This is a genomic window from Streptomyces sp. NPDC005805, assembly GCF_040630445.1.
Taxonomy (GTDB): Bacteria; Actinomycetota; Actinomycetes; order Streptomycetales; family Streptomycetaceae; genus Streptomyces.
Genome location: NZ_JBEXXN010000001.1, coordinates 226,386 through 283,640, shown reverse-complemented (window position 1 = coordinate 283,640; position 57,255 = coordinate 226,386). Strand labels below are relative to the sequence as shown.

49 protein-coding genes and 1 riboswitch are annotated in these 57,255 nt (G+C 71.7%); of the genes, 22 read left to right on the top strand and 27 right to left on the bottom strand.

The genetic code is table 11. The features are described from left to right. The first annotated feature begins 600 nt into the window (after nt 1-600). Entirely contained in the window at nt 601-1,878 is a 1,278-nt protein-coding gene (serS, locus tag ABZ457_RS01295) for a serine--tRNA ligase (protein ID WP_359152550.1), read from the top strand. Then, the gene (locus ABZ457_RS01290; RefSeq protein ID WP_359152548.1) at nt 1,875-2,690 is read left to right on the top strand and encodes an HAD family hydrolase; all 816 of its coding nucleotides are present in this window, start codon (nt 1,875-1,877) and stop codon (nt 2,688-2,690) included. Before serS ends, ABZ457_RS01290 begins: the two co-directional genes overlap by 4 nt. A gap of 213 nt (nt 2,691-2,903) precedes the next feature. Here ABZ457_RS01290 and ABZ457_RS01285 read toward each other — a convergent pair whose 3' ends face one another. From ABZ457_RS01285 to ABZ457_RS01265, 5 genes are all read right to left on the bottom strand, one after another. Continuing rightward, a complete protein-coding gene (locus ABZ457_RS01285; RefSeq protein WP_359152546.1) occupies nt 2,904-3,590 on the bottom strand; it encodes a hypothetical protein in 687 nt (228 codons plus the stop codon). 284 nt (nt 3,591-3,874) lie between these two features. Then, nucleotides 3,875-4,594: an ABC transporter permease gene (locus tag ABZ457_RS01280; protein ID WP_359152544.1), complete on the bottom strand. Its 720-nt coding sequence runs from the start codon at nt 4,592-4,594 to the stop codon at nt 3,875-3,877. Nucleotides 4,595-4,611: 17 nt separating this feature from the next. After that, nucleotides 4,612-5,523: an ABC transporter ATP-binding protein gene (locus ABZ457_RS01275; protein ID WP_359152542.1), complete on the bottom strand. Its 912-nt coding sequence runs from the start codon at nt 5,521-5,523 to the stop codon at nt 4,612-4,614. Further along, nucleotides 5,520-6,446, bottom strand: coding sequence for an ABC transporter permease (locus tag ABZ457_RS01270; protein WP_359152540.1), 927 nt, complete (start codon nt 6,444-6,446; stop codon nt 5,520-5,522). Before ABZ457_RS01270 ends, ABZ457_RS01275 begins: the two co-directional genes overlap by 4 nt. After that, on the bottom strand, nt 6,443-7,417 hold the full coding sequence (locus ABZ457_RS01265; RefSeq protein WP_359152686.1) for an ABC transporter ATP-binding protein: 975 nt from the start codon (nt 7,415-7,417) through the stop codon (nt 6,443-6,445). Before ABZ457_RS01265 ends, ABZ457_RS01270 begins: the two co-directional genes overlap by 4 nt. 305 nt (nt 7,418-7,722) lie before the next feature. On the opposite strand from ABZ457_RS01265, the gene ABZ457_RS01260 reads away from it, so the two are divergent. From ABZ457_RS01260 to ABZ457_RS01250, 3 genes are all read left to right on the top strand, one after another. After that, a complete protein-coding gene (locus ABZ457_RS01260) occupies nt 7,723-9,513 on the top strand; it encodes an SDR family oxidoreductase (RefSeq protein ID WP_359152538.1) in 1,791 nt (596 codons plus the stop codon). After that, nucleotides 9,510-10,478 (top strand): MerR family transcriptional regulator, encoded by a 969-nt coding sequence (locus ABZ457_RS01255; RefSeq protein WP_359152536.1) that lies wholly within the window; start codon nt 9,510-9,512, stop codon nt 10,476-10,478. Before ABZ457_RS01260 ends, ABZ457_RS01255 begins: the two co-directional genes overlap by 4 nt. Nucleotides 10,479-10,606: 128 nt before the next feature. Beyond that, nucleotides 10,607-11,206 carry an RNA 2'-phosphotransferase gene (locus ABZ457_RS01250; protein ID WP_359152534.1) on the top strand — a complete coding sequence of 200 codons (600 nt, stop codon included), beginning with the start codon at nt 10,607-10,609 and terminating at the stop codon, nt 11,204-11,206. Nucleotides 11,207-11,239: 33 nt separating this feature from the next. Here the strand turns inward: ABZ457_RS01250 and ABZ457_RS01245 are convergent, their stop codons facing one another. Continuing rightward, on the bottom strand, nt 11,240-12,139 hold the full coding sequence (locus ABZ457_RS01245) for an LLM class flavin-dependent oxidoreductase (protein WP_359152532.1): 900 nt from the start codon (nt 12,137-12,139) through the stop codon (nt 11,240-11,242). 268 nt (nt 12,140-12,407) lie between these two features. Here ABZ457_RS01245 and ABZ457_RS01240 point away from each other — a divergent pair, with 268 nt between their 5' ends. Next, on the top strand, nt 12,408-13,268 hold the full coding sequence (locus tag ABZ457_RS01240; RefSeq protein ID WP_359152530.1) for a Cof-type HAD-IIB family hydrolase: 861 nt from the start codon (nt 12,408-12,410) through the stop codon (nt 13,266-13,268). Between the two features lie 55 nt (nt 13,269-13,323). On the opposite strand, the gene ABZ457_RS01235 is transcribed toward ABZ457_RS01240, so the two are convergent. From ABZ457_RS01235 to hisC, 6 genes are all read right to left on the bottom strand, one after another. Continuing rightward, a complete protein-coding gene (locus ABZ457_RS01235) occupies nt 13,324-14,586 on the bottom strand; it encodes a M23 family metallopeptidase (RefSeq protein ID WP_359152528.1) in 1,263 nt (420 codons plus the stop codon). Between the two features lie 205 nt (nt 14,587-14,791). Beyond that, nucleotides 14,792-16,579, bottom strand: a complete 1,788-nt coding sequence (locus ABZ457_RS01230) for a GAF domain-containing protein (protein WP_359152526.1) — start codon at nt 16,577-16,579, stop codon at nt 14,792-14,794. 39 nt (nt 16,580-16,618) lie between these two features. After that, nucleotides 16,619-20,221 carry a thiol reductant ABC exporter subunit CydD gene (cydD, locus tag ABZ457_RS01225; protein ID WP_359152524.1) on the bottom strand — a complete coding sequence of 1,201 codons (3,603 nt, stop codon included), beginning with the start codon at nt 20,219-20,221 and terminating at the stop codon, nt 16,619-16,621. A gap of 16 nt (nt 20,222-20,237) precedes the next feature. Further along, on the bottom strand, nt 20,238-21,239 hold the full coding sequence (cydB, locus tag ABZ457_RS01220) for a cytochrome d ubiquinol oxidase subunit II (protein ID WP_359152522.1): 1,002 nt from the start codon (nt 21,237-21,239) through the stop codon (nt 20,238-20,240). 54 nt (nt 21,240-21,293) lie between these two features. Further along, nucleotides 21,294-22,802, bottom strand: a complete 1,509-nt coding sequence (locus ABZ457_RS01215) for a cytochrome ubiquinol oxidase subunit I (RefSeq protein WP_359152684.1) — start codon at nt 22,800-22,802, stop codon at nt 21,294-21,296. A 324-nt stretch (nt 22,803-23,126) separates the two neighbouring features. Further along, nucleotides 23,127-24,206, bottom strand: a complete 1,080-nt coding sequence (gene hisC, locus ABZ457_RS01210) for a histidinol-phosphate transaminase (RefSeq protein WP_359152520.1) — start codon at nt 24,204-24,206, stop codon at nt 23,127-23,129. A 423-nt stretch (nt 24,207-24,629) separates the two neighbouring features. Here hisC and ABZ457_RS01205 point away from each other — a divergent pair, with 423 nt between their 5' ends. The 3 genes from ABZ457_RS01205 to ABZ457_RS01195 all read left to right on the top strand — a co-directional run bounded on the left by ABZ457_RS01205 (nt 24,630) and on the right by ABZ457_RS01195 (nt 28,102). Continuing rightward, nucleotides 24,630-25,742, top strand: a complete 1,113-nt coding sequence (locus tag ABZ457_RS01205) for a LacI family DNA-binding transcriptional regulator (protein WP_359152518.1) — start codon at nt 24,630-24,632, stop codon at nt 25,740-25,742. A 303-nt stretch (nt 25,743-26,045) separates the two neighbouring features. Then, nucleotides 26,046-27,140: a metallophosphoesterase gene (locus ABZ457_RS01200; RefSeq protein ID WP_359152516.1), complete on the top strand. Its 1,095-nt coding sequence runs from the start codon at nt 26,046-26,048 to the stop codon at nt 27,138-27,140. A 149-nt stretch (nt 27,141-27,289) separates the two neighbouring features. Next, the gene (locus ABZ457_RS01195) at nt 27,290-28,102 is read left to right on the top strand and encodes a hypothetical protein (RefSeq protein WP_359152514.1); all 813 of its coding nucleotides are present in this window, start codon (nt 27,290-27,292) and stop codon (nt 28,100-28,102) included. A 98-nt stretch (nt 28,103-28,200) separates the two neighbouring features. On the opposite strand, the gene thiC is transcribed toward ABZ457_RS01195, so the two are convergent. Beyond that, nucleotides 28,201-29,976, bottom strand: coding sequence for a phosphomethylpyrimidine synthase ThiC (thiC, locus tag ABZ457_RS01190; RefSeq protein ID WP_359152512.1), 1,776 nt, complete (start codon nt 29,974-29,976; stop codon nt 28,201-28,203). After that, a riboswitch (TPP riboswitch) is annotated at nt 29,969-30,100 on the bottom strand. (Overlaps the previous gene by 8 nt.) Nucleotides 30,101-30,171: 71 nt before the next feature. Here thiC and ABZ457_RS01185 point away from each other — a divergent pair. Beyond that, nucleotides 30,172-31,557 carry a YibE/F family protein gene (locus ABZ457_RS01185; protein WP_359152510.1) on the top strand — a complete coding sequence of 462 codons (1,386 nt, stop codon included), beginning with the start codon at nt 30,172-30,174 and terminating at the stop codon, nt 31,555-31,557. A 53-nt stretch (nt 31,558-31,610) separates the two neighbouring features. On the opposite strand, the gene ABZ457_RS01180 is transcribed toward ABZ457_RS01185, so the two are convergent. The 4 genes from ABZ457_RS01180 to ABZ457_RS01165 form a co-directional block, all read right to left on the bottom strand. After that, the gene (locus ABZ457_RS01180) at nt 31,611-32,042 is read right to left on the bottom strand and encodes an SsgA family sporulation/cell division regulator (protein ID WP_359152508.1); all 432 of its coding nucleotides are present in this window, start codon (nt 32,040-32,042) and stop codon (nt 31,611-31,613) included. A gap of 148 nt (nt 32,043-32,190) precedes the next feature. Then, nucleotides 32,191-32,961 (bottom strand): helix-turn-helix domain-containing protein, encoded by a 771-nt coding sequence (locus ABZ457_RS01175; protein ID WP_359152506.1) that lies wholly within the window; start codon nt 32,959-32,961, stop codon nt 32,191-32,193. A 132-nt stretch (nt 32,962-33,093) separates the two neighbouring features. Beyond that, nucleotides 33,094-33,309: a DUF5326 family protein gene (locus tag ABZ457_RS01170; protein ID WP_359152682.1), complete on the bottom strand. Its 216-nt coding sequence runs from the start codon at nt 33,307-33,309 to the stop codon at nt 33,094-33,096. Nucleotides 33,310-33,476: 167 nt separating this feature from the next. Continuing rightward, complete coding sequence (locus ABZ457_RS01165; protein ID WP_359152504.1) at nt 33,477-33,794, bottom strand: cupin domain-containing protein; 318 nt, start codon at nt 33,792-33,794, stop codon at nt 33,477-33,479. Nucleotides 33,795-33,844: 50 nt separating this feature from the next. Between ABZ457_RS01165 and ABZ457_RS01160 the strand changes: the two genes are divergently transcribed. From ABZ457_RS01160 to ABZ457_RS01145, 4 genes are all read left to right on the top strand, one after another. Then, complete coding sequence (locus tag ABZ457_RS01160) at nt 33,845-34,222, top strand: phage holin family protein (RefSeq protein WP_359152502.1); 378 nt, start codon at nt 33,845-33,847, stop codon at nt 34,220-34,222. Between the two features lie 19 nt (nt 34,223-34,241). Further along, the gene (locus tag ABZ457_RS01155; protein WP_359152500.1) at nt 34,242-35,375 is read left to right on the top strand and encodes a cystathionine gamma-lyase; all 1,134 of its coding nucleotides are present in this window, start codon (nt 34,242-34,244) and stop codon (nt 35,373-35,375) included. Between the two features lie 237 nt (nt 35,376-35,612). After that, complete coding sequence (locus tag ABZ457_RS01150; protein WP_359152498.1) at nt 35,613-36,503, top strand: LysR family transcriptional regulator; 891 nt, start codon at nt 35,613-35,615, stop codon at nt 36,501-36,503. 59 nt (nt 36,504-36,562) lie between these two features. Further along, a complete protein-coding gene (locus ABZ457_RS01145) occupies nt 36,563-37,042 on the top strand; it encodes an NUDIX hydrolase (protein WP_026277345.1) in 480 nt (159 codons plus the stop codon). Between the two features lie 24 nt (nt 37,043-37,066). On the opposite strand, the gene ABZ457_RS01140 is transcribed toward ABZ457_RS01145, so the two are convergent. Next, nucleotides 37,067-38,647, bottom strand: coding sequence for a globin domain-containing protein (locus ABZ457_RS01140; RefSeq protein WP_359152495.1), 1,581 nt, complete (start codon nt 38,645-38,647; stop codon nt 37,067-37,069). A gap of 473 nt (nt 38,648-39,120) precedes the next feature. On the opposite strand from ABZ457_RS01140, the gene ABZ457_RS01135 reads away from it, so the two are divergent. Together ABZ457_RS01135 and ABZ457_RS01130 are read left to right on the top strand one after the other, a co-directional pair. Beyond that, nucleotides 39,121-39,702 (top strand): DUF2269 domain-containing protein, encoded by a 582-nt coding sequence (locus ABZ457_RS01135; protein WP_359152493.1) that lies wholly within the window; start codon nt 39,121-39,123, stop codon nt 39,700-39,702. 4 nt (nt 39,703-39,706) lie between these two features. Next, nucleotides 39,707-40,561, top strand: coding sequence for a GNAT family N-acetyltransferase (locus ABZ457_RS01130; RefSeq protein ID WP_359152491.1), 855 nt, complete (start codon nt 39,707-39,709; stop codon nt 40,559-40,561). Nucleotides 40,562-40,710: 149 nt separating this feature from the next. Here ABZ457_RS01130 and ABZ457_RS01125 read toward each other — a convergent pair whose 3' ends face one another. Continuing rightward, complete coding sequence (locus tag ABZ457_RS01125) at nt 40,711-41,910, bottom strand: MFS transporter (RefSeq protein ID WP_359152489.1); 1,200 nt, start codon at nt 41,908-41,910, stop codon at nt 40,711-40,713. A gap of 140 nt (nt 41,911-42,050) precedes the next feature. On the opposite strand from ABZ457_RS01125, the gene ABZ457_RS01120 reads away from it, so the two are divergent. Together ABZ457_RS01120 and ABZ457_RS01115 are read left to right on the top strand one after the other, a co-directional pair. Beyond that, nucleotides 42,051-42,509 carry a MarR family transcriptional regulator gene (locus ABZ457_RS01120; RefSeq protein ID WP_359152487.1) on the top strand — a complete coding sequence of 153 codons (459 nt, stop codon included), beginning with the start codon at nt 42,051-42,053 and terminating at the stop codon, nt 42,507-42,509. A 10-nt stretch (nt 42,510-42,519) separates the two neighbouring features. After that, a complete protein-coding gene (locus tag ABZ457_RS01115; protein ID WP_359152485.1) occupies nt 42,520-42,972 on the top strand; it encodes a GNAT family N-acetyltransferase in 453 nt (150 codons plus the stop codon). A 144-nt stretch (nt 42,973-43,116) separates the two neighbouring features. Here ABZ457_RS01115 and ABZ457_RS01110 read toward each other — a convergent pair whose 3' ends face one another. Next, entirely contained in the window at nt 43,117-44,493 is a 1,377-nt protein-coding gene (locus ABZ457_RS01110; protein WP_359152483.1) for a serine hydrolase domain-containing protein, read from the bottom strand. A gap of 68 nt (nt 44,494-44,561) precedes the next feature. Next, nucleotides 44,562-46,046, bottom strand: coding sequence for a replicative DNA helicase (gene dnaB, locus ABZ457_RS01105; protein ID WP_018846122.1), 1,485 nt, complete (start codon nt 46,044-46,046; stop codon nt 44,562-44,564). Between the two features lie 426 nt (nt 46,047-46,472). Here dnaB and ABZ457_RS01100 point away from each other — a divergent pair, with 426 nt between their 5' ends. Continuing rightward, a complete protein-coding gene (locus ABZ457_RS01100) occupies nt 46,473-47,810 on the top strand; it encodes an MATE family efflux transporter (protein WP_359152480.1) in 1,338 nt (445 codons plus the stop codon). A gap of 143 nt (nt 47,811-47,953) precedes the next feature. Here ABZ457_RS01100 and rplI read toward each other — a convergent pair whose 3' ends face one another. The 4 genes from rplI to rpsF form a co-directional block, all read right to left on the bottom strand. Continuing rightward, nucleotides 47,954-48,400, bottom strand: a complete 447-nt coding sequence (gene rplI, locus ABZ457_RS01095; protein ID WP_018846120.1) for a 50S ribosomal protein L9 — start codon at nt 48,398-48,400, stop codon at nt 47,954-47,956. An 18-nt stretch (nt 48,401-48,418) separates the two neighbouring features. Beyond that, nucleotides 48,419-48,655: a 30S ribosomal protein S18 gene (rpsR, locus tag ABZ457_RS01090; RefSeq protein ID WP_005315025.1), complete on the bottom strand. Its 237-nt coding sequence runs from the start codon at nt 48,653-48,655 to the stop codon at nt 48,419-48,421. A 46-nt stretch (nt 48,656-48,701) separates the two neighbouring features. Then, complete coding sequence (locus ABZ457_RS01085) at nt 48,702-49,292, bottom strand: single-stranded DNA-binding protein (protein ID WP_359152477.1); 591 nt, start codon at nt 49,290-49,292, stop codon at nt 48,702-48,704. A gap of 74 nt (nt 49,293-49,366) precedes the next feature. Next, entirely contained in the window at nt 49,367-49,657 is a 291-nt protein-coding gene (gene rpsF, locus ABZ457_RS01080; protein WP_004950685.1) for a 30S ribosomal protein S6, read from the bottom strand. Between the two features lie 279 nt (nt 49,658-49,936). Here rpsF and ABZ457_RS01075 point away from each other — a divergent pair, with 279 nt between their 5' ends. The 3 genes from ABZ457_RS01075 (at nt 49,937) to ABZ457_RS01065 (ending at nt 52,712) form a co-directional block, all read left to right on the top strand. Beyond that, complete coding sequence (locus tag ABZ457_RS01075) at nt 49,937-50,278, top strand: hypothetical protein (RefSeq protein WP_359152475.1); 342 nt, start codon at nt 49,937-49,939, stop codon at nt 50,276-50,278. 169 nt (nt 50,279-50,447) lie between these two features. Then, entirely contained in the window at nt 50,448-51,566 is a 1,119-nt protein-coding gene (locus ABZ457_RS01070; protein ID WP_359152473.1) for a peptidoglycan bridge formation glycyltransferase FemA/FemB family protein, read from the top strand. 114 nt (nt 51,567-51,680) lie between these two features. Next, nucleotides 51,681-52,712, top strand: a complete 1,032-nt coding sequence (locus ABZ457_RS01065) for an alanine racemase (RefSeq protein WP_359152471.1) — start codon at nt 51,681-51,683, stop codon at nt 52,710-52,712. A gap of 73 nt (nt 52,713-52,785) precedes the next feature. Here the strand turns inward: ABZ457_RS01065 and ABZ457_RS01060 are convergent, their stop codons facing one another. Continuing rightward, nucleotides 52,786-54,354, bottom strand: coding sequence for a glycosyltransferase 87 family protein (locus ABZ457_RS01060; protein ID WP_359152469.1), 1,569 nt, complete (start codon nt 54,352-54,354; stop codon nt 52,786-52,788). A gap of 120 nt (nt 54,355-54,474) precedes the next feature. Then, the gene (locus ABZ457_RS01055) at nt 54,475-57,198 is read right to left on the bottom strand and encodes a transglycosylase domain-containing protein (protein WP_359152467.1); all 2,724 of its coding nucleotides are present in this window, start codon (nt 57,196-57,198) and stop codon (nt 54,475-54,477) included. Between the last annotated feature and the right edge of the window lie 57 nt (nt 57,199-57,255).

Sequence of the window (57,255 nt, the reverse complement as noted above, 5' to 3'; positions counted from 1 at the left end):
CGATGGCCCAGGCGACCGGAACCGGTCCTACCTGCTGATTTTCGTTATCCACAAAACTTATCCACAGGCCCGGTTCTCGACCTGGGGACAAGTCGACACGGGTTGAGGCGGAGACCACCGCACGGTCGACAAATCGGCCCTCGCCACCCAGTCCGCCCAGGGAGTCGGAGGGTGACTTTGTCACCCCAATTCACGCGATCAACTCTTTAGGACGAGGAATTCCCACCCGAATGAGTGCGCGAACGCGGTTTGAACCAGGAATCCCTCACTCGAAGCCGGACCTCGGAATGATCAATTCCTTGGTCCACAGGATCGCCGCACAGCCTGTGGATAACTTTCCGGAGCGCCGACCCTCCTGTGGACAAGCAGTCCCGGGATGCCCCGGGATACGGACGCCGACGCGAACCGTGCGCCGCCGGGGGGCCGGCCGGCGGACCGGCCGTGAAGCGGGAAAACGTTCCCTTTCCCTGGAAAACGATCACGGTCGCCGCCAGGGACGATTCCCCGCGGCTTTTCTATCAATGCGAGCAATTCGGACAAAGCGACACGCGTGGCAATATGCGGTGGGGTGGCCCGAGTCGGCACCGGTAGCCTGGTGGGGTGATTGACCTTCGTCTGCTCCGTGAGGACCCCGACCGTGTCCGCGCCTCCCAGCGCGCCCGTGGAGAGGACGTCGACCTCGTCGACGCCCTGCTCTCCGCCGATGAGCAGCGGAGGTCCTCGGGCCTGCGCTTCGACGAGCTGCGCTCCGAGCAGAAGTCGCTCGGCAAGCTGATCCCCAAGGCGTCCCCCGAGGAGCGGGCCGAGCTGCTCAAGAAGGCCGAGCAGCTCAAGACCGACGTCAAGGCCGCCGAGGCCGCGCAGAACGACGCGGACGAGGAGACCCGGAGCCTGCTGCTGAAGCTCGGCAACCTGGTCCACGAGGACGTCCCGGTCGGCGGCGAGGAGGACTTCGTCGTCCTGGAGACGCACGGCACCATCCGCGACTTCGGCGCCGAGGGCTTCGAGCCGAAGGACCACCTGGAGCTGGGCGAGGCGCTGGGCGCCATCGACGTCGAGCGCGGCGCCAAGGTCTCCGGCTCGCGCTTCTACTACCTGACGGGCGTGGGCGCCCTGCTCGAACTCGCCCTCGTCAACGCGGCGATCGCGCAGGCCACCGAGGCCGGCTTCGTCCCGATGCTCACCCCCGCGCTGGTCCGCCCGCGCGCCATGGAGGGCACCGGCTTCCTCGGCCAGGCCGCGGAGAACGTGTACCACCTGGAGAAGGACGACTACTACCTGGTCGGCACCTCCGAGGTCCCGCTCGCCGCGTACCACATGGACGAGATCGTCGAGGCGGACAAGCTGCCGCTGCGGTACGCGGGCTTCTCGCCCTGCTTCCGCCGCGAGGCCGGTACCTACGGCAAGGACACCCGGGGCATCTTCCGCGTTCACCAGTTCGACAAGGTGGAGATGTTCTCCTATGTCGCGCCGGAGGACGCCGAGGCCGAGCACAAGCGGCTCCTGGAGTGGGAGAAGCAGTGGCTGACCGGCCTGGAGCTGCCGTTCCAGGTGATCGACGTCGCCTCGGGCGACCTCGGGTCGTCCGCCTCCCGCAAGTTCGACTGCGAGGCGTGGATCCCGACCCAGGGCAAGTACCGCGAGCTGACCTCCGCGTCGAACTGCGACAGCTTCCAGGCCCGCCGGCTCTCGGTCCGGATGCGCGACGGCAAGAAGGTGCAGCCGCTGGCGACGCTCAACGGCACCCTGTGCGCCGTACCGCGGACGATCGTGGCGATCCTGGAGAACCACCAGCTCGCCGACGGTTCGGTGCGGGTGCCCGAGGTGCTGCGCCCGTATCTGGGCGGCCGCGAGGTGCTGGAGCCGATCGCCAAGTGAGCGCCGGCACCTTCCCGTACCGCCTCGTCGCGACCGATCTCGACGGCACGCTGCTCCGGGCGGACGACACCGTCTCGCAGCGCACCCGTGACGCGCTCGCCGCGGCCACCGCGGCGGGCGCCGCGCACATCGTCGTCACCGGGCGCGCGGTGCCGTGGACCCGGCACATCCTGGACGACCTCGGCTACCAGGGGCTGGCGGTCTGCGGACAGGGCGCGCAGGTCTACCACGCGGGCGAGCACCGGCTGCTCACCTCGGTGACCCTGGACCGGCAGCTTGCCGGGCTCGCCCTCTCCAAGATCGAGGCGGAGGTCGGCCCGCTGCTGCTCGCCGCGAGCCGGGACGGGCTGGACGGCGACGTCCTCATCGGCGACGGCTACCGCGCCCAGGAGGGCCCGCTGCCCTACGTCCCGATGCGGGAGCCGTCCGACCTGTGGGCCGCGCCGCTGAACAAGGTCTACATCCAGCACCCCACCCTCGGCGACGACGAACTCGCCGCGGTGGCGCGGGAGACCGTCGGCAGCCTGGTGGATGTGGTGATGGCGGGCGCGGGGATAGTGGAGATCCTGCCGCTCGGCCTGAGCAAGGCGACGGGCCTCTCCCTGGCGGCCCGCCGCCTGGGCCTGCGGGCGGCCGACACGATCGCCTTCGGCGACATGCCCAACGACATCCCGATGTTCGGCTGGGCGGCGCACGGTGTGGCGATGGCGAACGCACACGACGAACTCAAGGCCGTGGCCCACGAGGTCACCGCGTCCAACGACGACGACGGCATCGCCGTCGTCCTGGAACACCTGCTCGCCGGTGCCTGAGCCCGCCGACCGACCCGGGGCGGGGGCGGCCCGCGCAACCGCGCGCTCGAAGCGGCCGCCCCGGCCCCGTGCCCGGCGCCGCGCGCTGTGGCACTGTGCACCGGTTCGCCCACTGTGCCGCGCACACCAGTTCGACGCCACCGAATATCCCGGCGGGCGTGCCGGGTGGCGCCGCCGCGGGTCGGCGACCCGCGGCGGCGCCACCCGCCGGTGTCAGCGCCGCCGCCGGCGCAGCTCCCTCAACTGCCGGACGGCGTCGTCCATCCGGGCGTCCATCCGGATCATGTCGTCGGAGAGCTCGCACAGCCTGCTGCTCATCGCCCCGACCACCCGGTTGGTGGCGTCGAGCCGCCGGTCCAGACTGTCCAGCCGCAGCGACATCCGCTGCAGCACGGGCCCCAGCTCCTGGAGCGCGGCCCCGACCCCGGCGAGCCCGCGCTCGGTCTCGGTGACCCGGCGGTCGAGTGAGGCATGGCTGTCACGCCACCCCTCCTCGGCGTCGAGCAGATAGGCCCGCACCCGCCGCGCGATGTCGCTGTCGCGCAGGAGCATGCCGACGTTGAGCACGGTGCGGCGGGTGAAGAGGGTGAGCCCGGACCGGCGCTGTGGATAACTTCCAGGGCCGCCAGATGAGAGTGACATGTTGTCACTCTGATATTCGCGCAGCTCAGAGCCTCGCAGCACCCGCATCCCGTTCCCGGCGAGCTCCTCCCGATGCCGTGACGCCATCTGTCGCACGACCTCTGTGGATACTTCGTAGTACGCCGCGACCCCGTCTGTGGACACATGGACGCCGTCCGGCAGCAGCCGCAGAGCCTTCACCTTGTCGAGCGCCTCGACCCGCCCGTTGACGCTGTCGCGCATCGCGCGCGATTCGAGCAGAACACCTTCTGGTGGCATGGTCGTGCCTTCCGTTGGCGGAAACCGTTCATGGACGGCCCTGACCCCGGGCACAGGGGTGGAGGTCGGCTCACGGTGCAATCCACTCAATGACCGGCCCGGCGAGATCCCTCGCACCCGGTACCGGCAATCCCCGACTTCACGAACGCTCGACGCTGCTCACTCCAGTTGCCTCCACGCACGGTGGACAACGAACCGATAAGCGCACAGTCACGCGAACGCCCGGCCCCGCGCCGGAAAGGCGGGGCCGGGCGGCGTGGGCGCGGCTCAGGCGGCGCGGGTGGTCACTCCTCGCCCGCGAGGGTGAGGCCGCGGAGTTTCTGGCCCGCGTACCAGGTCGCGGCGATCGTGACGCCGGCCAGGAGGGCGACCGCGGCCGGGAGGCCGACGTCGGAGCCGATCAGGCCGTCACCCGCGATGCGTTCGGCCAGGGAGAGCGACCACTGCTGGACGCTCAGGGTCCGCGCGCCCGGGACCAGGCTGCCGAAGAGGGTCTCCCAGACCAGCGCGTAGACCAGGCCGATCACCACCGCGTGCCGGCTCACCGTGCCCAGCAGCAGGAAGAGCGCGCTGTACGCGATCGAGGCGACCAGCGCGGCGACCGTGTAGGCGATCACCACCTGCTGGCCGTTGCCGTTCAGGATGAAGCCCGCGACGAAGGTCGGCACCGCCGAGAACGCCATCGTGACCGCGGTCGCCACGATCAGCTTGGTGAAGATGATCTCCGAGCGCTTCACCGGCTTGGAGAGGAGGTAGACGATCGAGCCGTCGTCGATCTCCGGGCCGATCGAGCCGGTGCCCGCGATCACGCCGATCAGCGGCACCATCGTGGCGAGCGCGAACCCGCCGAGGACATCGGCGGCGATCTGGTCGTCCGGCCCGTTGAAGGTCCGGATCGCGACCGCGATCATGATGAGCACGGCCGGGAGGACGAACAGCACCGCGGCCCGCCGCCTGCCGAGGACGCCCCGGTAGGTGAGCCGGGCGACTGTGGGGTTGTACATCTGTGTCACCGCTCCTTTCAGGCCGTCACGAGGTAGGAGAAGACCGATTCGAGGGACTCGTCGGAGGGCGAGACCGTCAGCAGCCGGATGGAGTGCTCCCGCGCGACCCTCGGCAGCAGTTCCGTGAACCGGCCGAAGTCCACCGCCTGCACGCGCAGCGCGCCCTCGGTCACGTCGACCTCGATCCCGGCCGTCGACGGGTCCGCGATCAGCGCCGCCGCGAGCGCGCGGTCGTCGCTGGAGCGCACCAGATAGCGGTGCGGCCGGTCCGTCATCAGGCGGCGGATCCGCCGGAAGTCGCCGCTCGCCGCGTGCCGGCCGGCGACGATCACCTCGATGTGCGAGGCGAGTTGCTCGACCTCCTCCAGGATGTGCGAGGAGAACAGCACGGTCCGGCCGTCCGCCCCCATCCGCCGCAGCAGGTCCATGAGCTGCATCCGCTGGCGCGGGTCCATCCCGTTGAACGGCTCGTCCAGCAGCAGCACCGAGGGGTCGTGCACCAGCGCGGAGGCCATCTTCACGCGCTGCCGCATGCCCTTGCTGTACGTACCGATCTTGCGGTCCTGCGCGTACTCCATCTCGACCGTGGCGAGCGCCGTCCGCGCGGCCCGGGCGTCCAGGCCGTGGAGTTCGGCGTTGGCGACGACGAACTCCTCACCGGTGAGGAAGTCGTACATGGCCTCCCGCTCGGGGACCACGCCGATGTGCCGGTAGACCGACTCGTTGCGCCAGATCGGCTTCCCGTCGAGGCTGACGGTGCCGGTGGAGGGCGCGAGGAAGCCGCCCATCATGTTGATCAGGGTGGACTTCCCGGCGCCGTTCGGGCCGAGGAGCCCGGTGACGCCGGGCCCGATCGTCATCGTGACGTCGTTGACGGCGACGACGTTGCCGAACCACCGTGAGGTGTTCGCGATCTCGATGGTGGTCACAGTCCGACCTTTCGGTAGCGGCGCATCAGGACGCCGTACGAGGCGGCGACCAGCGCGAGGACGACCGCCAGATAGACGGCGCCGACGCCCGCACCCGGCCCCTGCCCGCCCGGGAACGCGGAGGTCGCGCCCAGGAACGCGGTCTGCACGCCGTCGATCAGCGTCACCGGCGAGAACAGGCCCAGCCACTCCACCACACCCGGCGAGCCGGTCTCGAAGGCGATGGCCTGGACGGTGGAGACGGCGCCGTAGGTGATCGTCATGGTGGCGATGACCGCCGCCACGCCGAAGCCGCGCCGCGGGGTGAGCGCGGCGAGCACCAGCCCGATCCCGCCGAAGAGGAGGGAGAGCAGCGCCACGGAGACCATGCCCTGCGCGAAGCCCTTCGTCTGGTCGGCGAAGTCGAACTTGGCCAGCAGCGCGCCCAGATAGAGGATCACCAGCGGCACGCCGGTGAGGACGAAGAGGGCCGAGGCCATCGCCGCGAACTTGGCCACCACGTAGTCCACCCGCTCGATGGGGCGCGAGAAGTACAGCGGAACCGACTTGAAGCGCAGGTCGCGGGAGACGGACTGCGGGGCCTGCGCGGCGAGGAAGAGCGCGATCAGGGCCTGCATCACGATGGCGTAGCGGGTGTACTCCACCGGGAGTTCGGTGGTGTTGGGCACCGCGACCGCCACCGCGACCATGATCGCCGCCACCAGGATCATGATGCCCATCAGGATCATCGGCAGGACCTTGGACTTCGCCGAGCGGCCCAGGCCGAACGCCCCGCGCAGCGACTGCGCGTACAGCGAGCGGCGGGCGTAGGCGCGGCCCAGCCGGGGGCCGTCGTAGTGGCGGTAGCCGATGTTGTGGATACGCGTCGCGTCGGGGGCGCCGCCGGCGCGCGACGTGGGTGTTCCGGGGGTGTGCGTGCTCACCGGGACTGCACCTCCATGCTCCCCTCGGCCGCCTCCTGCGCCTCGGTCCGGAAGACCTCGGCGATGTGGTGGCGGCGCTGTTCCATCCGGACCAGGCCCAGGCCGAGGCCCGCGACCGTGTCCCGGACGACGTCGTAGGTCTCCTCGCCGGTGGCCTCCAGGAGCAGGATGTGGCCCGCGCCCGGCAGTCCCTCCTCGGTGCTCGTGGCCAGCCGGACCCCGGCGGCGGTCAGGGCCGCGCTCAGGGCGGCGGTGCCGTCCGGGTGGGCGTCGGAGTCGGTGACCTCGACCGCGAGGGTGGTCGTGGTGCGGGTGAAGTCCTTGGTGGAGCTGGACCGCAGCAGGGCGCCGCCGTCGATCACGACGACGTGGTCGCAGGTGCGCTCCAGTTCGCCCAGCAGGTGGGAGGTGACGAGGACCGAGATGCCGAAGTCCGTGTGGACGCGGCGGATCAGGCCCAGCATGTCGTCCCGGCCGACCGGGTCGAGGCCGTTGGTCGGCTCGTCCAGCAGCACCAGCTGCGGGTCGTGGACCAGCGCCTGGGCCAGCTTGACCCGCTGCTTCATACCGGTCGAGTAGCCGCCGATGGGGCGGTAGCGCTCCTCGTAGAGCCCGACATGGCGCAGGGTGTCGGCGGTCCGCTCGCGGGCGGCGGTCGGCGGGAGCCCGGACATGCGCGCCATGTGGACGACGAACTCGGTGGCCGAGACGTCGGGCGGCAGGCAGTCGTGCTCGGGCATGTAGCCGACGCGCTCGCGGATCTCGGCGCCGCTCGTGGCCACGTCGAGGCCGAGCACGGCGGCGCGGCCCTCGGTGGCGGGGGACAGACCCAGCAGGATCTTGATCAACGTGGACTTGCCGGCTCCGTTGGCGCCCACCAGGCCGGTCACACCGGGGCCGATGTCCAACGAGAGCCGGTCAAGCGCGGTCACCCGGGGGAACCGCTTGCTCAGGCTTTCGGTCGCGATCACAGTCACGCTTCGACGGTAGTGGCGCGCACCACACCGCACGTCAGCCTCGCGGGCCGAACCGTGTCCGACTCCAGAGGTACGGGCCCGTAGGGGCCGTGCGACCTCAGGGGTGCGCGGGCGGGCGGCGGGGCCCGCGGGGGCGTGCGCGGGGAGGGCCGTGCGGGGCCTGCGCGGGGAGGTTTTCCACAGGCGGGACGGGCCTCTTGACGCAGCCGTCGGACATTGTCACATTCATCGGTGTCAGATCACAGCTCGTGGCACGGCGGGGACGGACCGTGGCAGGGGCCGGGGAGAGGGAGAGTCCAGTGGGCACCAGGGGTCTGCAGGGGGCGCGCGAGCGCCGGATCCGGACCGGCGGCATCGAGCTGTGCGTCGCGGAGCTGGGTGACGCGGCACGGCCGACGGTGCTGCTGGTGCACGGCTATCCGGACAGCAAGGAGGTCTGGTCCGAGGTCGCCTCCCGGCTCGCCGACCGCTTCCATGTGGTCCTCTACGACGTGCGGGGGCACGGCCGCTCGACGGCCCCGAAGCCGCTGCGGGGCGGCTTCACCCTGGCCAAGCTGACCGACGACTTCCTGGCCGTCGCCGACGCGGTGAGCCCCGGCCGGCCGGTCCATCTGGTCGGGCACGACTGGGGCTCCGTGCAGGGCTGGGAGTTCGTGACGACCGGGCGCACCCGGGGCCGGATCGCCTCCTTCACCTCCATGTCGGGGCCGTCCCTGGACCACTTCGGCCACTGGATCAAACGCCGGATGTCCCGGCCCACCCCCCGCCGGGTCGGCCAACTCCTCGGCCAGGGCGCCAAGTCCTGGTATGTGTACATGCTCCACACCCCGGTCCTGCCGGAGCTGGCCTGGCGCGGCCCGCTGGGCAGGCGCTGGCCCCGGATGCTGGAGAGGCTGGAGGGGGTGCCCGCCGGGGACTACCCGACCGCCTCCCTGCCGCAGGACGCGGCGCACGGCGCCTGGCTCTACCGGGACAACGTCCGCGCCCGGCTGCGGCACCCTCGCGAGGACGCGCACGCCCATGCGCCCGTGCAGCTGATCACACCGACCGGGGACGCCTTCCTCTCCGAGCGGCTCTACGACGACCTGGGCGCGTGGGTGCCGGAGCTGACCCGGCGCACTCTCCCCGCGAAGCACTGGGTCCCGCGCACCCGGCCCGATCAACTGGCCCTGTGGATATCCGAGTTCATCACCGCGCACGAGGCGGGCGAGGGCGCCGTGGAGCAGCGCACATCGCTCGCGGCCCCGGCCGCGCAGGGGGAGTACGGGCAGCGCTTCGGCGGCCGGCTCGTCCTGGTCACGGGCGCGGCCAGCGGCATCGGGCGGGCGACGGCACTGGCCTTCGCCCGGGTCGGCGCCCGGGTCGTGGCGGTGGACCGGGACGCGGAGGGCGCGGCGCGGGTGGCCGAGGAGGCCCTGCGCGAAGGCGCCCCGGGGGCCTGGGCCGAGGCGGTGGACGTGAGCGACGAGCAGGCGATGGAGAAGCTCGCCGACCGGGTCGCCGCCGAGCACGGGGTGGTGGACGTCCTGGTCAACAACGCCGGTGTGGGCCTTGCCGGTTCGTTCCTGGACACGGGCACGGACGACTGGAAGCGGGTGCTGGACGTCAATCTGTGGGGTGTGATCCACGGCTGCCGGCTCTTCGGCCGGCAGATGGCGGAGCGCGGGCAGGGCGGCCACATCGTCAACACCGCCTCGGCGGCGGCGTTCCTGCCGTCCCGCACCCTGCCCGCGTACAGCACCTCGAAGGCGGCCGTGCTGATGCTCAGCGAGTGCCTGCGGGCGGAGCTGGCAGGCCAGGGCATCGGGGTGTCCGCGATCTGCCCCGGCATCGTCAACACCAACATCACCTCGACCTCCCGCTTCGCCGGGGTCGACGCGGCGGAGGAGGAGCGCCGGCAGAAGAAGTCCGCCCGGCTCTACGGGCTGCGCAACTATCCGCCGGAGAAGGTCGCGGAGGCGGTGCTGCGGGCCGTGGCGAGGAACCGGGCCGTGGCGCCGGTGACGCCCGAGGCCCGGGGCGCCCGGCTGCTGTCGCGGCTCTCCCCGAAGGCGCTGCGCGGCCTCGCCCGGCTCCAGCCGCCGCTGTGAGCGGGGCCGTCGCGGAGAGCCCGGCTCCCGGGGGACCGTCCGCCGAGTACCGGATCGAGGACCTGGCCCACCGCAGCGGGGCCACGGTCCGCACCATCCGCGCCTACCAGGACCGCGGGCTGCTGCCCAGGCCCGAGCGGCGCGGCCGGGCCAATGTGTACGGGGCGGCGCATCTGACCCGGCTGCGCCAGATCGCGGATCTGCTCGACCGGGGCTACACCCTGTCCTCCATCAAGGAGTTGCTGGAGGCGTGGGACGCGGGGCGGGGGCTCGGCGGTGTGCTCGGTCTCGTCGCCGAGGTCCAGGGCCCGTGGACGGACGAGGAGGCGACGCGGATCACCCGCGCCGAACTGGACGCGGCCTTCGGGGGCGCACCGGACGAACGGGCCCTGGCCGAGGCGGTGGAGCTCGGGGTGCTGGAGCGGATCCCGGGCGTCCGGGACGAGTTCCTGGTGCCGAGTCCCCAAGAGCTGGCGGTGGCAGTGGAGTTGCACGCCGAGGGTGTGCCGCTGCGGGCGATCTCCGGGCATCTGCGGGAACTTCGGCTCCAGGTCGAGCACATCGCCTCCCGTTTCCTGGAGTTCACCACCGAGCATGTCTTCGCCCGCTATCTGGAACACGGGCCGCCGAGCGATGCCGAGGCGGCGGAGGCGGCCTCGGTGGTGCGACGGCTCCGGCCGCTGGCACGGCAGACCGTGGACGCGGAACTCGCCCGCGCCATGCAGCTGTTCGCGACACGGCACCTGCGCCGGCACCTCGCTCCGGGGGAGACGGACGAACCAGCTTCCGGCACCCGTTCCGTCGCCCTTCCGGCCCAGGTGATCGACGGCGTGGAGCGGCTTGTTGGGGCCGAAGGGGTCGCGGAGTTCGTCGCCGCCGCGACCGAACGGGAGCTCAGGGCACGGGTGATGGACCGGCTGGCATCAAAGCACCACAAAAGCGGCACAGTTGATCAAGTGGGTTGAAAAGGAAGATCTGTTGTCCACAGAATGCTCAACCAACCTGTGGATAAAGCGAATTGACTGTGGATCAAACCTTTGGACCGAAATCAATTCGAGTGGCGGCCGCGATCTCGTCACGGCACTCTGACCCGATGGAACCGATGGAACCGATGAATCCGAAGGACCCGAGACCCGACGCTCCCCCGCCCGACGCACGCCGCACGGTGACGGTCTCGAAGTACCTCTCCAAGCACCTGCGGCACCAGCCGGAACGGATCGGCATCACCCTGGACGCCCAGGGCTGGGTGGCGATCGACGAGCTGATGCGGGCCGCGGCCGAGCACGGATTCCGCTTCACCCGCGCCGAACTCGACCGCGTCGTCGCCGTCAACGACAAGCGGCGCTTCACCGTCGACGGCGCCCGGATCCGGGCCAACCAGGGACACACGGTCGAGGTGGACCTCGGCCTGCCGCCCGCCGAGCCACCCGAGTACCTGTACCACGGCACGGTCGCCCGCAATCTGGACGCGATCCGTACCGAGGGGCTGCGCCCGATGGCCAGGCACGACGTGCATCTCTCCCCCGACCGCGAGACCGCGACCCGGGTGGGCGCGCGGCGCGGCCGCCCGGTCGTCCTCTCCGTGCACGCGGGTGCCCTGCACCGCGCCGGACACGTCTTCCGGGTCAGCGCGAACGGGGTGTGGCTGACGGCGTCGGTGCCCCCGGAGCACATCCGCTTCCCCGGGGCGTAGCCCGCGGCCGCCTGTGGCCCGGGCCGTGGCCGCTCAGTCCCCGAGCTGTGCCAGGCCCTCCGTGGCGATCCGCTCGAACACGTCCGGGTCGACCGCGAAGTCCGAGTCGGGGATCGGGGCGTGGATCACCAGCTCGGTGAAGCCCAGCTCACGGTGCCGGCCCGCGAAGTCGACGAAGGCGTCGACCGACTCCAGAGGCCGCGTCCGGTCCGGGGTGAACCCCGTGAGCAGGATCTTCTCGATCCCGGCGGGCTCCCGGCCGATCTCCGCGCACGCCGTGGCGAGGGCGTCCGCCTGCCGCCGCAGCGCCTCGCGCGACTCCTCCGGCGTCCCCGACTCGAAGAGCTTGGGGTCGCCCGTCGTCACCCACGCCTGCCCGTACCGGGCCGCCAGCCGCAGCCCGCGCGGGCCGGTGGCCGCCACCGCGAACGGCAGCCGGGGCCGCTGGACACAGCCCGGGATGTTGCGGGCCTCCACGGCCGAGTAGTACGTCCCCTCCTGCGAGACGTCCCCCTCGGTGAGCAGCCGGTCGAGCAGCGCCGTGAACTCGGCGAACCGGTCCGCCCGTTCCCTGGGCGACCACGGTTCCTGCCCGAGGGCGGTCGCGTCGAAGCCGACCCCGCCCGCCCCGATCCCGAGCACGATCCGCCCGTCGGAGACGTCGTCCAGCGAGATCAGGTCCTTGGCGAGGGTCACGGGGTGCCGGAAGTTCGGCGAGGTGACGAGGGTGCCCAGGCGCAGCCGGTCGGTGGCCGCGGCAGCCGCCGTCAGGGTGGGCACCGCACCGAACCACGGCCCGTCCCGGAAGGTCCGCCAGGACAGGTGGTCGTAGGTGTAGGCCGCGTGGAAGCCGAGCTGCTCGGCGCGCACCCACTCGGCGCGGCCGCCGTCGTGCCAGCGACGGACGGGGAGGATCACGGTGCTCAGACGCATGCCCCGAGCGTACGTCCCGTGCGCCGAGGGCCGCCGGGCAGGTGCGGGCAGGCATGAGGCCGGCGTTCGCCGAGCGGTGTGGGCAGGCGGGCGACGGTTCGCCGGGCCGGTGCGGGCAGGCCCCGGGGGCGGGGTCGGCCGGGGCGCGGACCGGCGGGCGCCGCTCCGCCGGTCGTCCCCGGGTGCGCCGGCACAGCCCGTGCCCGCGCGCTCACTCAAATGTGCGCCCCCTCGCACGCCCGTGCACCCCGTACGGAAGAATGACCGGGTGACCTCAGCTACCGATCCCCTGCCCCTGTCCACGGTCCCCCGGCTGATCGCCACCGATCTCGACGGGACGCTGCTGCGCGACGACAACTCCGTCTCGGACCGGACCGTCGCCGCGCTCGCCGCGGCCGAGGAGGCCGGGATCGAGGTCTTCTTCGTCACCGGCCGCCCGGCCCGCTGGATGGACGTGGTCAGTGACCATGTGCACGGACACGGTCTCGCCATCTGCGGAAACGGCGCGGCCGTCGTGGACCTGCACGACGGCGGCAGGCTGATCCAGGTCCGCGATCTGCCCCGGTCCACCGCGCTCGACGTGGTGCAGGCGCTGCGGGACGCGGTGCCCGGCACCTCCTTCGCCGTGGAGCTCTCCACCGGCATCCACTACGAGCCGGAGTACCCGCCCTTCCACCTCGACCCCGGCGCCACCGTCGCCACGGCGGAGAAGCTCCTCTACGAGGAGAAGCCGGAGGAGGCCGCGCCGGTGCTGAAGCTGCTGGCGCACCACACCGAACTGACCCCCGACGGGTTCCTCACGGCCGCCCGGGTCGCCGCGGGCGGGCACGCCTCGATCACGCGCTCCAGCCCCACCGCCCTGCTGGAGGTGAGCGGCCTCGGCGTCAGCAAGGCCAGCACCCTCGCCCTGTGCTGCGCGGAGCGCGGGATCTCCGCCGACGAGGTCGTCGCCTTCGGGGACATGCCCAACGACGTGGAGATGCTCTCCTGGGCCGGCACCTCCTATGCGATGGGCAACGCCCACCCGGACGTGGTCGCGGCGGCCTCCGGGCGCACGGTGGCCAACAACGAGGACGGCGTCGCGGTCGTCATCGAGGAGATCATCGAGCGGCAGCGGCAGCACCGCTGAGCCGGGGCGGGCCCGGGCACGCTCAGGCCGGGCGGCGCGGGACCCGGCCGCCTGCTCAGAGCGGCACACCACGGGCCCGCAGCCACGGCCCCGGGTCCACTCCGGAGCCGAGGTGCGGGGTGAGCCGCACCTCGAAGTGCAGATGCGGGCCGGTGGAGTTGCCGGTCGTACCGGCCTGGCCGATCCACTGCCCGGGCCGCACCCGCTCCCCCTGGTCGACCGTGACCCCGGCGAGGTGCGCGTACTGCGAGTAGTAGCCGCCCGGGTGCTGGACCACGATCTCGATGCCGAAGCCGCCGCCGCAGCGCACCGACGCCACCCGGCCCGCCCCCACCGAACGCACCGGCGCGCCGATGCCCACGGCGAAGTCCTGCCCGGTGTGCCGGTGGGCCCAGCGCTCCCCGGTGCTGTCGAAGCCGGCGGACAGGCGGTACCGCTCCACCGGCGCCACCCAGTCGGGGCCGTTCTCCGGCAGCGGCGGCTGCTCCAGCCGGACCGCGCCCCGGCAGGAACCGGCGGCCACACTGCTGTCGGCCTCGCCCTGGAGCCGCCACTGGGCCGTCTCCAGTTTCGTCTCGATGCCCCGCCGCACGGCCGCGAGCCGGGCCTCGCGCACCGCGAGGGACCGCCACGCCTTCCGTGCCTTCTTCTCGTCCCCGGCGATCCGCCGCTCCGCGCGCCGGGTGTCGTCCAGCAGCCGGTTGAGGGCGCGTTCGGCCTGGGCCGCGGCGTGGTAGCTGCGGAACAGGGTGTCCGGGTCGTCGACGAGGAGCAGGCGCGCGGCCCGGGCGAGGGAGCCGCCGGTGCGGTACTGCTCACGGGCCACCCCGCCGAGGGCGTCGTGCAGGGCGCCGAGCCGGTCCCGCTGCACGGTGAGGCGCGCCTGGAGGCGGTTCGCCGCGGCGCGCTGCTTGTCGGCGGCCCGGCGGCCGCGTTCGTACTGCTCGGTGGCGCGCGCGGCCTCCTCGTAGAGCCGCGCCACAGCGACGGCGGTGGGCGGTTCGGGGCCGTCGTGCGAGGGGGCGGGCGGGGCCGGGGAGCCGCCGGGGCCGGGCGCGGGCGGGGTGTCACCGCCCGCGCCCGAGGCGGACGGCGCGTCACCTCCGGGGCCCGGCTGCTCCCCCGCACCGCCCGGCCGGGAGCCGCCCGCCTCCGGGGTGCCCGGCCCCTCGGCCGGCGGTTCCGGGTCGGCGGCCGGGGTCACCGGCACGGTCGCGTCGGCAGCCACCACGGCGTGCGCGGGGCGCTGGCGGGCGGCGGCCGCGGCGGGCGCCGGCGCACCCAGAAGCGTGCACAGCACCACCGGGAGGATGATCATCCGATCTCGGCGTCTCAAGCACATCCACGGATCGTGACCCGGCACCGCCACCGGGCCCGGGGACACGCCGCGCCCTTGGGGCCACCCGGCCCAACGGGCACCGCTTCCCGGGCGACGGAAGCAGGCAGCCGGCCGCCCGGCATCGCCCACGCCCACGGGCCGCCGGCCGCCCGGCATCGCCCACAAACAGCCCGCCCCGGACGGGCTACCGCGGGGCCTCCCAGACGACCGTGGTGCCCGCGCCACCCGGGCCGATGCCGGGGCCGACGCGGCTCGACCCGCCCAGGGACTCGGCCCGCCGCGCCAGATTGCGCAGCCCGCTGCGGCGGCCGCCGTCCGGTACGCCGACACCGTCGTCGGCCACCGACAGGCGCACGCCCCCGGTGCCGTCCGGAAGTTCGGCCGTCGCGTCGACGACCACCTCGATCCGGCCGGCCGCCGCATGCCGGAACGCGTTGGACAGGGCCTCCCGCAGGGCGGCGATCAGGTTCTTGCCGGCCGGCTCCCCGACCTCCTCGTCGACCGGTCCCACGAAGCGGTGTTCCGGCCGGAAGCCGAGCGGCACCGCTGCCGTGCCGATCTCCCTCAGGACCCGGTCGCACAGCCCCGACGGCGCGTCCCCGGGGTCCGGTTGCAGGGCGAAGACGGCGCTGCGGATCTCCCGGATGGTCGTGTCCAGTTCGCCGACGGCCTGCTCCACGCCCTCCCGGACCACCGCGGAGCCGGTGGTCCGCCGGGCGCGCTCCAGCAGCATCCCGGCGGTGAACAGGCGCTGGATGACGAGGTCGTGGAGATCGCGGGCGATCCGGTCCCGGTCCTGGAGGACGGCGAGCCGCTGCCGGTCCCGCTGGGTCTCCGCCGTCATGAGCGCGAGCGCGGCCTGCGCCGCGAACCGGGTCGCGAAGGTGCGCTCGGCGGCGGTGAAGCCGCGTCCGCCGTGGCGCCGGGGGAGGGCCAGCGCCCCGAGGACCCGGCCCCCACTGCTCAGCGGCAGCAGCATGCCCGGTCCGAAGGTCCCCGCGAGGCCGGTGCCGGCCAGCCGCGGATCGGTGGCCGAGTCCGTCACGAAGACGGCCTCCCCCGCGAGCAGTCGTTCAACGGCGGCGGCCCGCGCGGGGATCACCACCCCCAGCAGTTCCGGCACGGCGCCCGGCGCCCCGGCGGTCCCCGGCGGGCGCTCCCAGGACACCGCGACGACCTCCAGCCCGCCGCCGTCCGCCGGCAGCAGGACGACCCCGGCCGCCGCGTCGGCCAGCCGCCGCGCCTGCTCCGCGACGACGGTGAGCGCCTCGTCCGCGTCGCCGCCGGACAGCAGCGCGGTCGTGACCGCGACGGCTCCGTCGATCCAGTGCTCGCGCTGCCGGGCCGCCTCGCGGAGGCGGGCGTTCCGCACCGCGATGCCCGCCTCCGTGGCGAGCACCCGCACCATGTGCAGATCGTCCTCGGTGAACTCCCGGCCGCCCGTCTTCTCGGTCAGATAGAGGTTGCCGAACACCTCGCCGTGCACCCGGACGGGCACCCCGAGGAAGGTCCGCATCGGCGGGTGCCCGGGCGGGAAGCCGGCCGCCCGGGGGCCGTCCGCCAGATCCGCCAGCCGCAGCGGCGCCGGGTCGTGGATCAGTGCCCCGAGGAGCCCTCGGTGCCCGTCGGGCCGTCGGCCGATCGCCTCCCCGACCTCGGCGCCCACGCCATGGGTGACGAAGTCGGACAGCCCCCGGCCGTCCGGGTCCACGACTCCGAGGGCCGCGTAGCGGGCGTCCGTCAGCTCGGCCGCGGCACGGCAGACCCGGTCCAGGGTGGACCGGAGGTCGGGCCCGGCGCCGATCGACCGCATGGCCTCCAGCAGTCGCGGGACCCGGGCCGCCGGTCCGGTGGGCAGACCCGCGACCTCGTCCCGCTCCCCCGGCGACCCGGCGGACGGAGGTGCCGGAGACGGTGAGGCGGACGAGGACGACGAGGAGAGTGACGGTGACGGCTGCGGCGACCCGGTCATGGGCCGAGCCTAATGAGGACTTTTCGCCATAGAAAGTGGTTATTCCTCCACACCCCGCGGCTCCACCGCGTCCACCGCCCGCTCCCGGTCCCGCATCGCCCGCAACGGCCCGTCGACGAGGACGAGTTCCTCGTACGTCCCGCGCTGGACGACCCGTCCGCCGTCCAGGACGACGATCTCGTCCACCGCCTCCAGCCCGCGCAGCCGGTGGGTGATCAGCACGGTCGCCCGGCCCGCGCCCGTCCGGCCCCGGGTCGCGGCCAGCAGATCCGCCGTGAGGGCGTCCGCCGTGGCCTGGTCCAGGTGCTCGGCCGGCTCGTCCAGCACCAGGACGGGGAAGTCCGCGAGGAGCGCGCGGGCCAGGGCGAGCCGCTGCCGCTGGCCGCCCGAGAGGCGGGCGCCATGCTCTCCGACCAGGGTGTCCAGACCGTCGGGCAGCGCCTCCGCCCAGTCGAGCAGCCGCGCGGCCGCCAGGGCGCGCCGCAGGTCCTCCTCGTTCGCTTCGGGACGCGCGAGGCGCAGGTTCTCCCGGAGGGAGCTGTCGAAGAGATGGGCGTCCTGGGCGCACAGGCCCACCAGTCGGCGCACCGCGTCGCCCGCCAGGGCGTCCGCGGCCGTCCCGCCGAGGGTGTACGTCCCGGACTCCGCGTCCAGGAACCGCAGCAGCACCTGGGCCAGGGTGGTCTTGCCGGACCCGGACGGGCCGACGACGGCGATCCGGCGCCCGGGGGTGAGGGTGAGGTCGACCCCGTCCAGGGCGGGCGGCTCCTGCCCGGGATGGCGGGCGCCGAGCCCGCGCAGGACCAGCGGGAAGGCGGTCGTCGGCGGGGTCGCGGGGTGCTCGGGCTCGCGCACCGGCTCGGGGGCGTCGAGGATCTCGTGCACCCGCTCGGCGCTGCGCTCGACCCGGCGGCGGTACTGCACGGCGAGCGGCAGTCCGGCCACCGTCTCGAAGGCGGCCAGCGGGGTCAGCACGACGACCGCGAGACAGACCCCGGAGAGCCCGCCGTCGTGCACCGCCCGCACTCCGGCGATCGCGGCGGCGCTCACGGTCAGTCCGCAGACAAGGGCCGACAGGCCGCCGCCGAGGGCGGTGGCCGCCGCTCCCCGGGCGGCGATCGAGGTGAGCCGGGCGTCGGCCGCCCCGACCACGGCCAGCCGCCGGTCGCGGGCGCCCGCGACGGTGAGTTCGGCGGTGCCGCGCAGCAGATCGACCACCGCGGTGGCCAGTTCGCCCCGCGCGGGCGCCAGTTGACGCTCCGCCCGCCGGGCCACGGCTCCGCCGGCCAGCGGGACGCCGACGCCGGCGAGGAGCAGCCCCACCGCGAGGACCGCGCCCGCGGCCGGCACCAGCCATCCGGTGAAGACGACGGCCGCGGTGCCGACCACGGCCGCCCCCGCGGCGGGCAGCATCCAGCGCAGCCAGTAGTCCTGGAGGGCATCCACATCGGCGACCAGCCGCGACAGCAGATCGCCCCGGCGGGTGCGCCGCAGCCCGGCGGGGGCGATCCCTTCCAGCCGGCGGTAGACCGCGACCCGTGTCTCGGCGAGCATCCGCAGCACCGCGTCGTGGGAGACCAGGCGTTCGGCGTAGCGGAAGACGGCCCGGCCGATGCCGAAGGCCCGGGTCGCCGTGACGGCGATCATCAGATAGAGCACGGGTGGCTGTTCGGAGGCCCGGGAGATCAGCCACCCGGAGACCGCCATCAGACCCACGGCGGAGGCGAGCGCGAGCGACCCCAGCAGCAGGGCGAGGGCCAGTCGGCCGCGCATTCCGTGCGCCGCCGCCCGGACCCGGAGCAGGGGCGACCGCGCCGTCCGGGCCGCCGGTGCCACGGCGCCCAGCGGGAGCGCGTCGACGGCGGCCCGGCCCGCCACGGGCGGCGCGAGAGGGACGGCCGCCTCGGGCGCAGGCCCGCCGGCCACGCCCAGCGCACGTTCCCCAGCCGGGACGGGCCCGCGCTCCCCGGCCGCGACGGACGCCCGCTTCCCGGCCGGGGCCGGTACCTCCGCGCGGCTGAGGGCGACCACGCGGTCGGCCACGGCCAGCAGCGCCGGACGGTGGACGACGAGGAGGACCGTGCGGTCCCGGGCGAGCCGGGCGACCGCGTCGACGATGCCCGCCTCGGTCTCGCCGTCCAGCGCGGCCGTCGGCTCGTCGAGCAGGACGACGGGCCGGTCGGCGAGGAACGCCCGGGCGAGGGCGAGCCGTTGGCGCTGTCCGGCGGAGAGTCCGGCGCCGTCCTCACCGAGGAGGGTGGCGGCGCCCAGCGGGAGCGCGTCGGTGAACTCCTCCGCCCCCGCCTGCCGCAGGGCCTCGCGGACCGTGTCGTCGTCGGCGTCCGGGCGGGCGAGGCGCACATTGTCGGCGATCGTCCCGGCAAACAGATAGGGGCGCTGGGGGACCCAGGCGATCCGGGCCCGCCACTCCTCCGGGTCGAGACCGGCCAGGTCCGTCCCGCCGACCAGGACCCGGCCCTCGTCCGGCGCGGTGAACCCGAGCAGCACATCGAGGAGGGTGGACTTCCCGCTGCCGCTCTCCCCGACCAGCGCGACCGTCTCGCCGGGCTCCACCACCAGATGGGCGTGGTCCGGCGCGGCCTCGATGCGGCCCGGGTGGCGCACCGAGACCCCGTCGACCTCGATCCGGAGGTGGTCCGGGACCGGTGCGGTGCCGGGAGCCCTCCGTTCGGTCTCCAGGACCTCGAAGATCTCCTCGGCGGCCGACAGCCCCTCCGCCGCCGCGTGGTACTGCGCGCCCACCTGGCGCAGGGGGAGGTACGCCTCGGGGGCGAGGATCAGGATGACCAGCCCGGTGTAGAGGTCGAGACCGCCGTGGACCAGCCGCATGCCGATGGTCACGGCGACCAGGGCGACGGAGAGCGTCGAGAGCAGTTCCAGTGCGAAGGAGGAGAGGAAGGCGATCCGCAGGGTGCGTACCGTCGCCCGTCGGTACTGGGAGGTGATCTCCCGGATCGACTCCGCCTGCGCCTTGGCGCGCCCGAAGACCTTCAGGGTCGGCAGCCCGGCCACCACGTCCAGGAAGTGCCCGGACAGCCGGGACAGCAGCCGCCACTGACGGTCCATCCGGTTCTGGGTGGCCCACCCGATGAGGACCATGAAGACCGGGATCAGGGGCAGGGTCACCACGATGATGGCCGCCGAGACCCAGTCCTCCGTGACGATCCGCGCCAGGACCGCTACCGGCACCACGACCGCGAGCCCGAGCTGCGGCAGATAGCGGGCGAAGTAGTCGTCCAGGGCGTCGATCCCGCGGGTGGCGAGGGCCGCCAGGGAGCCGCTGCGCTGGCCGCTGAGCCAGCCCGGTCCCAGTCCGGAGGCGTGTTCCAGAAGCCGGCCGCGCAGTTCGGACTTGACCGCCGCGCTGGCCCGGTGGGCCGCGAGTTCGGTGAGCCAGGCCACCATGGCCCGGCCCACCGCGACGACCGCCAGCAGGACCAGGGGCCGCACAAGGCCGTCCGCCGACAGCCCCCGCTGGAAGCCGCCGACGACGATCTCGGCGATCAGCATGGCCTGGGCCACGACCAGGGCGGCGCCGAGCAGGCCGAGAGCCACCACGGCCACCAGGAAGAACCGGGTGGCGCGGGCGTACCGCAGCAGACGCGGATCGATCGGTTTCACGTGAAACATCCCCTCGCTAGTGCGAGTCGGCCAGGTGCTGGGTGCCGATCCGCTTCCGGAACACCCAGTACGTCCAGCCCTGGTAGAGCAGCACCAGGGGGGTGGCGAGGGCGGCCAGCCAGGTCATGATCTTCAGGGTGTAGGGGCTCGACGAGGCATTGGTGACCGTGAGGCTCCAGGACGGGTCCAGCGTGGAGGGCATGACGTTCGGGAAGAGCGTGAGGAAGAGCATCGCCACGGCGGCCGCGATCGTGATGCCGGAGAGGGCGAAGGACCAGCCCTCCCGTCCGGCCCGGACGGCTCCGATCGCGCCGAGGAGCGCGACGACCGCGACGGCCATCGCGACCAGGCTGCCGGCGTCTCCCCGCATCGCCTGCGTCCAGAGAAGGAAGGCCAGGGCCACCACCGAGGTCAGCGCGCCCAGCTTCAGGGCCAGCGCGCGGGCCCGCGCCCGGATGTCGCCCACGGTCTTCAGGGCCGCGAACACCGCCCCGTGGAAGGTGAACAGGGTCAGCGTCACCAGGCCGCCGAGCAGGGCGTAGGGGTTGAGCAGATCCAGGAGTCCGCCGACGTACTCCTTCTCGGCGTCGATCGCGACCCCTCGGACGATATTGCCGAAGGCGACCCCCCACAGAAACGCGGGCAGCAGGGAGGTCCAGAAGATCGCGTGTTCCCAGTTGGTCTGCCAGCGGTCCTCGGCGCGCTTGTGCCGGTACTCGAAGGCCACTCCGCGCACGATCAGGCAGACGAGGATCAGCAGCAGGGGGAGGTAGAAGCCGGAGAAGAGGGTGGCGTACCAGTCGGGGAAGGCGGCGAAGGTGGCGCCGCCGGCGGTCAGCAGCCACACCTCGTTGCCGTCCCAGACCGGTCCGATGGTGTTGATCAGCACCCGGCGCTCGGCCCGGTCACGGGCGAGCAGCTTGGTGAGCACGCCGACACCGAAGTCGAAGCCCTCCAGGAAGAAGTAGCCGGTCCACAGGACGGCGATGAGTACGAACCAGACGTTGTGGAGTTCCATGCCTCAACAGCTCCTCAGCGGTCTCGGACGAGGCGGTGTCAGGGGGAGCCGGTCTCAGTACGAGAAGGCCATCGGCCGGTCGGGGTCGCGGTCGTCGCCGCCGATCCGGGTGGGCGGGTTGAGGTCGGCCTCGGTCAGCTCGGGCGGCCCGGCCTTGGCGTACTTCACCAGCAGCTTCACCTCGATCACGGCGAGCACCGCGTACAGGAGGGTGAAGACGGTCATGGAGATCAGCACCTCGGTCATGGAGACACCGGGGGAGACCGCGTCCTCGGTGCGCAGCACGCCGTAGACCACCCAGGGCTGGCGGCCCATCTCGGTGAAGATCCAGCCCCAGGAGCTGGCGATCAGCGGGAAGGTCATGGTCAGCAGGGCGATCCGCCAGTACCAGCCGGTGAGCCTCGGGCCGAGGGCCTTCTTCCGGAACGGCACCAGATGCGGCACCTCGTCCTCGCCCGTCCGCATCGCCGCCGGCAGCAGGAACTTCCGGCGGGTGAGCCAGAGCCCGATCATGCCGATGGTCAGGGAGGTCATCCCGAAGCCGATCATCCAGCGGAAGCCCCAGTAGGCGACGGGGATGTTGGGCCGGTAGTCACCGGGCCCGTACTTCTCCTGCTCGGCCTTGTTGATGTCGTTGATGCCGGGGACATGGGAGTCGAAGTCGCCGTGGGCCAGGAAGGACAGCAGGCCGGGGATCTCGACGGCGACCTCGTTGTGGCCGGCGTCGACGTCGCCGTAGGCGAAGAGGGAGAAGGGGGCGGGCGCCTCCCCGTCCCACAGCGCCTCGGCGGCCGCCATCTTCATCGGCTGCTGCTGGAACATGACCTTGCCGAGGAGGTCGCCGCTGACGGCGGTCAGCAGACCAGCGACCGTGACGGTGACCAGCCCGAGGCGGAGGGAGGTGCGCATCACCGGGATGTGCCGGCGGCGGGCGAGGTGGTACGCGGCGATGCCGACCATGAACGCCCCGCCGACCAGGAAGGCGGCGGTGATGGTGTGGAAGAACTGGGTGAGGGCGGTGTTCTGGGTGAGCACCAGCCAGAAGTCGGTCAGCTCGGCCCGGCCGCGCTCCTCGTTGATGCGGTAGCCGACCGGGTGCTGCATCCAGGAGTTGGCGGCCAGGATGAAGTAGGCGGAGAGGATGGTGCCGATCGACACCATCCATATGCAGGCGAGGTGGATCTTCTGGGGCAGCTTGTCCCAGCCGAAGATCCACAGGCCGATGAAGGTCGACTCGAAGAAGAAGGCGATCAGGGCCTCGAAGGCGAGCGGGGCGCCGAAGATGTCGCCGACGAAGCGCGAGTAGTCCGACCAGTTCATCCCGAACTGGAACTCCTGGACGATGCCCGTCACCACACCCATCGCGATGTTGATCAGGAACAGCTTGCCCCAGAACTTGGTCGCTCCGAGGTACTTCTCCTTGCCGGTCCGCACCCAGGCGGTCTGCAGCCCGGCCGTGAGCGCGGCCAGCGAGATCGTCAGCGGGACGAAGAGGAAGTGGTAGACGGTGGTGATGCCGAACTGCCAGCGCGACAGGGTCTCCGGCGCCAGTGCGAGGTTCAGATCCACGTCGTCTCTCCTTACGTCGGCGTGGTGACCGAGGCAGCCCGCCCCTGTGCATACCGGTTCATTACCGGAGGAACACGGGCGCGCTTGTGAACGCGTTCACATTCACAAGCATTATGGCGCACACGAAATCCGAAGGTCGTACCGGGGTCCGGTGACCCCCGCCACACCGGCTCCGGCCGAAAGCCGAACACCCCGCGAGCCGTGCGCTCGCGGGGTGTTCGGGACCGCCCGCCACGGGGCGGCGGGGCCCGGAGGTGGTCCGGGCCTGAAGCCTCCTGGGCCCGGGGCCCGGAGGATCTTCGGTCCGGGTCCTGAAGCTCAGAGGGTCTTGCGGAAGGTCTCGGCCGTCTGCAGGAAGAGGTCGTTGGCCTCGCACTCGCCGATGGTGACCCGCACGCCCTCACCGGCGAACGGCCGCACCACCACCCCCGCCTGCTCGCACGCCGCGGCGAAGTCCAGGGTGCGCTCGCCGAGCCGCAGCCAGACGAAGTTGGCCTGGGTCTCGGGCACGGTCCAGCCCTGGCGCACCAGCCCCTCGTAGACCCGGGTCCGCTCGCCGATCAGCGAACCCACCCGGCCCAGCAGCTCGTCCTCGGCGCGCAGCGAGGCCACCGCCGCGTCCTGCGCGAGCTGCGAGACGCCGAACGGCATCGCCGTCTTGCGCAGCGCCGCCGCGACCGGCTCATGGGCGACGGCGAACCCGACCCGCAGACCGGCCAGCCCGTACGCCTTGGAGAAGGTCCGCAGCACGGCCACGTTCGGGCGCTCCCGGTAGATCTCCAGGCCGTCGGGGACCTCCGGGTCCCGGATGAACTCGCGGTACGCCTCGTCCAGCACCACCAGCACGTCCGAGGGGACCCGGTCGAGGAAGCGTTCCAGCTCGGCCCGGCGCACCACGGTGCCGGTCGGGTTGTTGGGGTTGCAGACGAAGATCAGCCGGGTCCGCTCGGTGACCGCGTCCGCCATCGCGTCCAGGTCGTGCACATCGCCCCCGGTCAGGGGCACGGGCACCGAGGTCGCTCCGCTGATCTGGGTGATGATCGGGTACGCCTCGAAGGAGCGCCAGGCGTAGATCACCTCGTCGCCCGGCCCGGAGGTGGACTGGAGCAGGGACTGCGCCACACCGACCGAGCCGGTGCCCGTCGCCACGTGCTCGGCGGGGACGCCGAAGCGTTCCGCCAGCTCGTTGGTCAGGGCGGTGCAGGCCATGTCCGGGTAGCGGTTGAACTTCTCCGCGGCCGCGACGGCACTCTCCATCACCCCGGGCAACGGCGGATAGGGGTTCTCGTTGGAGGACAGCTTGAAGGCCACGGGCCCGCCCGCCGCCGCCGGCTTGCCCGGCTTGTACGTGGGAATGCCGTCCAGCTCGGCCCGAAGCCTGGGGCTCTTCTCGCTCACCGCGGGTCCTCCTCGACCGTTCGGCCGGCTCGTACCGCCGCCTGCGCGGTGCCGCTCGCCGACTCGTGCTCACCAATACTGCTCACCTTATGAGGATTCCCGGCCGGTGCGAATGGCCGGAGCCGAGGAAGGCAGGACCGGAGCCGAGGAAGGGCCGGGGAAGGGGGGAGCGCGAACCCCTGGCGCGCGCCGGTGGCTCACTCCGTGGCGCGCGTCCCCCGTAGTGGTGAGTTGAGACCTCTTCGCAACATGGAACCCTCGGCAGGCGCACGCGCCCCTGCACACCGAACATCATGTCAAGGTGGCTCAACTCCCTTGATTTGCAAGGACATTGATCATTAACGATCATGCAGAAACGTGCCTGTCAACGCGTGCATATGCGACCGGCCAGACCCACCGCGCGAGCCCTACTATCGGCACGCCATGACAGCAGCAGGGAAGCACCAGGTGAGCCGGACGGACACATCCCACGGGGGCAATCGGCAGGCGCGCGCGGGCATCAGGGACGTCGCCACCGCCGCCGGGGTCTCGATCACAACGGTCTCCGACGCGCTCAACGGGAAGGGCAGACTCCCCGATGCCACCCGTCGGCACGTCCGCGAGGTCGCCGACCGGCTGGGCTACCGCCCCTCCGCCGCGGCCCGCACCCTCCGCACGGGGAAGTCGGGCTTAATCGGTCTGACCGTGACCACCTACGGGGATGAACCTTTCACCTTCACGGAGTTCGCCTACTTCGCGGAGATGGCCAGAGCGGCGACCTCGGCCGCCCTGGCCCGCGGCTACGCCCTCGTCATCCTCCCCGCCACCTCCCGCCACGACGTCTGGTCGAACGTGGCCCTGGACGGCACCGTGGTCATCGACCCCTCCGACGAGGACCCGGTCGTCAGCGAGCTGGTCCGCCAGGGGCTGCCCGTCGTCTCCGACGGCCGCCCGGCCGGCAGCCTGCCGGTCACCGCCTGGGTGGACAACGACCACGAGGCGGCCGTCATCGACCTCCTCGACCACCTCGCGGACGCGGGGGCGCGCCGGATCGGCCTGCTCACCGGCACCAGCACGGACACGTACACCCATCTGTCGACGACCGCCTACCTCAACTGGTGCGAGCGCGTCGGGCAGGACCCGGTCTACGAGTCCTATCCGGCCCACGACCCCTGCGCGGGGGCCGTCGCGGCCGACCGGCTGCTCGCCCGGCCCGACCGCCCGGACGCGGTCTACGGGCTCTTCGACCCCAACGGCACGGACCTGCTGGCCGCCGCCCGGCGCTACGGCCTGCGAGTGCCCGAGGACCTGCTGCTGGTGTGCTGCAGCGAGTCGGTCGTGTACGCCGCGACCGAGCCGCCGATCACCACCCTGTCCCTCAAGCCCCGCCGCATCGGCACCGCGGTGGTCCAGCTCCTGATCGACGCCATCGAGGGCGTGGAGCACGACGGGCCCATCGAACAGGTGATACCGACCGAACTGATCGTCAGGACCTCCTCCCAGCGCCGCCCTCCGCGTACCACCGTCAGCGCGCCGCGGTCCCCGGAGAAGGGCTGAGTCGTGTGCGGGAGTTGTCCGCCGGACCAGGGCCGGACACCTCCTGCCCCAGGGAGTGTCCGGAAGGTCGTGCCGTTCGCCCGGACGCCGCGAACCAGGCGAGACGTTCCGGACACGACCCAGGTCCGGACCTTCTCAATTGGGATGAAACAGTCGATGAACCAGGGGTGCGGCACGATTCATCACCCCTGGTGCGTCACACACCGCCTGGCTCATTCCTATGATGGGCGAACGACACCGCGGACCACCCCGACCAGGCTGGGCCGAGAGGTGAACGGCGGCGCGACGGTGGTGGAGGGGTCGATGACTCAGGGGGCCGGTCAAGGACCCGTGGTGCGGACGGCGACACTGCGCGACTTCCGCGTACCCCCGTACGCGCAGGTGCCCGTGCAGTCGCAGTCCGTGGACCCCGGACACGCCGCCCACCCGGGCAACGCCTTCCCCGACGGCGAGACCCCCGAGGGCTACACCCCCACCGAGCGCAACCTCCCGGTGATCGGCAGCGGCGGCGGCCCCGGCGACACCGTCCAGGTCGTCGTCGACCCCGAGGAGCAGCCCGCGCCCGCCGCGAACGGCGGCCTCGGCCCCCTCTACGTCGTCGGGGACGTCCACGGCTACCTGGAGGAACTCGTCGCGGCCCTCGCCGAGAAGGGCCTGATCGACGCCGACCTCCACTGGGCCGCGGGCAACGCCCGGCTCTGGTTCCTCGGCGACTTCACCGACCGGGGCCCCGACGGCATCGGCGTCATCGACCTGGTCATGCGCCTCTCCGCCGAGGCCGCGGCCGCCGGCGGGTACTGCAAGGCCCTCATGGGCAACCACGAGCTGCTGCTCCTCGGCGCCAAGCGCTTCGGCGACACCCCGGTCAACTCCGGCGCCGGCACCGCCACCTTCCAGGCCGCCTGGCTCCTCAACGGCGGCCAGAAGTACGACATGGACCGCCTCCAGGACGTCCATCTCCAGTGGATGTCCCGCCTCGACGCCATCGTCGAGGAGGACGGCCACCTGCTGCTGCACTCGGACACCACCGCGTACCTGGACTACGGCTCCACCGTCGAGGACGTCAACGACGCCGTACACGAGGTCCTGACGGCCAACGACGCCGACCAGTGCTGGGACCTGTTCCGCAAGTTCACCAAGCGCTTCGCCTTCCGCGACGAGGGCGGCCCCGACGCCGTGCGCGAGCTGCTCGCGGCCTACGGCGGCAGCCGCGTGGTGCACGGCCACAGCCCGATCCCCTACCTCCTCGGCGAAGTGGGCACCGAGGACGGCGAGGACGGCGAGCGCCCGGCGGTCGAGGGACCGCACGTCTACGCGGACGGTCTCGCCATCGCGATGGACGGCGGAGTGACCATGGCCGGAAAGCTTCTGGTGCAACAGCTCCCCTTGCAGGACTGATCCGCTTCCCCACAGGCGATTTACGGAAACCCTCTGTCACCCTGCGCCGGAACCGCTCTACCATCGGGTCATCCGTAGCAGGCTCTCCTCCGTTTCCGCCCGACTGCCCGGTCCCCACCGGTCGATCCGGCCCTACGGAGCATCGGGGGATGCACATGAACAGCGCTCCGCACCTGCTGAACGAGGACCGCGCCGACTATGAGCGGGTCCTCGCCGAGGCACTGCGCACCGCCCACGAGGACCGGGATCCGGCCACCGTGGGAGCGCGCCTGACCAGTGAACAGCTGCGCGCCACGGCCCTGAACGCGACGGCCCTGATCACGGCCGCCGCGGCGGCCGAGTACGACCAGTACGTGAAGCTGCGCGCCGAGAGCCGCTCCGCCACGGCCGCGGGCGTCCTCGCGCCCGCCGTCGGCGGGGCCGGGGAGGCGGGCGCGGGCGTGGCGGCGGTGGCCGCCGTCCTCGCCCCGCTACTGGCCGGCACCGCGGCGGCGATCCTGCTGATCGTCGGCTATCTGCTGAAGATGCTCAGCCCGCCGCCGCCCTTCGCCGACACCCTGCTGTCGACCGGCTGGGTGTTCGGCGCGCTCACCGCCGCCGCGATCCTGGTGGCCGCCGTCGCCCTGCTGCTCACGGCGCTGCGCAACGACGCCAGCCATGTCGCCGACGGCGGCGGGCCGGACCGGGTGCCCGAGGAGGTGGCCCTCGCCCGGGACGCCTGGTGCGAAGCGCTGCTGCACCGGGGCATGCTGCCCTTCCTGCGCGCGGCCCTCGCGGAGCAGCGGCCCGCGAAGACGGCCGTGGACCCGCCGCGTTCCACGAGCCGGATACCGAAGATCGGCTACAGCGGTCCGGACTTCTCCAGCCCCGCCGAGGGCCGGAGCACGGACCGCCGGCCGACCTTCAGCAGCCCGGACTTCTCCAGCCCCGACTTCGGCGGCCCGGAACACCAGCCGGACTGACCGCCCGCGCCCCGCCCAGGTCGCGGCGGGGCGGCGGCCGGTGCCGGGGCCGGAGACGGGGCCGGAGGCGGCGGCTCCCCCGGGGCCCGGTGCGCCGGTCAGTCCGCCAGCGGCAGATAGACCCGGTTGCCCGCCGCGGCGAACTCCGCGGACTTCTCCGCCATCCCCGCCTCGATCTCCTCCTGGCTGCCGCCGTGCTTGCGCCGGATGTCCTGGGAGATCTTCATCGAGCAGAACTTCGGCCCGCACATCGAGCAGAAGTGCGCGGTCTTCGCCGGCTCCGCGGGCAGCGTCTCGTCGTGGAACTCCCGCGCCGTGTCCGGGTCGAGGGCCAGGTTGAACTGGTCCTCCCAGCGGAACTCGAAGCGGGCGTCGGAGAGCGCGTCGTCCCACTCCTGGGCGCCCGGGTGCCCCTTCGCCAGGTCCGCCGCGTGCGCCGCGATCTTGTAGGTGATCACACCGGTCTTCACGTCGTCGCGGTCCGGCAGCCCCAGGTGCTCCTTGGGGGTGACGTAGCAGAGCATCGCGGTGCCCCACCAGGCGATCATGGCCGCGCCGATGCCCGAGGTGATGTGGTCGTACGCCGGGGCGACATCGGTGGTCAGCGGGCCCAGGGTGTAGAACGGCGCCTCCTCGCAGATCTCCTGCTGGAGGTCGATGTTCTCCTTGATCTTGTGCATCGGGACATGGCCCGGGCCCTCGATCATGGTCTGCACGTTGTGCCGCTTGGCGATGGTGTTCAGCTCGCCGAGCGTCCTCAACTCGGCGAACTGCGCCTCGTCGTTGGCGTCCGCGATCGAGCCGGGCCGCAGGCCGTCGCCGAGGGAGTACGTCACGTCGTACGCGGCGAGGATCTCGCAGAGCTCCTCGAAGTTCTCGTACAGGAAGGACTCCTTGTGGTGCGCCAGGCACCACGCGGCCATGATCGAGCCGCCGCGGGAGACGATGCCCGTCTTGCGGCGCGCGGTGAGCGGGACATAGCGCAGCAGCACACCGGCGTGCACCGTCATGTAGTCGACGCCCTGCTCCGCCTGCTCGATGACCGTGTCCTTGTAGATGTCCCAGGTCAGGTCCTCGGCCCGGCCGTCCACCTTCTCCAGGGCCTGGTACAGCGGCACGGTGCCGATGGGCACCGGGGAGTTGCGCAGCACCCACTCGCGGGTGGTGTGGATATTGCGGCCGGTGGACAGGTCCATGACCGTGTCGGCGCCCCAGCGGGTCGCCCAGGTCATCTTCTCGACCTCCTCCTCGATGGAGGAGGTGACGGCGGAGTTGCCGATGTTGGCGTTGACCTTCACCAGGAACCGCTTGCCGATGATCATCGGCTCGATCTCCGGGTGGTTGACGTTGGCGGGCAGCACGGCCCGGCCGGCCGCGATCTCCTCCCGCACCACCTCGGGCGCCACGTTCTCCCGGACGGCCACGTACTCCATCTCGGGCGTGATCTCGCCCCGGCGTGCGTACGCGAGCTGGGTCACCGCGGCCCCGCCGCGGCCGCGCCGGGGCTGGCGCGGACGGCCGGGGAAGACCGCGTCCAGGTTCCGCAGCCCGCCGCGCGGGGAGGTGTGCTTGATGCCGTCGTCCTCGGGGCGCACGGGGCGGCCCGCGTACTCCTCGGTGTCGCCGCGCGCGATGATCCAGTTGTCGCGCAGCGGAGGCAGCCCGCGGCGGACGTCGGTCTCCACCTGGGGATCGGTATAGGGCCCGGACGTGTCGTAGAGCGTGACGTCCTTGCCGTTGGTGAGATGCACTGTGCGCACCGGCACCCGGATGTCGGGGCGGGAGCCCTCGACGTAACCCTTGTGCCAGCCGATGGACTTCCCGGCCTCGTCGTTCTGGTTGGAGGCAGGCGTGCGTGCGTCCGATACGGTCATGAGACCTACTCCCTACGCCGGCATTACCCGGTAACAGGTTCGGCGGTCGGCGCAGCTTCCCGTCCCGATCGACGGAGGTCAGCGCCCTCTCAGCCCGGTGCTCCGAGCTCCCGCGTGTGCAAAGGTGCCACCACGCTAACGCCATGTCTGGCGCGCTGAACAGAGGGCCCCTCCCGTTCTTGCGATGATCTGCCGGTGACCTCTTCGCCGCAGCCACCCGATCCGCACGGCCACGACGACGGCGCTCCCCCCGCCCGGGGAGCCGCTCACGACCACCACGCCGCCGTCGGCCATGTCCACGCGCACGGGCCCGTCGCGCCCGTCTCCCAGCACCTCCGCAAGGTCATCGCCGCGGTGCTGATCCCCTTCGCGACGGCGGTCCTCGTCGGACTGGCCGTGCTCTGGCCGGGCAGCACCCCCGGCCACGAGCGGACCGGTGTCGGCTTCGACCGGCAGATCGAGCAGGGCAGGGTGGTGAGCGTCGAGCGGGTCGACTGCGCCGACGTCAACGCCGGGCAGGTGCCGCCGACCGAGAACCCGACCGCGCCCGAGGGCCGCGAGGCGGAGCGGGCCCAGCAGGGGGAGTGCGGCCGGGCCACCGTCGAGGTCACCAGCGGCAAGGACAAGGGCCGTCAGTTCACGGAGATCGTCCAGCCGGACGCGCCACGGCAGTTGGCGGAGGGCCAGGGCGTCCGGGTGGCGTACGCGCCGGACGCGCCCCGCGACCTCCAGTACTCGGTCACCGATGTGGACCGCGGGGTTCCGATGGCCCTGCTGGCCGGCATCTTCGCCGTGGTGGTGGTGCTGGTGGGGCGGATGCGGGGGGTGATGGCGCTGATCGCGCTCGCCGCCTCGTTCGCGCTGCTGACCCTGTTCATCCTGCCGGCGATCCTGGAGGGGTCGAATCCGCTGATCGTCGCGGTGGTCGGGGCCAGCGCGATCATGCTGATCGCGCTCTACATGTGCCACGGTGTCAACGCCCGTACCTCGGTGGCGGTCCTGGGCACCCTGATCTCGCTGCTGCTGATCGGCCTGCTCGGCTCCCTGTTCATCGGCTGGGCCAGCCTCAGCGGCAACACGGACGACAACACCGGTCTGATCAAGGGGCTCTACCCGGAGATCGACATGAGCGGCCTCCTGCTGGCCGGTGTGATCATCGGTTCGCTCGGTGTGCTCGACGATGTGACGGTGACCCAGACCTCGGCCGTCTGGGAGCTGCACCAAGCCGACCCGTCCCAGGGGCCGCGTGCCCTCTACCGCGCGGCGATCCGTATCGGCCGCGACCACATCGCCTCGGTGGTCAACACCCTGGTGCTGGCGTACGCGGGCGCCGCCCTCCCGCTGCTGCTGCTCTTCTCGATCGCGCAGTCGAGCGTGGGCACGGTCGCGACCAGCGAGCTGGTGGCGGAGGAGATCGTGCGGACCCTGGTCGGCTCGATCGGCCTCGTCGCCTCGGTGCCGGTGACCACCGCGCTCGCCGCCCTGGTCGTCTCGGCGGACCGGCCGGGGGACACGGCCGGTTCCGGTGGACGCCCGGCGGCGGCCTCCCGGGGCGGCCGTGGGCGCCGCCGCAAGAAGTAGCCGGTCCGGCCGGCGGGTTCCGCCGTCCGAGGGGAGCGGCGACCGGGGCGGCCTCAGCCGGCGTTCTCCGCGAGGATCCGCCCCAGCGCGTCCTCCAGGCTGGTCTCGAAGTCGCCGAGGGCGAGTTCCTCGCCGAGCGGCACCAGCTTGTCCGTGCGGTCGAGGAAGGCGACCAGCGGCGGTGCGCCGACTCTGAACAGCGCCGAGTCCTCGCCCACCCGGAGGCGGATGTGCACGTCCGAGAGGGCCTCGGGCCCGGTCGGCGCGATGTGCACATCGCCGTCGCCGCTGGGCGCGTTGATCCCGTCGAGCAGCAGCTCCCGGCCGAAGGCCCAGGTCACCGGGGCGTCGCCGGGCAGGTGGAACGTCATCCGGACCGCGTACGGATCGGACGTCTCATAGCGCAGCTCCACCGGGATCCGGAAGGAGAGCTCCTCGGAGACGAGGAAGCTCATCAGGACCTCGGCCTGAACCGACTCGCGCATCACATACCTCGCAGTAGATGAAGCCTTGCATGAACGTGCGGACGTGCTGGCGTGCTGATGAGGCGCAGGAATATGGCCGGGAACGACCCTCTTGACCCTCTTGACGCCATCGTGCTGGAAGCGCTAGCAGATCACAAGGAGTGATATTTCAGATACTGATAGAGAACCAGCGTGACCCCATCAGACCACTTACTCCCGCCCGCAACTGCTCAACTGCCGGGTGAAGTCGCGCTTCTTGATGAACGGGCAGCGAAATGGCCACCGTTGCGGGCAGGTCACCCAGAGTGATCGGTATCGCCGCGCAAACGGTCCCGAGCGCGTACTCCTGGCGCTCGAAGCAGGGCTGGCCGGGGCCGGTGCGCGCGATCCGGCGCAGCAGGGCCGGGCGGTCGCGCACGGAGTGGGGCGTCACCGGCTGCACGGGGTGCCGGTCGAGATGGTCGAGGCGGGCCGCCTCGTCGAGCTGCCCGAGCAGGCACTGGCCGATCGCGTGGGCGTGCCCGGTCTCACGGAAGTCGGCCCACTCGGCGACCGCCGGCGCGTACGGGGTGTCCGAGATCGACACGAGTTCGATCTCGCCCTCGCGGTACACGGCGAAGTAGACGGCGACACCGATCGCGTCCCGCCAGTGGGACAGGGACTCCTCGATCGTGCCGCGACGATTCTGCGCCGCGGCCCCCTGCGCCAGCCGGTCCACGGCGGACCCGAGGGTGAACACCCCGTTGTCCCGGCGCAGATAGTCCTCGTACGTCAGGGTGCGGAGCAGATGGTAGGCGGTGGGCAGGGGGAGCCCGGCCTCGCGCGCGAGCTGTTTCGCGGGGGCGCCGTCGCGGTGCGCCCCGGCCGCCTCCAGCAGCCTCAACGCGCGCTGCACCGAGCCGATCAGGGTAGGGACGGCGGAGTTCGCGGCTCCGGCCACAGGTCACCCCCAGGGCAGAGGGCTGCCACTCTAACGGCAGGGCCCGGCCGGGACGGGCCCTCTCGGGACCGTTCCCCCGGCCGGGCTAACGGCACGCGCCACAGCGGGCCACCGGTCGCCGTCCGCCCGCGGTCACCAGTCGCCGCGCGAGGACTCCGAGGAGCTCATGAACTTCCGTACGACGAAGACGAGACCCGCCACCAGCGCGACGAACAGCAGCACCTTGAACAGCACTCCGACGACGAAGGTGACGAGGCTCGTGATGAGCCCGCCGAACACCACGAGGGCGAGGACGGGCACCGCGATCCACTTCACCCACCACGGCATCCCCGCGAAGATCTCCCGCACAGCCATCGTCCCTACCTCTTTCTCCGAGTGCGTGCTTCCGATGCTAGGCGCCCGGGGTGGGCCGCCGGACGCCCGCGAGCCCTTGAAGACCCCTGAGCGGACCCCTAGGGAATCCGGGGCCGTCTCCCCCGAGCCGGGCGGTTTCGCCCTGGGGCCGTCCGACCGGTTCAGCCCTCCGGGGGCGAGAAGACGACCATCACCCGGAGGTCCTCGCTGATGTGGTGGAACTTGTGCGGCACCCCGGCCGGTACGTAGACCACGCTGCCGCGCCCGACCTGGGTCGTCTCCATGCCGACCGTGATCGCCGCCCGGCCGCTGACGACGAAGTACACCTCGTCCTGCTGGTGCGGCAGCTGCGGGTCGAGCTGCCCCGCGTCCAGCGCGTACAGCCCCACCGACATGTTCCGCTCCCGGAGGAACTGCAGATACGCGCCGTCGTTGGCCGCGCGCTCCGCCTCCAGTTCGTCCAGCCGGAATGCCTTCATCGCCGCCCCGCCCCTGCCTTGGTCCGATCGTGTCTGCCACGATCAGACACATGATGAATTTCCTCGTCAAGACGCTCGCGAACGCGGGAGCCCTGCTCGTCGCCATCTGGCTCGTGCAGGACATCACGCTCACCGGTGACAGCACCGGGAAGAAGGCGCTCAGCCTCGTCCTGGTCGCCCTGATCTTCGGCCTGGTGAACTTCTTCGTGAAGCCCCTGGTCCAGGTGCTCACCCTGCCCCTGTTCATCCTCACACTCGGCCTGATCACCCTGGTGATCAACGCGCTGATGCTGCTGCTGACCTCCTGGCTGGCGGACCAGTTCAACCTGAACTTCCATGTCGAGGGCTTCTGGACCGCGGTCCTCGGCGGCCTGATCATCTCCATCGTGTCGTGGGCACTGAACGTCGTCCTGCCGGACAAGGACTGACCGCCGAGGAGGGAACGACATGACCAGTACACCCCTGGGGGAGGGCACACGAGCGGTACGGGCGGGCCTCCCGGAGCCGGTGAACCATGAACCGACCCTCCCGGGACCGGTGTTCGCCGCCCACTTCCACCTCTCCGGTGACCCGACGGGCCCCTATACCTACGGCCGCGACGGCAACCCCACCTGGACCCGCCTGGAGCAGGCCATCGGCGAGCTGGAGGCACCGGGCGGGAGCGTGGAGACCGTCGCCTTCGCCTCCGGGATGGCCGCCGTCTCCGCCGTCCTCTTCTCCCAGCTCCGCGCCGGCGACGCCGTGGTCCTGCCCGACGACGGCTACCAGGCGCTCCCCCTCGTGCGCGAGCAGCTGGCGGCCTACGGCGTCGAGGTGCGCACCGCGCCGACCGCGGGCGACGCCCAGCTCGCCGTCCTCGACGGGGCGCGGCTGCTGTGGATCGAGACCCCGTCCAACCCCGGCCTGGACGTCTGTGACGTGCGCCGGCTGACCGAGGCGGCGCACGCGGCGGGCGCGCTCGTCGCCGTCGACAACACCCTGGCCACACCGCTCGGGCAGCGGCCCCTGGAGCTGGGCGCGGACTTCTCGGTGGCCAGCGACACCAAGGGGCTGATCGGCCACGGCGACATCCTGCTCGGTCATGTCAGCTGCCGGGACGCGGGTCTGGCGGAGGGGGTGCGGCGCTGGCGGAAGATCGCCGGCGCCATCCCCGGGCCGATGGAGGCGTGGCTCGCCCACCGCTCTCTCGCGACCCTTCAGCTCCGGGCCGAGCGGCAGTGCGCCAGCGCCCTCACCCTCGCCCGGGCCCTCGGGAAGCGCCCCGAGATCACCGGGCTGCGCCACCCCGGCCTGCCGGAGGACCCCTCGCACGCGGTGGCCTCGCGGCAGATGAGCCGCTTCGGCTCGGTGGTCTCCTTCGTCCTGCCCGACCGGGCCCACGCGGAGCGCTTCCTCGCCGCGCTGCACCTGGTGGAGGACGCCACCAGCTTCGGGGGAGTGCGTTCGACGGCGGAGCGCCGGGGGCGCTGGGGCGGGGACGCGGTCCCGGAGGGCTTCATCCGCTTCTCCGTCGGGGTGGAGGACGCCGAGGACCTCCTCGCCGACGTGGAACGGGCCCTGGACGAGGCCGCCACGGGCTGATCGGCCGTACCTCCGGGCTGCACCTCCGGGCCCGCCGGACGGTACGCGTACATGCCGGACGGTCCGAGCCTCCCCCCTCGTGGCTCGGACCGCCCCGGTCCCCCGCCGTACGAAGAACCGTGCGGACAAGGCTAGTTGACTCTGCGTCAGTGTCCAATCACGGTAGCGACAGCGACCTATCGACTTATTTATAGTTGGGCGGGTTCGAGGCCGTCGGCGGGTCGGGAGGGGCATGACATGGATCTGGCCCTGTTGCGCACATTCGTCACGGTGCACCGGGCCGGCTCCTTCACCCGCGCCGCGGCCCTCCTCGGTCTCTCCCAGCCGGCCGTGACCGGCCAGATACGCACCCTGGAACGCCAGCTCGGCCGCCCCCTCTTCCTGCGCCAGGCCCGTGGGGTCACCCCCACCACCATCGGTGACGAGCTGGCCCACCGGGCGGCCCCGCACCTGGACGCCCTGCTGGAGATCACCGAGGCCGGGCTCGACGAGGAGTCCCCGGTCCGCACCCTGCACCTCGCCGGGCCGCCCGAGTTCACCACCCTGCGCGCGCTGCCCGCCCTCACGCCCCTGACCGGGCAGGGCCTGGCCCTGCGCACCTCCTTCGGCAACGCCGAGGAGACCCTCGACGGGCTCGCCGCGGGCCACCACGATCTGGCGATCACCACCGCCCGCCCCCGGGGCCGGCTGCTCAGCCCGACCGCCCTCTGCGACGAGGAACACGTCCTGGTCGCCGCTCCGCGCTGGGCGGCCCGCCTCGGTCCCGACGGCCTCCGCAAGGGGCATGTGGTCCTGGAACAGCTCCCGGTGGTGGAGGTACACGAGTCGCTGCCGCTGGTCTCCCGCTACTGGCACGCGGTCTTCGACTCGCCCCCGGCGGCCGCGGGCACCGTGATCGCCCCCGATCTCCGCGCGGTGCTGGAGGCCACGGCGGCGGGCGCCGGGCTGGCGGTCCTGCCCCGCTATCTGTGCGAGGAGGCGCTGCGGCGCGGCCGGGTCGTCGCCCTCCACGAACCCGCCGTTCCCCCGCTGCGGACCTACTTCCTCGTCGTACGCACCGGAACCCTGGCCCATCCGCACATCGCGCGGGCCCATGAGTGCCTGCTCACGGCCGCCGCCGGCTGGTGAAGGCGGGCCCGTGGCCCGGGGTCGGTTTCAGACGCCCCCGGCTGGGCCACTCTCTTGCCATGACCGAACGACCAGTGGTCAAGCGCACCGCACGCGCCGTTCTGCTCGACGGGCCGGACCTCGTCCTGATCAAGCGCACCAAGCCGGGAGTCGATCCCTACTGGCTCACGCCCGGCGGCGGGGTCGAGCCGGAGGACGCCACCGTCGTGGACGCCCTGCACCGCGAGGTCCACGAGGAACTGGGCGCCAAGATCACCGATGTGGTGCCCTGCTTCGTCGACACCGTGGAGCACATCGCGGACGGCGGGGTGACCGGGGTGAAGGTGCAGCACTTCTTCGTCTGCCGGCTGGAGTCCATGGACCCCTCCCTGCGCCACGGCCCCGAGGTCGACGAACCCTGCGGCGAGTACGAGATCGTCCGGGTGCCGTTCAGCCGGGTCGGCATCGCCGCCGTGCACCTGGTCCCGCTCTCCCTGCGCCACTACCTGGACGGCAACATCGAGGGCGTACGGGCGATGCACGCCCACGACCTCGGCTGAACCGCCGGGCCCTCCGGCACCGGCTCAGCCGCCGACGGCGACCAGGTCCTCCAGCGAGTCGTGCCGGATCCGCTCGCCCGGGATGCCGATACGGCGCAGCGCGTCGATCCCGCTGCGGATCATCCCGGGCGGCCCGGACAGATAGGCGTCGAAGCCGTGCCAGGGCCCGTGCCGGCCGTAGTCGCGCAGAACCGCCGGGAACTGGGCGCGGTCGTCCACCACGGGCCGCACGGAGAGCCAGGGGTGCGCCTGCTGGAGGCGCAGCATGGTGTCGATGTCGTAGAGGTCGTAGTCGGTGCGCGCGCCGTAGAAGACCTCCACCGTGCGCCGCTCGCCGTGTTCGGCCACGTCCTCGACGAGGGCCTTGATGGGGGCGATCCCCGTGCCGCCGCCGAGGCAGAGGAGACCGCTGTCGGTGGTGTGGTCGACCGTCATCGACCCGGCCGGGGGCCCCAGTCGCAGCACGTCTCCCGGACGGGCCCGGTGCACCAGCGCGTTGGAGACCCATCCGGCGGGAACGGCCTTGACGTGGAAGGTCAGCAGGCCGTCGGAGCGGGGCGCGCCGGCGAAGGAGTAGTGCCGCCAGACGCGGGGCCACCAGGGGGTCTCCAGCGTGGTGTACTGCCCGGCCAGGAAGGCGTACGGCTGGTCCGGGCGGACCGTGACCACCGCGACGTCCGGGGTGCGCAGGTCGTGGGAGACCACCTCGGCCTGCCACCAGGCGGGGGCGTGCCGCTCGTCCTCGGCGGCCGCGTCGATCATGATCTGCGAGATCGTGGTGTACGTCCGGACCCAGGCCGCCTCCGTCGCCGCGTCCCAGGTGCTGGTGGCATAGCGGCTGAGGGCGCCGACCAGGGCCTCGCCCACGGCGGGGTAGTGCGCGGGCTGGGTGCCGTACTTGCGGTGGCCACGGCCCAGATGGCGGAGGTAGTCGGTGAGGACGGCCGCGTTGTCCATGTGCTCCGCGGCCGTGAGCAGCGCCTTGAGGAGCCGGTCGCGCTGGGTGTCCATGGCCACGGGGAACATCGGGCGCAGGGCGGGGTGCCGCACGAAGAGCAGGGCGTAGAAGTACGAGGTGACCTGGTCGGCGACCGGGGCGATCTCCTGGAGGGTCCGGCGGACCAGGATCGCGTCGGGAGAGGCGGGCGGGCCGGGATCGGCGGCCGGGGCGCGGTGGTGCTCGGCCGGCACGGGATCACCGGCCGGGGTGCGATGGGCGGGGTGCTCGGTCGGCGCGGTTGCCGCGGGGCGCCCGGTCGGCACGGGGGGCTCGGCGGGGCCGCCGGCCGGCGGCGTCTCCTCGGCGGGCGCGGGCGGCTCGTCGCGGACGATCGACAGCTGGGGGCGGGTGCGGCGCGCGGCGCCGGAGCCCACCGGCCGTACCGCGCTCACCTGCCGGGACGGCACGGCGCCGGGTCTTCCGCCCGTCTCCGCGCGGCCGCCTTCCGGGTCCGCGGTCCGCTCGGCGTCGCCGCCGTCCGTACCGGACTGTCCTGCCTCACCGGACTGCCGTTCCTCCGTGGCGGGCTGCCGTCGTGGAGTGAACCACTCGCCGTTGCCGCCCGACATCCCGTTCTCTGCCGACGTGGTGGCACGAGCATCCATGTGTCTGCCTCGCCTCGAACATCTCTGGGTCGGGTGCACGCGCGTCCGTGGGCACGGAACGCCGTGCCTTGCCTGCTCTGTCCGCTTCGCCCGCTGACGCAGCATGCCAGGCGGCTCCCGGGAGCGGGACAGAGTCCGGAAAGTCCGGGCAGCCGCATCCCATCCCCTCTAAGCTCATTGCCCCCATGCCGCCGTGCACATGCCCGTCCGCAGCGCCGGACGATCACGCCGTTCGAACCGGCACACAGGGCTCGCACGGATCTCCGCGCCACATCGAACCACCCCTCGGAACACAGCCGTCCAGCTTCACCGCCAACTCTGCACAGCGCCGGTCCGCGATCTTCACGCTCCCGTACCGCCGGTGGATGTCCGCCCGTACCCACTTCCGGGGCCCGGTGTACGCCGGGGCGAGCAGAGGCGCCTGCTCCCCGTGTGGGACGCGCTGGCCTCTCCGGCTCGGCAGTGTGTTTCACGTGAAACCACTCAAGCGCTCCGTTCGCCGCACGGTTCTCGTCGTCCATGTCACCGCCTCCGGGGGCTGGCTCGGGCTGACCCTCGGGCTGCTCGCGCTGGCGCTCACCGCGGCCACCACCCGGTCGCCGGGGGCCGTGGAGGCGTCGTACCGGTCGATGGCGGTCTTCACGGACTGGCTGGTCCTGCCGGTCGCCCTGCTCACGCTCCTCAGCGGCCTGGTGCTGTCCCTGGGCACACACTGGGGTCTCGCCCGGCACCGCTGGGTGTTCCTGAAGTTCTGGCTCACCCTGGCCACGACCGTCGCCTCGGTCCTCCTGCTGCGCCCGAGGGTCGGCGAGGCCGCCGCGGCGGTGGCGGAGGGCTCCCCGGCCGGCGACCCGGCGGGCCTGGTGACCGGCCCCGCGGTCTCCCTCTCCGCCTATCTCTTCATGACCGCCGTCTCGGTGCTCAAACCGTGGGGCCTCACCCGTCGCGGCCGGCGACTGCGTACGGCTGGCCGGCGGCCTCCCGCCGACACCCCCGGCAAGGATGCCGAATCCCACAAAGGGCTGGACGGACGATCACCGCGTCCGACAGCCTGACACCATGTCGACTTCGCTCTCCGAGCTGCCCATCAGGCACCTGACCCATGACGACCTCGTCGCGTGCGCCGACCTGTCCGAGGATCGCGGCTGGCCACGCGAGGAACACAAATGGGGACTGCTGCTGACGGCGGGCACCGGGTACGGCATCGACGACCCCGAGGGCAAGGGCCTGGTCGCCGCCTGCGTGGTGACCGAGTACGGCGGTGACCTCTCGGCGATCGGCATGGTTCTCGTGGCCGAACGCTTCGCCCGCCGCGGTGTCGGAAGGCGGCTGATGCACCACGTCCTGACCGAGACCGGGACCACCCCCCTCACCCTGCACGCCACCCCCAACGGCCGTCCCCTCTACGAGGAGCTGGGGTTCACGACGACCGGCCGGGCGGAAATGGTCCGCGGCCACTTCCGGGCGGACGGCGAGGCGTCCGAGGTCACCACCCGCCCCGCGACCGCCGAGGACCTGGCGGCCCTGGTGCGCCTGGACGCCGAGGTGTTCGGCGTGGACCGCACCCATATGATCACGCGCCTGCCGGCCTTCGCCGACCAGATCCGGGTGGCCGTGCGCGACGGCGAGCTGACCGGATACGCGGCCGCCTGGCCGAACATGGCGACGCAAGTCGTGGGCCCGCTCATCGCCGAGGACACGGAGACCGCGAAGGCGCTGATCGCCTCGCTCGCCGCGCACTCGGACCGGCCGCTGCGCACGGACATCGACGTCCGGCACGAGGAACTGCTGGAGTGGGTCCGCGCCCGCGGCCTGGAGACGATCGCGTTCAACGCCGTGATGACCCGCGGGATTTCGGGTCTGCCGGGGGACTGGACCCGCCGCTTCGCCCCGCTCACGGTCGCCGCCGGCTGACCGCCCCGTCCCTCGGGTGTGTGCCGGGCGTCGTGGACCAAGCGAGACTTTGCGGACACGACCCAGCACCACGGCCCCGCACCGGATTCCGGTGCGGGGCCGTGGCGTCGGTCAGGGACCGCAGCGCGGGGCTTCGGTGCCGGGCGTGGTCAGCGACTCACCAGCTCCGCCTCCCGCACGGCCTCCACAGCAGGCGCGGCCCCGCGGTCACGGCGTTCCAGCGCCGAGGAGAGGACGGCGAGAACCAGGGCCGACGCGGCGAGCAGCGCGCCCACCCAGTTGGGCGCGGTCAGCCCCAGACCGGAGGCGATCACCATGCCGCCGAGCCAGGCGGCCAGGGCGTTGCCGAGGTTGAAGGCGCCGATGTTGACCGCGGAGGCCAGGGTGGGCGCCCCGTGGGCCTGGTCCAGGACACGCTTCTGCAGCGGTGGCACGGTGGCGAAGCCGAGGGCGCCGATGAGGGCGACGGAGACCGCGGCGAGGGCCTTGTGGTGCGCGGTCACGGTGAACAGCGCGATGACCAGCGCCAGGGCGCCGAGCGTGAGGTAGAGCAGCGGCATCAGATGCCGGTCGGCGAAACGCCCGCCGAGCAGATTGCCGCCGACCATACCCAGCCCGAAGAGGACCAGCAGCCAGGTCACGGAGGAGTCGGCGAAGCCGGCCACCTCGGTCATCATCGGCGCGATGTAGGTGATGGCCGCGAAGACACCGCCGAAGCCGAGCACGGTCATCGCCATGGCGAGCAGTACCTGGGCGTTCTTGAAGGCGGCCACCTCGTCGCGGAGCCGGACGCCCTGCGGGGTGGGCACCTCGGGGACGAGCTTCGCGATGCCGGCGAGGCCCACGACACCGAGCGCGGCGACCACGGCGAAGGTGGTGCGCCACCCGATGGACTGGCCGATCAGGGTGCCGCCGGGAACGCCGACGACATTGGCCACGGTGAGACCGGTGAACATCATCGCGATCGCGCCCGCCTTCTTGTGCGGGGCGACGAGGTCGGCGGCCACGACGGCGCCGATGCCGAAGAACGCGCCGTGGGCCAGCGAGGCGACGATCCGTCCGGCGAGCATCGTGCCGAAGGTGGGAGCCAGGGCGGAGAGGAGGTTGCCGACCGTGAACAGGACCATCAGCAGCATCAGCATCCGCTTCCGGGAGATCCTGGTGCCCAGTGCGGTCATCAGCGGAGCCCCGACCACGACGCCGAGTGCGTAGCCGGTCACCAGCAGACCGGAGGTGGGGATCGACACCCCGAAGTCAGCCGCGACCTGGGGCAGAAGGCCCATGATCACGAACTCGGTGGTGCCGATGCCGAAGGCCCCGATCGCCAGAGCCAGAAGCGCGAGAGGCATGGGAGAGACCCTTCCATGGATTGCTGTAGCGCCTTACAAGCGTCCACAATAATTGCATACGCGGGCTAATTGCAAAAGCCGACTATTGCGATAGTCGTCTATCCTGGGCTTTGAGCCGCCTGCCACCGAGGAGGAGACCCATGACTGCGACCGATCCCGCGCTCACCGCCCTCGCTCAGGGCTGGTGCGCTCTCTCGCTCCTGCACGGGCGGATCGAGTCCCACATCGAGAAGGCCCTGGAAGCCCGGCACGGCCTGAGCATGCGCGAGTTCTCCCTGCTCGACGTCCTCAGCAGGCAGCACAGCGGCCCCGGCGGCCACCTCCAGATGAAGCAGGTCGCCGACGCCGTCGTCCTCAGCCAGAGCGCCACCACCCGCCTGGTCACCCGGCTCGAGGACCGCGGGCTGCTGACCCGCTACCTCTGCGACACGGACCGCCGCGGGATCTACACCGACGTCACGGAGGACGGCCTCGCCCTGCTCGGCCAGGCCCGGCCCACCAACGACACCGCCCTGCGCGAAGCCCTCGACGAAGCCGCGAAGAACCCCGAGCTCGCCCCCCTCGTCAGGGCCGTCGAGGAGCTGAGGGTCCCCGCGTAGTCTGCCGGTCATGAGTGATCTTCAGATACGGGCGGCCACCGAGGACGACCTCCCGGCGATCGTCGCCATGCTCGCCGACGACCCCCTCGGCGCCCAGCGCGAGTCCCCCGACGACCTCACGCCGTACCGGGCCGCGTTCGCACGTCTGGACGGCGACCCCCACCAGCACCAGACGGTCGCCGTACGGGACGGCCGGGTGGTCGGCACCCTCCAGCTCACCGTGATCCCGGGCCTGTCCCGGCAGGGGGCCACCCGCTCGGTCATCGAGGCCGTCCGGGTCCACCGGGACGAACGGGGCAGCGGACTCGGGACACAACTGGTCGAGTGGGCCGTCGAGGAGTCTCGGCGCCTCGGCTGCCAGCTGGTCCAGCTCACCTCCGATGTACAGCGCACGGACGCCCACCGCTTCTACGAGCGCCTGGGCTTCACCGCGTCCCATGTCGGGTTCAAGCTGCCCCTCTGACGGCCGCCTCCGACGGCTGCCGACCTCGGTTGCCGGCCCCGGTGCCGGTCCAGCCGGATGTTTCACGTGGAACGTGGAACAGGGCCGGTCGTGTACGACCGACCCTGTTCGGCTGTCTCTGTCGGCGCCCTGGTCGACGGGGGCTCAGCGCCCGCGCCAGCCCTCCTCGTCCACTCCGCCGGGCACCGCGTCGGCAGGTCCGTAGGGCTCCCGTGTGAACACGAAGGACCCCAGATCCAGATGGCTCACCGAGCCGTCGCTCCGGCGCGCCACCGTCAGGGTCTCCCCCGCGTAGTAGCCGTCTAGGCCGGTCCACACCCCGTCCCCCGCCGCGGCGAAGCGCGACCGGCGACCGCCGCCGCGCAGCGGCTCCAGATCCACCCCGCCGCCCTCGGCGAGACGCAGACCGTACGCGTATGTCCCCCAGTACCAGGGGCCGGTGAGCTCCAGCAGCCGGGGATCGGCCTCCGGAAGGGGACGCCAGGGCTCCGGGATGCGCGGCTCCGCCTCCGCGACGATGGCCAGCAGCTCGGCGGCGGTCGTCCCGGCCAGCGGCCCGGAGGTGGCGTTGGTGAGCGCCACCGCGGCGACGCCGTCCGCCACGCTCACCCACAGGCCGGCGAGGAAGCCCGGCAGCGACCCGCAGTGGCCCACCAGGGTGCGTTCCCCGGCCCGCACGATCTGCATGCCGAGGCCGTAGGCGCTCGTCCAGTCACCGGCCTCCGGGGCCACGGACGGCGTCCGCATCTCCCGTACGGAGGCCGCCCCGAGCACCCGGTCGTCCCCCTCCGCGAGGAACCAGGCGAAGCGGCACAGGTCGGCCGCGGTGGACCACAACTGCCCGGCGGGCGCCATCAGTCCAAGGTCCTCGGCCGGCTCCGGCAGCAGCACATCCGCCCAGGGGTGCACGGCCCAGCCGCCGGCGTGCGGCGCGACCGGTTTCGTACTCGTGCGGGTGAGCCCCAGCGGCTCCAGGACCTCCCGCCGCAGGACCTCCTCCCACGGCACCCCGCGGACCGCCGCGACCAGGGCGCCGAGCAGGGTGTACCCGGGGTTGGAGTAGTGGTGCCGGCGCCCCGGCGGATGCATCCGCCCACCCTCGCCGATCACGTCCGCCAGTTCGGGGCGCAGCGAGCCGGGCGTCCGCTCCCACCACGGAGCGGGGGACTCCGCGCTCAGCCCGGCGCTGTGACCGAGGAGTTGAGCGATCGTCACCTCGCCCACCCCGGTCCCGGGCAGGTGCTTCTCCAGGGGATCACCGAGATCCAGGAGCCCTTCGTCGCGCAGGCGCATGACCAGCACGGCCGTGAAGGTCTTGGTGATCGAGCCGACCCGGTACTGCGTGTCCGCGTCGGGGGCGAGCCCCTCCACCCCACTGCGCGCGCCCGTCCACACCAGGTGCCCGTCCCGCAGCACCGCCCCGACATACGACGGCGTGCGCCCCTCGACCTGGGCGACAGCAAGACGGTACAGCAGCGCACGGCGCGTGCCGGGGAGAAGTTCTTCGACTGATGACGTCATGCCCCAGGTCTATCCGGCCGACCCGAGGCAGTCGACTTCTTTACGCCTCGGGATGCCGCACGCCTGGATCAGGTCTGCGCCATGTCCACGAAGCGGGAGTAGTGGCCCTGGAAGGCGACCGTGATCGTCGCCGTCGGGCCGTTTCGGTGCTTGGCGACGATCAGGTCCGCCTCGCCCGCGCGGGGGGACTCCTTCTCGTAGGCGTCCTCGCGGTGGAGCAGGATGACCATGTCGGCGTCCTGCTCGATCGATCCCGACTCACGCAGGTCGGAGACCATGGGCTTCTTGTCCGTCCGCTGCTCGGGGCCTCGGTTCAGCTGGGAGAGCGCGATGACCGGGATCTCCAGCTCCTTGGCCAGCAGCTTCAGGTTCCGGGACATGTCCGAGACCTCCTGCTGGCGGCTCTCGGCGCGCTTGGAGCCGCCCGACTGCATCAGCTGGAGGTAGTCGATGACCACGAGCTTCAGGTCGTTCCGCTGCTTCAGGCGGCGGCACTTGGCCCGGATCTCCATCATCGAGAGGTTCGGCGAGTCGTCGATATAGAGCGGGGCCTGGGAGACGTCCGGCATCCGGCGGGCGAGCCGGGTCCAGTCCTCGTCGGTCATCGTGCCCGAGCGCATATGGTGCAGGGCGACCCGCGCCTCGGCGGAGAGCAGACGCATCGCGATCTCGTTGCGGCCCATCTCCAGGGAGAAGATGACGCTCGGCAGGTTGTTCTTGATCGAGCAGGCCCGGGCGAAGTCCAGCGCCAGGGTGGACTTGCCCATCGCGGGACGGGCCGCGATGACGATCATCTGGCCCGGGTGGAGGCCGTTCGTCAGGGAGTCGAAGTCGGTGAACCCGGTCGGCACACCGGTCATCTCGCCGCTGCGGGAGCCGATCGCCTCGATCTCGTCGAGGGCGCCCTCCATGATGTCGCCGAGCGGGAGGTAGTCCTCGCTGGTCCGCTGCTCCGTGACGGCGTAGATCTCGGCCTGGGCCGAGTTCACGATCTCGTCGACGTCGCCGTCGGCCGCGTATCCCATCTGCGTGATCTTGGTGCCGGCCTCCACCAGCCGGCGGAGCACCGCGCGCTCATGGACGATCTCCGCGTAGTACGAGGCGTTGGCCGCGGTCGGCACCGACTGGACCAGGGTGTGGAGATAGGGGGCCCCGCCGACCCGGGTGATCTCGCCCCGCTTCACCAGCTCGGCGGCCACGGTGATCGGGTCCGCCGGCTCGCCCTTGGCGTACAGGTCCAGGATGGCCTGGTAGACCGTCTCGTGGGCGGGCCGGTAGAAGTCGTGGCCCTTGATGATCTCGACGACGTCGGCGATGGCGTCCTTGGAGAGCAGCATGCCGCCGAGGACCGACTGCTCCGCGTCCAGGTCCTGGGGTGGGACCCGCTCGAAGCCGGGCCCGCTGTCCCAGCTGCCGCCGTCGCTGCCCCGGTCGTGGCGGTCCTCCCGGCTGCCGCGGCTCCCGCCGCCGTCGCCACGGCGGCGGGACGCGGGGAGGCGGTCCCCCGGGGTGTCGGCCGCCCACGGGTCGTCCAGGGGTTCGGAAATGCTCACCCGCGGCCACCTCCTCCCGTCCGCCTCGCGGACCTCTGCCGTGGCATTCTTTCTACGCCACGGCACCGACAAATCGAGTCGCTGGACTCCGCTTTCGGCGCGTCGGGCGACGGTCCACGGTAGGCCCGGCGGCACCGTCAGCCAATCTGGTTATCCACAGGCGGTGTGGACGAAGGATCAGATGCTGTGGAGAAGTCTCCGGAACCTGTGCACGAACCGGGGGACAGCACTGTGGACAAAGCCACACCTCTGTACCGAACTACACTCTGAGCTGGGAACTTTCCATCCACTGACTGTGGGGGAGAAAAACTTTCGCGGGCAGATCACGATCCGGTCGAACACCCCCGGCGAGGCGCTCGACCGGAGCCGACCGTAAGGGTCCCCATCGCATTGCATCTCTTACCTGTGGAAGATTACATTGATGCCATGACACCGGCCCCCGCGCCCGCCCGGGCACCCCGTCGTCGGCACGACCGAGAGATCGTCGCCCTCGCCGTCCCCGCCTTCGGCGCACTCGTGGCCGAGCCCCTTTTCGTCATGGTCGACAGTGCGGTCGTCGGCCATCTCGGCACCCCGCAACTGGCCGGCCTCGGAGTCGCCGCCGCCCTCCTCATGACCGCGGTAAGCGTGTTCGTCTTCCTCGCCTACGCCACCACCGCCGCCGTGGCCCGCCGGGTCGGCGCCGGAGATCTCCGCGCCGCCATCCGCCAGGGCATGGACGGGATCTGGCTCGCGCTCGTCCTCGGCCTCGCGGTCGTCGCCGTGACCGTCCCGGCCGCGCCCTGGCTCATCGGCCTCTTCGGCACCTCGGAGACCGCCGCACCGTACGCGATCACCTATCTGCGGATCTCCAGCTTCGGTATCCCGGCCATGCTGATCGTCCTCGCCGCCACCGGTGTCCTCCGCGGGCTCCAGGACACCCGCACCCCCCTGTACGTGGCCGTCGGCGGCTTCACGGCCAACGCCGCGCTCAATGTCGGCCTGGTCTACGGAGCCGGTCTCGGTATCGCGGGATCCGCCTGGGGCACGGTGATCGCCCAGTGCGGTATGGCCGTCGCCTATCTGATCGTGGTGGTCAGAGGAGCACGACGGCACGGCGCGACCCTTCGGCCGGACGCCGCCGGTATCCGTGCCAGCGCCCAGGCGGGAGTCCCCCTCCTCGTCCGTACCCTCTCGCTCCGGGCCGTTCTGCTGATCGCCACCGCGGTCGCCGCCCGCCTCGGGGACGCCGAGATCGCCGCCCACCAGGTCGTCCTCTCCCTCTGGAGCCTGCTGGCCTTCGCTCTGGACGCCATCGCCATCGCCGGGCAGGCCATCATCGGCCGCTATCTCGGCGCCGGGGACGCGGAGGGAGCCCGCCAGGTCTGCCGGCGCATGGTGCAGTGGGGGATCGCCACCGGTGTCGTCCTGGGGGTGCTCGTCGTGGCCGCGCGCCCCCTCTTCGTCCCCCTGTTCACCAGCGACCGGACGGTCCAGGACACCCTGCTCCCCGCCCTCCTGGTGGTGGCGGTCTCCCAGCCCCTCGCCGGTGTGGTGTTCGTCCTGGACGGCGTGCTGATGGGAGCGGGGGACGGGCCCTACCTGGCCTGGGCCATGATCGTCACTCTCGCCGTCTTCGCGCCCGTGGCCCTCCTCGTACCGGCGCTCGGCGGCGGTCTGACGGCCCTGTGGTGGGCGATGACCCTGATGATGTTCGTCCGCCTGCTCACCCTCTGGTGGCGGGCCCGGTCCGGCAAGTGGCTTGTGACGGGCGCCGCCCGCTGACCCCGAGAAGGCCGGCATCGCAGGACCGAAGGCCGGCATCGCAGGACCGTCCGTCCGGAAACCAGGGAGCCTGTTTCACGTGAAACAGAAGGGCCGCATCCCGGAGGATGCGGCCCTTCCTACTGCTCAGTCGAGAACGCTGCTCAGGCGGCGACGACCTCGACGCCGAGCTGCGCGGCGACCTCGGGGTGCAGACGCACGGACACCTGGTGCGAGCCCAGGGTCTTGATCGGCGCACCGAGCTCGACACGACGCTTGTCGACCTCCGGGCCACCCGCGTCCTTGATCGCCGAGGCGATGTCGGCCGGGGTGACGGAGCCGAACAGGCGGCCGGCGTCGCCGGAGCGAACGGCCAGGCGCACCTTCACGGCCTCGAGCTGGCCCTTGACGGAGTTGGCCTGCTCGATGGTCGCGATCTCGTGGATCTTGCGGGCGCGGCGGATCTGCGCCACGTCCTTCTCGCCACCCTTGGTCCAGCGGATCGCGAAACCACGCGGGACCAGGTAGTTGCGAGCGTAACCGTCCTTGACGTCGACGACGTCGCCGGCGGCACCGAGGCCAGAGACCTCCTGGGTGAGGATGATCTTCATGTTCTGGTCACCCTCCCCTTATCGCGCGGTGGACGTGTAGGGCAGCAGCGCCATCTCACGGCTGTTCTTGACGGCCGTGGCGACGTCACGCTGGTGCTGCGTGCAGTTGCCGGTCACGCGGCGGGCACGGATCTTGCCGCGGTCGGAAATGAACTTCCGCAGCATGTTCGTGTCCTTGTAGTCCACGTAAGCGGTCTTGTCCTTGCAGAACGCGCAGACCTTCTTCTTAGGCTTGCGCACAGGCGGCTTCGCCATGGTGTTTCTCCTGTGTGATCAAGAAGGGGAGTACGAGCCCCGCCCCTTAGAAGGGGGGCTCGTCCGAGTAGCCGCCGCCGGAACCGCCGGAGCTTCCGCCCCAGCCTCCGCCGCCACCCTGCTGCTGGCCGCCGCCGGCCGGCGCGCTGGTGGCCCACGGGTCGTCGGCGGGAGCACCGCCGCCGCCCTGCTGGCCGCCACCGCCGGGGCCGCCGCCCCAGCCACCGCCGCCCTGCTGCTGGCCGCCGCCGTACCCACCCTGGCCGCCACGACCGGTGGTCTTGGTGACCTTGGCGGTGGCGTTCTTGAGGCTGGGGCCGACTTCCTCGACGTCCAGCTCGAAGACCGTGCGCTTGACGCCCTCGCGGTCCTCGTAGGACCGCTGCTTCAGACGGCCCTGCACGACGACGCGCATGCCGCGCTGGAGCGACTCGGCGACGTTCTCCGCCGCCTGCCGCCAGACCGAGCAGGTCAGGAACAGGCTCTCGCCGTCCTTCCACTCATTGGTCTGCCGGTCGAAGGTGCGGGGAGTGGACGCGACGCGGAACTTCGCGACCGCCGCACCGGACGGGGTGAAGCGCAGCTCGGGGTCGTCGACGAGATTGCCGACGACCGTGATGACGGTCTCGCCTGCCATGGGGGAACCTCTCGGCGGGGATTGCTTCTGGCTGCTTGCTGCTACTCGGACCCGATGACCTCTGAGCTAGACGCTCAGTGGGTCTCGGGACGGAGGACCTTGGTCCGGAGGACCGACTCGTTCAGGTTCATCTGGCGGTCGAGCTCCTTGACGACCGCAGGCTCGGCCTGCAGGTCGATGACCGAGTAGATGCCCTCGGGCTTCTTCTTGATCTCGTAAGCGAGACGACGACGGCCCCAGGTGTCGACCTTCTCCACCTTTCCGTTGCCCTCACGGACGACGGAGAGGAAGTTCTCGATCAGCGGGGAGACAGCGCGCTCCTCGAGATCGGGGTCGAGGATGACCATCACCTCGTAGTGACGCATGTGGAACCCACCTCCTTTGGACTCAGCGGCCACGGTCGTTCCGTGGCAGGAGGGTCGTGATGCGTGCGCAACGGTATCCGGGGCCACTGACAGTCCCGTGCGGATCCTTCGGATCGTGGGGGACTGCGCCTGGCCCGGAGCAGACACCGGTGCAGACGGACCAGCGTACCGGCAACCGGCTTCCGGTTGAAATCCGGGTGCGAATGGCCGCAACCTGTACACATCGGGTGCGCGCGGCGCTACGATGCGCCGCCTTCCGGCTCAGCCAGGAGGTGCCTCATGGCACATGCAATGCGACGCCAGTCCCCCACCACCGCGACGCGGCGGCCGTCCTCCGGTTCGCTCCTCGCCTCGGACGGCAAGCCCCACCCCCTCCAGGACTCCCTGATGGCCGCGACGCTGGTGCTCGGCGCCGTCGCGTTCATCACGGCGATGTGGCACCACCTCCACCTGCTGAGTTCCTGGGCGGGCCTCATCGGCATCCTCACCGGCGGGTACGGGCAGTTCATCTCGGTCACCACGCGCGAGCGGTTCCTGCTGATCATCGGCCTGGGAGCCTCCGCCGTCGGCTTCTTCCTCGGCATGGCCCACGGCGGACTCTTCGGCGGCGTACTGGGCTGAGGGACACCCGCTCCGTCCCGGCGCGGCCCTCGCCCCCACCCGAGTGGGGGCGAGGGCCGCGCTGCACCTGTGCACAGACATTCGGAGGGCCGTCCGGGCGCAGTAGGCTTCGGCGCGAGAGCCGGAGCCCCTGAACCCATGGGGACACACCTGCCGAGGAGCGCCCCGCATGAGCCTGACCCTGAGGACCATCAGCCGTGAGCAGCATCTGGCGTACATCCAGACCCTGCCCTCGGCGAGCCACTGCCAGGTCCCGGCGTGGGCGGATGTGAAGACCGAGTGGCGCTCGGAGAACCTCGGCTGGTTCGACAAGAACGGTGAACTCGTCGGCGCGGGCCTGGTCCTGTACCGCCAGCTCCCCAAGGTCAAGCGCTACCTCGCGTACCTCCCCGAGGGCCCGGTCATCAACTGGTACGCCCCCAACCTGGACGAGTGGCTCCAGCCGATGCTGGCCCACCTCAAGAAGCAGGGCGCGTTCTCCGTCAAGATGGGCCCCCCGGTCGTCATCCGCCGGTGGGACGCCCCCGCGATCAAGGCGGGCATCCAGGACCCGGACGTGAAGCGGCTGCGGGACGTCGAGGCGACGCACATCGAGCCGCGCGCCTTCGAAGTGGCCGACCGCCTGCGGAAGATGGGCTGGCAGCAGGGCGAGGACGGCGGCGCCGGCTTCGGTGACGTGCAGCCGCGCTACGTCTACCAGGTCCCGCTGGCCAACCGGTCGCTCGACGACGTCCTCAAGGGCTTCAACCAGTTGTGGCGCCGGAACATCAAGAAGGCGGAGAAGGCCGGCGTCGAGGTCGTCCAGGGCCGTTACGAGGACCTGGAGGAGTGGCAGCGGCTCTACGAGATCACCGCCGAGCGCGACCGCTTCCGCCCCCGCCCGCTCTCGTACTTCCAGCGCATGTGGACCGTCCTCAACAAGGAGGACCCCAACCGCATGCGGCTCTACTTCGCCCGCCACAACGGCGTGAACCTGTCGGCGGCCACCATGCTCGTCGTCGGCGGCCACGTCTGGTACTCCTACGGCGCCTCGGACAACATCGGCCGCGAGGTCCGCCCGTCGAACGCCATGCAGTGGCGGATGCTGCGCGACGCGTACGCGATGGGCGCCACGGTCTACGACCTCCGGGGCATCAGCGACTCCCTCGACGAGACGGACCACCTGTTCGGCCTGATCCAGTTCAAGGTCGGCACGGGCGGCGAGGCCGTCGAGTACGTCGGCGAGTGGGACTTCCCGCTCAACAAGCTGCTGCACAAGGCGCTCGACATCTACATGTCGCGGCGCTGACCGTCGTCCCGGGGGACTCCCCGCGGACACCACGCATCACCCGCACCACGCACCACGCACCACCATCCGAAACCATCCGAACTCCGCAGCCACCAGAAAGGGTCCGGGCCTGCCATGGCGCTCTCCCTCTACGTAGACACCGCGCGCTGGCGGGCACACCAGAAGTCGGTGATCGACCAGTTCCCCGGCCTCGTCCCCGTCTGCAAGGGCAACGGATACGGCTTCGGCCACGAGCGGCTGTCCGAGGAGGCGGCCCGCTTCGGATCCGACATGCTGGCCGTCGGCACGACGTACGAAGCCGCGCGGATCAAGGACTGGTTCGGCGGCGACCTGCTCGTCCTCACCCCGTTCCGGCGGGGCGAGGAGCCGGTGCCGCTGCCGGACCGCGTCATCCGCTCCGTCTCCTCCGTCGACGGTGTGCACGCCCTCGTCGGCGCCCGGGTGGTCATCGAGTGCATGAGCTCGATGAAGCGCCACGGCGTCGGCGAGCACGAGCTCGGCCAGCTGCACGCCGCCATAGAGGACGTCCGGCTGGAGGGCTTCGCCCTGCACCTGCCGCTGGACCGCACCGACGGTTCGGACGCGGTCGAGGAGGTCATCGCCTGGATGGACCGGCTGCGGGCCGCCCGGCTCCCGCTGCACACCATGTTCGTGAGCCATCTGCGCGCGGACGAACAGGCGCGGCTGCAGCAGCAGTTCCCGCAGACCCGGTTCCGCGCCCGCATCGGCACCCGCCTCTGGCTGGGCGACCACGAGGCCACGGAGTACCGGGGCGCCGTGCTGGACGTGACCCATGTGTCCAAGGGCGACCGGTTCGGCTACCGCCAGCAGAAGGCCGCCTCGGACGGCTGGCTGGTCGTCGTGGCGGGCGGCACCTCGCACGGTGTGGGCCTGGAGGCGCCGAAGGCCCTGCACGGTGTGATGCCGCGCGCCAAGGGCGTGGCCCGGGCCGGGCTGGCCACGGTGAACCGCAATCTGTCCCCGTTCGTGTGGGCTGGAAAGCAGCGGTGGTTCGCCGAGCCGCCGCACATGCAGGTGTCGATCCTCTTCGTGCCCTCCGACGCGCAGGAGCCGAAGGTCGGGGACGAACTCGTCGCCCATCTGCGGCACACCACCACGCAGTTCGACCGCCTAGTGGACCACTGACCGGCGCCGACGGCACCGCGGGACTTTCCGGCCCCCGGCGGACGCATCGCGCGTCCGCCGGGGGCCGGCCCGTTCAGCCGGCCGGCTGCGGCGCCTTCTCCGCCCCTCTGCCCGGCTCCGCGCCCCGGCCCGCCCGCGGCTCCTCCGCGGCCCCGGCCGCCTCGTCCGGACGCCGCTCGCCCCCGAGGACGAACACGTCCGGGGCGCCGTCGAGGACCCCGCCCGCCGGATCGTCCGAGCCGTCCTGGCGGACCACGTCCCGCTCGGGCCTCAGGATGTCCCGCACGATCACGGCGCACAGGTACAGCGTGCCGAGGAGGTGCAGGGCGATCGCGAGCTGATAGCCCTCGACCGGCAGCCCCTGCTGCTTCTCGCTGGTCGTGTACGCGAGGTACATCCAGATCCCCAGGAAGTACATGACCTCGCACGCCTGCCAGATCAGGAAGTCCCGCCAGCGCGGCCGCGCCAGCACCGCCAGCGGGATCAGCCAGAGCACGTACTGCGGCGAGTAGACCTTGTTGGTCAGGATGAACGCGGCGACCAGCAGGAAGGCGAGCTGCGCGTACCGGGGACGGCGCGGCGCCCGCAGGGTCAGCACGCAGAGGGCGACGAAGGCCAGGGCCACCAGCACCAGGGCCGTGTCGTTGACGGTCTCGACGGCGATGCCCTCGCCGGTGCGCTGGGTGATGATCAGCCAGAACGACCCGAAGTCGATCTGACGCTCCTGGCTGAAGGTGTAGAACTTCTTCCAGCCCTCCGGGGCGAACACCATCACGGGCAGGTTCACGACCAGCCACGCACCGGCCGCGGCCAGGCTCGCCGTGATGAACTCCCGCCACTTCCCGGTGCGCCAGCAGAGCGGCAGCAGCGGGGCCAGCAGGAAGACCGGGTAGAGCTTGGCCGCCGTCGCCAGGCCGATCAGGATGCCGAACGCGAGCGGCCGGCCACGGGACCACATCAGCAGCGCGGCGGCGGCGAGCGCCACGGCGAACAGGTCCCAGTTGATGGTGGCCGTGAGCGCGAAGGCGGGCGCGAGGGCGAGGAGCAGGCCGTCCCAGGGGCGGTGCCGCTGGGTGCGGGCGACGCAGACGGCGATCACCGCCGTGCAGGCCAGCAGCATGCCGGCGTTCACCAGCCAGTAGAGCTGCTCCTGCTGCACCAGGTCGCCGTCGGAGACGCCCAGCCAGAAGCCGACCTCGCTGAACCAGGACGCGACCTGCATGAAGAGCCCGGTCAGCACCGGGTACTCCAGGTACTGCATATCGCCGGGCAGCCGGTCGAAGTAGGGGATCAGGCCCTCGGAGAAGCCCCTCCCCAGGTAGAGGTGGGGGATGTCCGAGTAGCAGGCGTGGGTGTACTGGGAGCTGGTGCCCCGGAACCAGGCCCAGTTGTAGCAGGGCAGCTTCTGCACCATGCCCAGCGCGAACATGCCGATCGCGGTGAGCGCGACGACGGCCACCGGGGTGAGCCGGCCGCCCTGCCCGCCCAGCGCCCTGCGGCCGATGGGGCCGCCGATCAGTTCGCTGCCCGCCGCGGCGATCCTGTCGCGCCGGGTGGGGGCGACGACGTCCGTGCGGTCGCGGCGCGCGGGCCGGCCGGCGGGGCGGTCCTGGTAGGCGCTCGTCTCTTCTGGGCTGGGCATGGTGCACATCCTGCCGTAAGGGCCGGCGGACACGGCGCGGGCCGCCGCATCCGGCCGGCGGGTGCCGTGGGGTCCGGATGCGGCGGCCCGTGAGCCGCGCGGTGGGTACCTGGTCAGGCGCTAGGTTCCGTCGGAGCCCCCGATGAAGCCGCCACCGCCGTTGTTCCCGCCGTTGCCGCCGCCACCGTTGTTGCCGGTGCCGCCGCTGTCCGTACCGGGCGGGGGACTCACCGTCGGACCGCCGTTGCTCGCTCCCTCGTCGGTGCCGCCGTTGCTGACCCCGCCGTCGTTCCCGCCGTTGTTCCCGCCACCGTTGTTGCCGGTGCCGGCGGTCGGGTCGCAGGTCCAGTCCTCCCACGGGTTGCAGGACTCGGACGGGGAAGGCGACGTCGACGGCGTCTCGGACGGCTTCTCCGAGGGCGTCTCGGACGGCGTCTCGGAGGGCGTGATGCTCGGCGACGGCGCCGGGCTGACCGCGCCGCCGCCCCAGACGGCCTCGCCGCCCAGGTCCTCCGGCTCGGGGAACTCGATGACCTTCTCGCCCTTGAGGGCGGCGGACATGTAGTCGTGCCAGATCTCGGAGGGGAACGACGAACCGTGGATCTTGGGCTGGGCACCCGTGCCGAACATGTCCTCGAACTTGCGGTTCTTGTTCTTCTCGTTGTCGTCGAGGCGGAACATGTCGATCGCGGTCGAGAGCTGCGGGGTGTAACCCACGAACCACGCCTGCTTGTTGCCGTCGGTGGTACCGGTCTTGCCGGCGACGGGGCGGCCCGGGAGCCGGGCGTTCTTACCGGTGCCCTTCTCGACGACGTCCGTGAGCACATCGGTCACATTGGTGGCGACGGCACGGCTGAAGGCGCGCTTGCCGGTGTCCTCGTGCTCGTAGATCGTCTTGCCCCCTTGGAGGACCTTGGTCACCGAGTAGGGGTCGCGCTGCTCGCCCTCGGCGGCGAAGGTGCCGTAGGCGCCCGCCATCCGGATGGCGCTGGGGGTGGAGATACCGAGGGAGAACGACGGGACGTTGCCCTCCACGAGGCTCGTCTTCAGCAGACCCGCGTCGATCGCGGCCTCACGCACCTGCGGGATGCCGACGTCCATACCGAGCTGCACATAGGGCGAGTTGGCGGAGTGGATCATGGCCTTGCGCAGGCTGATGTCACCGTAGCTGGCGTCGTCGTCGTTGACCTGCTCCCACTCCTTCCCCTCCTCGTTGTGCCAGACGCTGCCGTCGTAGTTCTTGACCTTGAGCTTGTTCTTGCCGCTGTAGCGGCTCTTGTCCGGGTCGACGATGCGGCGGTCGGCCTGGCTCTGCTCCTCCGCGCCCTCGGGGTCGCGCACACCGTCGCGCATGGCCGCGGCGAGCACGAAGGGCTTGAAGGTCGATCCGACCTGGGCACCCGTCGCGTCGGCGTTGTTGGTGAAGTGCTTGGTGGCGTCGGTGCCGCCGTAGATCGCGACGATCTTGCCGGTCTCGGGCTCGACCGAGGCGCCGCCGAACTGGACGTGGGTGTCCGTGTCGGGGCGCTTCTTGGGGTCGATGTGCTTGTCCTGGATCTTCTTGATGGTCTTCTCGAGAAGCTCGACCTTCTTCTTGTCGAAGGTCGTGTGGATCTCGAAGCCGCCCTGGGCGAGGTCCTCGGCCGTGTAGCCCTGGGCGTTGTTGACGAAGTTCGCCTTGGCCAGGTCCACGAGGTAACCGATCTGACCGCTGAGCTGCGCGTTCTTCTTCGGCGCATCCGGCATGGGGAACTTTGTGTAGGTAGCCCGCTCCTCGGCGGTGAGGTGCTTGTCCTTGACCATCTCGTCGAGGATCCACCGCCAGCGCTCCTCCGCCCGCTCGCGGTTCTTGGCAGGGGATGCCTCGGGGTCGATCGACGGGTTGCCCGCCGGGTCGAAGTACGTCGCGCCCTTGAGGAGAGAGGCGAGCACAGCGGACTCACTGGCGTTGAGCTTGTTGGCGTCCTTGCCGTAGTACGTGCGGGCGGCTGCCTGGATGCCGTAGGCGCCCCGTCCGTAGTAGGAGGTGTTGAGGTAGCCCTCCATGATCTCGTCCTTCTCCATCTCGTTGTCGATCTTTACGGAGATGAAGAGCTCCTTGAACTTGCGGCTCAGGGTCTGGTCCTGGTTGTCGAGCCGCGCGTTCTTCACGTACTGCTGGGTGATCGTCGATCCGCCCTGGGTCTGCTGGCCGCGGGCCATGTTGAACAGGGCCCGGCCGATGCCCATCGGGTCGATGCCGGAGTCGTCCTTGAAGGTCTTGTTCTCGGCCGAGATCACCGCGTTCTGCATCACCAGCGGAATCTGGTCGATGGGGATGATCTGCCGGTTCGTCTCCCCACCGGTCGCGGCCATCTGAGAGCCGTCTTTCCAGTAGTAGACGTTGTTCTGGGCGGTCGCGGTCTTGGCGGGATCGGGTACGCCGACCATCGCGTAGGCGATCGTCGCCGCGGTCATCATGCTGCCGAAGAGGGCGATGAACAGGCCCGTCACGAGCTTCCAGGACGGCACCCACCGGCGCCACCCGTACTTGTCGTGGCGCGGATAGTCGATGATCCGCTTCTTGCCCGGACGGCGTGCCGCCGCCCCGGCGGCTCCGGCCCGCCTGGCGGCGCGGCCCGCGCCCGGCGCCTCCTCGGTGTGCCGGCGGCCGCCGCGCTGGGCGGCGCGGCGCGCCTCGGCGCGGCCTCCGTAGGGGCGCTCCTCGCCGTGCGAGGCGGCGGGGGAGGCCGGTGCGGCATCCCGGCCTGATGCTCCGCGACGGCCCGGCTGCTGGGCGGCGCGACGGGCCGCGGCACGTCCGCCACCCTGCGACTGCGGCGGTTTGCGACGGTGCTCGCTCATCGAACGACTACTCCTCGGGCAGGCGAGACGCCTGGAAGCGGCAGGTGAGTTCCGGTC

Coding starts and splice junctions, on each gene's coding strand:
- ABZ457_RS01285 (WP_359152546.1), bottom strand. CDS start 3,590: ATGCCACCAGAAGGTGTTCTGCTCGAATCGCGCGCGATGCGCGACAGC.
- ABZ457_RS01280 (WP_359152544.1), bottom strand. CDS start 4,594: ATGTACAACCCCACAGTCGCCCGGCTCACCTACCGGGGCGTCCTCGGC.
- ABZ457_RS01250 (WP_359152534.1), top strand. CDS start 10,607: ATGGAACCGATGGAACCGATGAATCCGAAGGACCCGAGACCCGACGCT.
- ABZ457_RS01245 (WP_359152532.1), bottom strand. CDS start 12,139: ATGCGTCTGAGCACCGTGATCCTCCCCGTCCGTCGCTGGCACGACGGC.
- ABZ457_RS01235 (WP_359152528.1), bottom strand. CDS start 14,586: ATGATCATCCTCCCGGTGGTGCTGTGCACGCTTCTGGGTGCGCCGGCG.
- ABZ457_RS01230 (WP_359152526.1), bottom strand. CDS start 16,579: ATGACCGGGTCGCCGCAGCCGTCACCGTCACTCTCCTCGTCGTCCTCG.
- cydB (WP_359152522.1), bottom strand. CDS start 21,239: ATGGAACTCCACAACGTCTGGTTCGTACTCATCGCCGTCCTGTGGACC.
- ABZ457_RS01205 (WP_359152518.1), top strand. CDS start 24,630: ATGACAGCAGCAGGGAAGCACCAGGTGAGCCGGACGGACACATCCCAC.
- ABZ457_RS01200 (WP_359152516.1), top strand. CDS start 26,046: ATGACTCAGGGGGCCGGTCAAGGACCCGTGGTGCGGACGGCGACACTG.
- ABZ457_RS01195 (WP_359152514.1), top strand. CDS start 27,290: ATGCACATGAACAGCGCTCCGCACCTGCTGAACGAGGACCGCGCCGAC.
- thiC (WP_359152512.1), bottom strand. CDS start 29,976: ATGACCGTATCGGACGCACGCACGCCTGCCTCCAACCAGAACGACGAG.
- ABZ457_RS01180 (WP_359152508.1), bottom strand. CDS start 32,042: ATGCGCGAGTCGGTTCAGGCCGAGGTCCTGATGAGCTTCCTCGTCTCC.
- ABZ457_RS01165 (WP_359152504.1), bottom strand. CDS start 33,794: ATGAAGGCATTCCGGCTGGACGAACTGGAGGCGGAGCGCGCGGCCAAC.
- ABZ457_RS01160 (WP_359152502.1), top strand. CDS start 33,845: ATGATGAATTTCCTCGTCAAGACGCTCGCGAACGCGGGAGCCCTGCTC.
- ABZ457_RS01155 (WP_359152500.1), top strand. CDS start 34,242: ATGACCAGTACACCCCTGGGGGAGGGCACACGAGCGGTACGGGCGGGC.
- ABZ457_RS01150 (WP_359152498.1), top strand. CDS start 35,613: ATGGATCTGGCCCTGTTGCGCACATTCGTCACGGTGCACCGGGCCGGC.
- ABZ457_RS01145 (WP_026277345.1), top strand. CDS start 36,563: ATGACCGAACGACCAGTGGTCAAGCGCACCGCACGCGCCGTTCTGCTC.
- ABZ457_RS01140 (WP_359152495.1), bottom strand. CDS start 38,647: ATGGATGCTCGTGCCACCACGTCGGCAGAGAACGGGATGTCGGGCGGC.
- ABZ457_RS01130 (WP_359152491.1), top strand. CDS start 39,707: ATGTCGACTTCGCTCTCCGAGCTGCCCATCAGGCACCTGACCCATGAC.
- ABZ457_RS01125 (WP_359152489.1), bottom strand. CDS start 41,910: ATGCCTCTCGCGCTTCTGGCTCTGGCGATCGGGGCCTTCGGCATCGGC.
- ABZ457_RS01120 (WP_359152487.1), top strand. CDS start 42,051: ATGACTGCGACCGATCCCGCGCTCACCGCCCTCGCTCAGGGCTGGTGC.
- ABZ457_RS01115 (WP_359152485.1), top strand. CDS start 42,520: ATGAGTGATCTTCAGATACGGGCGGCCACCGAGGACGACCTCCCGGCG.
- ABZ457_RS01110 (WP_359152483.1), bottom strand. CDS start 44,493: ATGACGTCATCAGTCGAAGAACTTCTCCCCGGCACGCGCCGTGCGCTG.
- ABZ457_RS01100 (WP_359152480.1), top strand. CDS start 46,473: ATGACACCGGCCCCCGCGCCCGCCCGGGCACCCCGTCGTCGGCACGAC.
- rplI (WP_018846120.1), bottom strand. CDS start 48,400: ATGAAGATCATCCTCACCCAGGAGGTCTCTGGCCTCGGTGCCGCCGGC.
- rpsR (WP_005315025.1), bottom strand. CDS start 48,655: ATGGCGAAGCCGCCTGTGCGCAAGCCTAAGAAGAAGGTCTGCGCGTTC.
- ABZ457_RS01085 (WP_359152477.1), bottom strand. CDS start 49,292: ATGGCAGGCGAGACCGTCATCACGGTCGTCGGCAATCTCGTCGACGAC.
- rpsF (WP_004950685.1), bottom strand. CDS start 49,657: ATGCGTCACTACGAGGTGATGGTCATCCTCGACCCCGATCTCGAGGAG.
- ABZ457_RS01075 (WP_359152475.1), top strand. CDS start 49,937: ATGGCACATGCAATGCGACGCCAGTCCCCCACCACCGCGACGCGGCGG.
- ABZ457_RS01070 (WP_359152473.1), top strand. CDS start 50,448: ATGAGCCTGACCCTGAGGACCATCAGCCGTGAGCAGCATCTGGCGTAC.
- ABZ457_RS01065 (WP_359152471.1), top strand. CDS start 51,681: ATGGCGCTCTCCCTCTACGTAGACACCGCGCGCTGGCGGGCACACCAG.
- ABZ457_RS01060 (WP_359152469.1), bottom strand. CDS start 54,354: ATGCCCAGCCCAGAAGAGACGAGCGCCTACCAGGACCGCCCCGCCGGC.
- ABZ457_RS01055 (WP_359152467.1), bottom strand. CDS start 57,198: ATGAGCGAGCACCGTCGCAAACCGCCGCAGTCGCAGGGTGGCGGACGT.